The following is a 57,094-nucleotide window of genomic DNA, read 5'->3' on the forward strand; positions in this document are numbered from 1 at the left end:
GACGCCTCACCGAAGACCTCAACCGCGAGTGATCAACGGCTTACCCAACACTTTCTGAGAGCGATCGGCCTCCGACGCGGTCGCGGGCTTCCACGACCAGGACGGACCGTCCCATGCTCACCAGCCGTTCGGCAGCGCTCAGACCGGCGAATCCGGCACCGACGACCACGACGTCGACCGTGGTGTCCCCGGAGTCGGATTTACGAGATCCGGTCATGGTTTCCTCCTTCACACACGCTGTTCGCGTGCTGCGAGATGTGGGTCGTGATGGGGGCGACGAGGCCCTCGGGAATGTGATGGCCCATGCCGGGAATGACCACGTGCTGGGCCGAGCGGATCGCCCGGACGGTCGCGACGCCGCCACTCGGGTCGACCAGCGGGTCCCGGTCACCGTGGATGACCAGCGTCGGGGCTGTGATCCGGCTCAACTCGGCCGTCCGGTCTCCGGAGCGCTGGATCGCCTGGATCTGGCGTGCCGTGCCGGCCGCCGGTTCGCCGGCGCTGCGGTCCCACCCACGAGCCGCGATGGCCGCCTCGGCCGCGTCATCGATGGGATGCTCCGTTCCCGTGACGTGCCGGGTGAGCCGCAGGTGGGCACGGACCGCCGCGGTCCTGTTCCTCGCCGGCGGCGCGGCGAGGAGCCGAATCGTCGACAACGCTGGCTGACCGACCTTGCGCCCCCCTGTGGTGGAGTAGAGGGAGGCCAGCGACAGGACCCGCTCGGGCGCCGTGGCCGCGATCGTCTGCGCGATCATTCCACCCATCGACCGCCCGACCAGGTGTGCCCGCGCGATCCCGAGGTGGTCGAGTACGCCGACGGCGTCCCGGGCCATGTCGGACAGCGCGTACCCGTCGCCGCGCGGACGCCCGGCGATCTGACGCCAGAGCCCGGGAGGGGGAGCGGCGACGAACGTCGACCGGCCGACGTCGCGGTTGTCGATCGGGACGACCCGGAAGCCCCCGGCCACCAGGGAGCCGACGAACGAGTCGGTCCAGAAGGTGAGGTCCTCGCCCAGTCCCGCGATGAGCAGCATCGCGGGATCGGCCTTGTCGCCGTGGTCCCGGAAGCAGATCGTCATCCCGGACGGCAGGGTCGCGTACTGGTCGACGGTCTCGGCGCCGCTGGTCTCAGGCATGGGTGGTCCGCCTCCCACCGGGCAACCGGGCGGCCGCCCGGCGCGCGCCGAACTCGAGGTGCTCGTCGGCCACCGGGCCGCGCAGGGCCCTGGCGTCCTCGGGGTAGGACATCGCCATCCGCCAGGGCTTCTCGGGGCCCTGCTTGGGCATGAACTTCTCGCTGCGCTTGGCGTATCCGGCCTGGATGTCCATGACGGGCCTGCGGTTCGTTCCCGACGGTGCGACCGGAACCACCGTGTCGTATCCGCGGGCGTCCATGTGCCTGACCAGGTCGATGAAGTAGCGGCACATCAGGCTCACCTTGAGCGTCCAGGACGAGGTGGTGTAGCCGATCGCCATCGCCCAGTTCGGGATGCCGCTCAGCAGCATGCCGCGGTAACAGAGCGCGTCCGCGAGGTCGACCTGGCGTCCGTCGACCACGAGGGGCATGCCGCCGAAGAGCTGCAGGTTCAGTCCCGTCGCGGTGACGACGACATCTGCCTCCAGCTCCTCGCCCGACGCCAGGACTAGGCCGCGCTTGCTGAACCGGGCCACGGCGTCGGTGACGACGGAGGCCCTTCCTTCCTTGATCGCGTCGAAGAAGTCCCCGTCCGGTGCCACGCACAACCGCTGGTCCCACGGGTCGTACGGCGGGTTGAAGTGCTTGTCGACATCGAAACCCCTGGGAAGGCGCTTGACGTTCTCACGCCGGATGAAGGCCCGTCCTGCCTTGGGGAACCTCCGCAGCCCCTTCACGACGGCGTGTTCCGTCCAGATGTTCTTGAACCGCGTCACGGCGTATCCGCGCTCTTCCCCGAGCAGCTTCGTGAGCGCCAGGGCGGCCCTGTCGACACGGGGGAGCGCCATGACGTAGGTGGGGGTGCGCTGCAGCATCGTCACGTGCCGGGCGGCACCCGCCCCGGTGGTCATGGCGGGCACCAGCGTGATCGCGGTCGCGCCGCTGCCGATGACGACGACCTTCTTGCCGCTGTAGTCGAGTCCCTCGGGCCAGTGCTGCGGATGGACGATCCGGCCTTCGAACTCGTCCTGCCCCGGGAACTCCGGGGAGAACCCCTCGTCGTACCGGTAGTAGCCGGTGGCGGCGAAGACCCATCCCGCGTGGATCGTCTTGGTCCGGGGCGCTCCCGTGGCGGGGTCCGACGTCTGGACGGTGAGGGTCCACCGTGAGTCCCCCGTGGACCACTCCGAGCGGACGACCCGGTGGCCGAGCCTGAGGACGTTCTCCAGTCCGTTCTCCTCGACGGTCTCGTGGAGGTATCCCTTTATGAGGGGAGCGTCGGCGATCGCGGCTTCGTGGCGCCAGGGCTTGAACGCGTATCCGAACGTGTGGAGGTCGGAGTCCGAGCGGATGCCGGGATAGCGGAACAGGTCCCACGTGCCTCCGATGTCGTCGCGGGCTTCCAGCACGGCGAGCGACTTGTCGGGCAGCTCCCGGCTGACATAGGTGGCCGCGCCGATTCCGGAGATCCCTGCTCCGATGATCACCACGTCGAACTCCTCGACGGCGTCCAACACCTCAGCTGTCATGGCGTTTCCTCGCTGTTCCTGTGGCGGATACCTCACTGTCGCGAGCAGCGACCGCCTGCGAGAACGACAGCGGGCACCTCCTTTGCCAGGGCTCGGTGCACGATGCACAGGCGGACCGGGCCGCTGCGCCCGTACGGTGTCCGATGCTCAAGGCACGGCCCCGGTCGAGCCCGCGGCCAGGCCCTTCCGGGAGCGGGGCGGCCGGAGACCGCTGTCCGGAGACGGCTGTCCGGCGGCCGGCCATGCGACAGTCATTGCGGCAGCGAGACCGGCGTGACAGACGCTCGTTGGGTCATGACGGAGTGAACCGTCGCCATGAACTGTCCGTTGCCGAGCACGAGTTCGTCCGGACGTTGCCTGGCCGGGCCGTTGCGTGGGCGGAAGCGGCTGGACAACCGCAGGGTCCCGAACGGGGGAACACACCACGGGGTGCTTCGGGTCGCCCACGTAGAACCGATGCCACGGGCGACGTCGGTGCAGAGAGGTCGGATCGCCAGCCTTCGGCCGCGAGACCCAACTGCACCGCAACGCCGTGGAACGGTGCTTCAGCCGGTTGAGCAGTGGTGTTAGATCGCCACCCGCCAAGACGGGACCGCCGAGTCCGGCGAAGCTGCCGTAGCCGTCGCATCAGGTCCAGCTGGATCCTCCGCAGCTGCGCGCCTGTGGACGCTTCGAGGGCGGAGGCGGCTTCCCGCTCCGCCTGCTGGCCCATCGTCACCGATGAACGTGGTGTGTTCCCCGACTGCCCCGAGCCGGTGAGGGAGGCCGGCGACCGCTCGCGTTCCTGCTCATGCCGGGCCAGTGGGGCGACGCTCCGCAGCTCCTCCCCGTCTTGGAACGTGTCTGGGTGGCCCGCCAGGAAGGCGGGCGGCCCCGCACCCGGCCCGATCACCTCGGCGGCGATAAGGCTTACTCATCCCGCCGAAATCGCCGCTACCTGCGAAAACGCCAGATCAAGCGCACCATCCCCGAGCCGAAGGACCAGCGGGCAAACCGCAAGCGCCGAGGCAGCCAAGGCGGCAGGCCCACCAGCTTCGACAAGACCATCTACAAACGCCGCAACGAGGTCGAGCGCACGATCAACGCCCTCAAGAACTCCCGGGCCGTCGCCACGAGGTGCGACAAACGGGCCTATATCTTCCACGGCACCGTCACCGTCGCAGCGATCCGACTCTGGCTCCGCCCATGATCCGCCGAGCCGGTCTAGTTATCGAACCAGACCACCAGACGGACGTTCTCGGCCCCGTGTCGCTTGGCAAGCACAGCCATGACCGACCAGACATCACCCCAGTCCTCGTCACGCACGACCTGGCGCCGAGTGAGACGGGGCTCAGCCGCGGACGGCCCCACACTTGATTCCGTGCTGTCCCAGTCAGCCTCTTCCAACTCGGCCCAACTGATCCACGACGGACTGTGCGACTCCTCCCGTTCCCACTCGAAGGCCCGCGTTGCAGCGCGTGAGGCGTCTCGCGGAAAGCCACGCTGCGCTGCAAGCGGTTCGAAGGACCGTCCGCGGACGCCGAAGAGGCAGCCAAAAGCAGCATAGGACCGGCCCTCATAGACATGATCCAGAGCAATCGCCGGGTGCCAGCGGTAGAACAGCTCGTCGTCATCGGGCTCGGAGCTGTCGATGTAGCTGTTCCTGACCTCGATGAATCCATGGATGTCCGTGCCCATGAATCCGATCATGACAGGCGTGCCAGATCGCTGACCAGCAGATATCGCTACTGACGGCACGGCTCACTGGGCCCGCACAGCGAACTCGATCTTTGATCCGCCGGACAGGCCCTAGTCCATGGGTATCAGGGGGAGCCGGTGCGCCCCGGGGGAGGGGGCGACGGCATCGAACCGCTTGTGGTGCCGGTGAGGGCATGGTAGGTCTGCCACCGTTCAATGTGAGTGAACAGTGGCCGAACGGCCCGTGCCTGCGTCATTGTTCAGGCCGTCGACGAGCCCTTCATCTGTCTGTGACGCGGCATGTCGGGAGCCTCGGTTCCCCGAGAGCAGAGGGACACTGAGAATATGGAAGAGCTGTGGCCCCCGCCCTCGCGTGAGGTCGCGGATGCGATCAGGTCACTTTGCCAGCGTCTGCTGACGGAAACGGACGCCCTGGTCGGCGCCTTCGCAAGGCCCTCTCTCGTCGCCCAGAACGACCCCGCCCTCCTCGCGGACGCCTCGCTGGTCGAGGAGGATCGCGCGCTCAACCGCTCTGACCTGGTCCAATGGATGACCGCGAATGTTCAGCAACCGGGACGGCGGGTAGAGCCGTACATCAGCCCCAGGACCACGGCGTACATCAACGATCTCGTCTCCCGGGGCATCGCGCCCGACTTCGCCGGTGCATGGCGCGTGGCCCTGGGGATCGGCTGGCGGCGGTGGCTGGAGGAGTGCGTGGCGGACTGTGCCGACCCCGTCCTTCTCGTGGAAGTCCTGGACGTGACGGCGCAGTCGCTGGTGCAGTACGCCCTCGACTCCGTCGCGGCCCTGCGGCAAGCGGGCCTCGCCGCGGCGATGGGTAACACGGATGCCGAGGGGATCGCGCTGATCCAGCTGATCGCCAGTGGTGCGCCGATGGCGGAGGACCTCGCCGAAGGCCGCCTGCGCTACCGGATGGCGCGGTGGCACGTGGGTCTTGTCCTCTGGGTCGATGACCCCCGGCAGGCCGGTGCCCTGGACGACGAGGTCTCCGCCGTGCGCTCCGCCGCCGGCGGCCGGAGCGCGCTGGTGGCGCGGGCCAGCGCCACGTCGCGGTGGATCTGGCTCTCGGGAGAAGTCGTCCCGGACCTTCACCACGTGGAGAATGACCTCGCGGCGGCCGACGAGGTCCGCGCGGCGGTGGGAAGGCCGGGGCGCGGTCTCGATGGATTCCGCTCCAGCCACCAGGACGCCCTCGCGGCGCAGGCGCTGGTGATCCGGCTGGGGTCCGACCGGCGATTCACCGCCTACGCCGATGTCGAGCTGATCGACGCGCTCACGAAGGATCGTTCCGGCGCACGCAGGTTCGTCCTGAACACCCTCGGGCCGCTGGCCGAAGCCGACCCAGCGCTACGGCAGGCCCTCCTCACCTACGTGCAGTGCGGCTTCAGTACCACCCGGGCGGCCGGCAACCTCTATGCGCACCGCAACACCGTCGAACGGAGGGTCTCCCGCGCCAACGAGCTCTCGGCCGTCAAGGTGGAGGCCAACCCGGCCCATGTGGCGGCGGCGCTCCTGGTACTGGACATCGCGCCCGACATCGTGACGATCGCTCCGAGCTGAGCTCACACCACGGGGTCGCACGGCCACCTCCTGCCGCTCATGCCGGCTTTTGCTGACCTCCGAGACTTGCAAGCCGCTGAACTGCGGTTATGCGCGTTGCACGTGATGTTCTGGAACTTCATCGCCCGAGCCGGTGCGGAGATCGTACTGGCGCGAGAGGAGGGGGAGGAGGGTTCCCGGTTCGCCGAGGTGCTTCTCTCGACCACTCAGCGGTGTCGGCCCAGCCGTTGCGAGGACTCGACGCCCCTGCGGGCGAGGCGGGGGCGGATGCCCCGCCCGGCGGAGCCATCGATGTAGGTGTTCGTAGTCGTAGTCCTTGTCGGCGTGCAGTTTCGCCGGCTGTCGGCGCCGGGACCCGCGGCGGGACCGGATGGGCGGGACGTCGCGTACAAGCGGCTCCAGGCGCTGACTGTCGTGCGTGCCGCACCGCGCCTCGCTGGAACTCGCGCACCCACAACCCGCCTTTCCTGCCCGCCCCGCAGTGACGGAACCGATCTCGGCTACCGGGTGCACGGCGCTTCGGTGCCCCTCTCCCGGACCTGGTCGCGCTCCGCCCGCTTGGTCCGCGCAGGGTGGGTGTCGCAAGTGCGTCTCGTGCAGATGAGATGCTCATGCCTACGATGGGCGGCATGTCGTCCGATGCTTCTGTGTCCTCGGTGTGGCCGGTCCTGCACTATGACGACACGGAGAGGGCGCTGCGTTTTCTGGTTGATGTGCTGGGGTTCGCGCAGGAGGTCGCGGCGCGGGACGAGCACGGCGGTGTGGTCCATGCCGAGCTGCGGTGGCCCGGGGGTGGTGCGCTGGTGTTCGGTTCGACCCGGCATACGGACACGGTGCACGGCGTGATGCGGGCGGGTACCAGCGCGGTCTACGTGGTGAGTGATGACGTGGACTCGGTGTACCGGCGGGTCGTCGCGGCTGGGGGCGAGGTCCTCGAACCGCCGCATGAGACCCGGTTCGGTTCGGGTGCTGCGGCGTTCGTGTGCACGGTGCGTGACCCCGAGGGCAACCTGTGGACCTTCGGTACCTACCGCGGACCTTCGTCGGAGTAGAGCTCCGGGAACGCACAGGGCCCCGGCGCTGGTGCCGGGGCCCTGTGCTGTGAGGTTGGGGTGTGGGGTCAGTGGCTGGTGAGTTCCCCGGTGAGCTTGGAGTGGAGGTCGGCGCTCGGGGCGTTCAGGCCGATGATCTCCACGGCCTTGCCGCGTTGCTTGTACTTGGTCTCAATGGCGTCGAGGGCGGCGACGGAGGAGGCGTCCCAGATGTGGGCGGCGGAGAGGTCGATGATGATCCGGTCGGGGTCGTCGTTGTAGTTGAACTGCCCGATGAGGTCGTTGGAGGAGGCGAAGAACAGCTCGCCGGTCACGGCGTACACGACGCTGCTGCCGTCGGGGTCGGTGACGGCGTGGACGCGGGCGAGGTGGGCGACGCGCTTGGCGAAGATGACCATCGCGGTGACGGAGCCGACGACGACGCCGATGGCGAGGTTGTCGGTGGCCACTACCACGATCACGGTGATGGCCATGACGGCGATCTCGCCGACGGGCATGCGCTTCAGCGTCTTCGGGGCGATGGAGTGCCAGTCGAAGGTCGCGAAGGCCACCATCACCATGACGGCGACGAGGGCGGCCATGGGGATGTCGGAGACGACGGGGCCGAAGACGATGCAGAGCACCATCAGGAACGAGCCCGCCAGGAAGGTGGAGAGGCGGGTGCGGGCGCCGGAGACCTTCACGTTGATCATGGTCTGGCCGATCATGGCGCAGCCGCCCATGCCGCCGAAGAAGCCGGTGACGATGTTGGCGATGCCCTGGCCGATGGACTCGCGTGTCTTGGAGGAGTGGGTGTCGGTGATGTCGTCGACCAATTTCGCGGTCATCAGCGACTCCATCAGCCCCACCAGGGCCATCGCGAACGCGTAGGGCGCGATCGTCGTCAGGGTGTCCATGGTGAAGGGCACGTCCGGCAGGCCCGGAACCGGCAGCGACGAGGGGAGCTCGCCCTTGTCGCCGACGGTCGGAACCGCGATCCCGGCCGCGACGGTGATGACGGTGAGAATGACGATGGACACCAGCGGGGCCGGGATCACCGTGGTGATCCTCGGGAAGAACACCATGAGCGCCAGGCCGCCGATGACCAGCGGGTACACGGCCCACGGGACGTCCCGCATCTCGGGGACCTGGGCCATGAAGATCAGGATGGCGAGGGCGTTGACGAAGCCGACCATCACCGACCGCGGGACGAATCGCATCAGTTTCGCCACGCCGAGGGCCCCGAGGGCGATCTGGATGATTCCGGCGAGGATGACGGCGGCGATCAGGTAGCCCAGGCCGTGTTCGCGGTTCAGGGGGGCGATGACGAGGGCGATGGCGCCCGTGGCAGCGGAGATCATCGCGCGGCGGCCGCCGACGATCGAGATGACCACGGCCATGGTGAACGAGGCGAACAGGCCCACCGCCGGGTCGACGCCGGCGATGATCGAGAAGGAGATCGCCTCGGGAATCAGGGCCAGCGCGACCACCAGGCCGGCCAGGATCTCGGTGCGCCAGACCTTCGGGTTGTTCAGCCAGTCCGGGCGCAGTCCGCGCAGCCGTCCGGCGGGAGTCAGTACGGAAGTGGACAAGGAAGCAGGCACCTGTCGTGCTCGGGCACAGCCCGCGGGCAGGCCGGGACGTGCGGGAAGGACACGCAGGGGCCGGAGCGGAACCCTGCGGAAGGCCCGCGGGACGGGCCGGAAGCCACATGAGGACGGAGCCTGGCGCGGGTGTGCGGCCGATGGCTCACATCGGGGTGCGAAGGGTCACGGCGGGCAGGCGGCGGCGATCGGCGTCATGGGCTCGCGCACGCTCTCTCCTGCAAGAATCGGGAATCTTCACCGGGGGCGTCTTCGGCCCCGCGAACAACAGCAACGGCGCGGATCAGCCGCTTCCGCACCAGCAACTCTACCCTAACGTTAGAGTGGAGATCGGTGGGCCGTACCGATGCTGCCGCCGCGACGAGAAGGGCCAGGGCCACAGGCGTGGACGACGAGCACATGCAGATCGGCGAAGTCGCCGCGCGGACCGAGCTGTCCCTGCGCACCATCCGCCATTACGAGGAAGTCGGCCTCGTGATCCCTTCCGCCCGCTCCCAGGGCGGTTTCCGCCTCTACACCGAGGCCGACGTCGCCCGGCTCATGGTCATCCGCCGGATGAAGCCCCTCGGCTTCACCCTGGACGAGATGCGTGACCTGCTCGACATCACCGACCGCCTCGACGCCGCCCCGTCGGACGGCAGCGTCGAACGCGAAGCGCTCCTGGAGCGCATGCGCGTCTACGAACAGACCGCCGCCCGGAAGATCGAGGACCTGCGCACCCAGCTGACCCGCGCGGAAGACTTCGCCGACACTCTCCGCACGCGCCTCCGCAACGTTCCCGGCGAGGACACCGCTGCCCGCGCTGCGGCAGCCCCTGCGTGACCGGAAGCTTGCGCCCTCAGCACGGGGGCTCCGGGGCCGGGCGCGGCAGGTAGCCGCGGAGGAACGCCCGCACCCCGGCGGTGACCATCGCGGCGCGCGCCGGGGCGGAGAGAGTGGCCGCCCCGTAGTGACTGCGTTCGGCCACTGCTCCGGAGGTCAGCAGCAGATAGTGGTCGGCCGCCAGGGAGGCGTCGGCGACTTCCAGAACGCCGATGCCCGCAAGACGGTGGAACTGGTGGGCGAGGGCACGCTGGGCGCGCTGCGGTCCCGTCCGGTCCCACGCCTGGAGCAGGCCGCGCGGCAGGTGCGCCGCCTCGGCCCGCATCCGCCGCACCACGGCGAAGTGGTCCGCGAACTCGGCCCGTGGTCTGTTCCACGCTGTCGCCAGTGCGAGCAGCGCCCTCTCCACATGGCGGGCATCACTCACCGGCTCCAGGTGCCGCTCGGTGAGGGCGACCAGGACATCGGCCACCCGCGTGGAACTGTCCTGGACGACCGCGGCGAACAGCTCCTCCTTGCCCTCGAAATGGTTGTAGATCGTGCGGGTGGACACCCCCGCCTCGGCGGCGACCGTCTCGATGCCGGCGGAGGCGAACCCTTCGCGGCCGAACACCGCACGGGCCGCGCCGGTGATCGCCTCACGCTTGGCGACGCGACCCCGCGGCGCCCCGGTCTGTGCGGACACAAGAGCCCTCCCTCAATCTGCAATGACCATGTTACTTTTTTGCCATCACCATTGTACTTTCAGGAGATGGTCGACCCCAGAGAACCGGAGAAGGCAGCCGCGGGCACCGGCCCCGCGGACATCGGTCAGGACCTGGTGCGCACGCGCTGGGGGACGGTCGCCGTCTCGGCGGTCGCCACGCTGCTGGTTGCCAGCGAGCTGAGCATGGCTGCCTTCGCGCTGCCGCTCATCACCACCGACCTGCACGTCCCGGGCAGTTCGACCGCCTGGGTGCTGCTGGCCTACCAGTTACCCATGGCCGCCCTGGCGCTGCCCGCAGGCCGCTGGGTCGACCGAAGCGATCCCCGGACCGTCTTCAGCGCGTCGCTGGCCCTGGTCGCCGTGGCCAGCGTGCTGGCCTCCATCGCACCGCAGTTCTGGATCCTCCTGATCGCACGGGGGCTCCAGGGATTCGCCGCAGCCGCCTACCTCGCCGTCTACCTGCCGGTAGTGACCCTGGCGGTGCGGCCGGAACAGCAGGGCCGGGCCATGAGCTACCACGCCACCATCATGATGGTGGGCAGCATCGCTGTCGCCCCGCTCGGAGGCTGGCTGGCCGAGGCCTACGGATGGCGGGCTGTCTTCTGGGCCAAGGCACCCCTGCTCCTGTTCGCAGCCGTCCTCGGCCTGCTCTCCGTCCCTGGCCGTGCCCGGAGCACAGGCGCTGCGGCACGGGCCGGCCTGGCGCTGGCCGCCGATGTCCTGCTGGTCGGCACCGCGGTCACCGTCGCCATGCTGGCGATCGAGCAGGCCGGGCGGCACACCACCTGGGCGGCAGCCCTCGGCATCCTCGCGCTAGCCCTGGGGGGCTGGTGGGCACGTCTGGACACCACCCGCCCGGTCCGTACGCTCCTGCGGAACGGCTCACTGGCCTGGCCCACCCTGGCACTGATGCTCAACGCCTCGGTCATCGGCCTGATCACCTTTCTCCTGCCGTTCTTCATCAGCGACGTCATGCACCGCGGCTCCGGGCTCCTGAGCGCCGCACTGGTCTTCTTCGTCGCCACGGGCGCCCTGATCACTCCGATAGCCGGAATGCTGGCCGACCGCTTCCGCCCGCTGCCCGTCGCGGCCTGGGGCGGAGCACTGACCGCGGCAGCTCTGCTGCCCATGCTCACCCTCACCCCGGACACCGGCCTGGCCGGCCTGGGCTGGCGCATGGCACTGCTCGGTGCCGGAATGGCGCTGTTCAACTCACCCAACATGACCGCAATCCTCCAGGCGACCCCCCCGGAATCACACCGGCACGGTCGGAGGCGTCACCAACCTGGCACGCACTCTGGGAACCACCCTCGGCCCGGCAGTGGCCGCCCTCGGCTGGACCCTGGGCTCCGGCGGCACCAACGGACTCCGCACAGGCGTCGCAGCACTCACCGCACTGACCCTCGCGGCCTTTGCCGCCCTCCTCGCCGACACTCGGCACTGAACACCGTCCCTGCACGGGGGACTTCGAAGACGTATGGCACGGATCGCCGAATGGATGGCGACGACGTCACCGGCGCTCCTGGTGTCCGACTGGCGGCGGGGCTCACGTTCGCCGGCTTCTGCGAGGAGTACGAAGGGCACGGCGGCGAGGACACCGACTACGGGCAGCAGGCTCGCGCGCCCGGCGTCCCGCCCGCCCGGGCCGGCGGCGCTCCGGCCTTCCACCAGCACCACCCGGCCTCCGGTCCGCCTGTCGCGCACGTGCACGACAACCTGCGCAACGCGGAGACGTTTCACCGCCGATGGGGCTGGTGACCGATGGCCGACCGGCTCAGCGCCTTCGCCGACCGCGGCCTGGCCCACCGGGACCCGGCCGCCGGTCGCCGGCACCCCGGCCCGGAGCCCGGACAACCCGGTGAGCACAGCGAGTGACGCCCCATGGGCGGAACAGGCGTCCCGCAAGCTGTGCCTCGCCCGGCCCGGCGACGTGCTGATTTGTCCCCACCCCGTACAGCGAGTCCTCGGCGCTACACCGGGTCCGTCGCGAGCGTTTGCGGAGGGCCGTTGGGTCATGGGCAGATCCGCCGATTCGGATGCGTAGGCCCGAAAGACCCGGTCGGTTCACCATGGGCTGCGGTGGCGCTGCTACTTCTGCGGGTCGTGGCCCCAGTTCATCAGTGAGTATCGCCACGGGGTGTCCTTGATGTCGCCCTCGGGGCGCTGTCCGAGATGTCGGCGCACGTAGCCGGATACTTTTCGCATATGCGCGAGATCGTCTTCGCTGAGATCTTCTTTGCGGGTCCTCAGCAGATGGACAATGCGTCGGCCGGAGGCATGGCCGGTGGACTCCGTGCCGCCGTCCTTCTGGCCCACATCACGTGACTCGTCGGTGCCGAGCCATCTCTCCAGTTCGCCCGGTGTCATATTGACGTCCTCCCCGAACCGGTCGATCGCGTCCTGCCGCTCCTTCTCGTTGCCGCCACTCACGAACTGCCGCGATTCTTCTTGAGTGCCTCCGGGCGGTGTACGGCCTTGTTGCCCGTCTTTCTGCTCTTTACCTCGTACTGCGGATCTTCCTCGGAAGCATCGACGGTCCGGCCGCCTGCGTCGGTCCGGTCCTCGATCTTTCGGGTGACGGAGCCCTGCACGTTCTGTCCATGACTCTTCCAGGTGACGTCGTCGCCTCTGTTCAGCTTCTTCTTGGCCATGAGGCGGTCCCTCTCCAGTATTGGCGCCCAGCTTCGGGCCGCCCAGTGCCTGTCGGTTCTGATCAGCATCGTCCCTGTGATGAGTGATGCGCGCACGCCGGAAAGGAGCCGGACGCTTCGACGGACTGTCGCCGTGGCGCCTATCGCCCGGGAGGGGGGACCCTATCGTCCGAGGGGACAGGACTGGCTGTGGAGGGGCGTGTGGCGGGCCGCGCAGACCCATTCGGTCGTGCCCCGAGTTGCCCGTTTCCTGAACTCCTCGCGCCCTCACCGGCGTCCACCTGGACCGAACGCTGCGTTCTCGGCGGAAATACCCGACAGCACAGCCAACGGGAAAGAAGGCGCTGGAAGACAGCCGGCCGCTCTTCAAGCGCTCGCTCTTCACGCGCCGACATACGGCGGCCCCGCATATGCCGGCCAACGGCGGCCGGGCGCTGAGAACAGCCTTCTCCCTGCGCCCAGCCTTACGGCCGCCCTCATGATCTCTGGACCAGGTCGAGGACGTGCTCGACGCGTAGCAGCCTCCTGCAGGGAGCGTCGCCGGGTGAAGTCGCAGGTCACGGTGCGACGAGAAGGGCCTGTGGGGCGGCTGCTCTCATACGGGTGTTCAGCCACGTCAGCTGTCGTGAGGTATGTGCAGAGGCCTGTTGTGCCAGCTCCAGCAGTTCCCGGTCGCGGGCGCCCTGTGCGGCTTGATCGACCACGGTCCAGGAGGTCTGGACGAGGGTTGCGAGGAGGCAGAGGTCCTGAAGATCGCGCAGGAGGCCGACAGCGCCCTCGCGGACGGTGCCGATGCCGTCCGCGTACAGACGCTCGGGTTCCTCGACGTCCTCGCCGGAGTGCTTCTCGCCGTAGCGATGGGCGATCGGGGTGAGGCTGCGCATGTGGTCATCGCTCAGGCGGGCGAGCGTTTCGCAGACGTGGAAGACGTCGGCCTCCTGAGCGTGCCCCTGCCCGACGGTGCGCAAGGAGTCGGCGAGGGCCTGCTCACTGTGATGGAGAAGGCCCACGTAGGTCGCCAGATGAGTCATCACACGCTCCTCGGCGGGTTGCTGGGACGTTCCGGTGCGTCGGCGTGCTCACGGGAGGGGGTCACGGCGTCGGCGCCGCCTTCGCCCCCCGGTGGGCGGGTGGGCGCGGGTGCGGACGCGGTATGGGCGGGTGCCGGGGCCGGCCTGCCGCTGGCAGCGATTTTGCGTACCCGGCAGGCCGCCGTCTTGAAGTACGGCTGTTTCGACACCGGGTCCCACACCGTCATGGTGAGCTCGTTGGCCTGTCGGGAGGGATGGGCGCGGGCGGGCTCGTCCAGGTCCCAGGTGCCGTAGTGGAAGGGCGCGAAGACCGTTCCCGGCCTGACGTGTCCGATGCGGGCCTGTACCTCGATCGCGCCGCGCGGTGACTCCACCCGCACCAGGTCGCCCTCATCGATGCCCAACTGGGTGGCGTCCGATGGTGAGAGCTCGACCCAGGCATCGGGGGCAGCCCGGTTCAGCTTGGCGGATCTGGCGGTTTTGGTGCGGGTGTGAAAGTGGTAGACGGTACGCCCGGTGGAGTACAGCAGCGGGTAGTCGCTATCGGTGTCCTCATGAGGAGGCTCATAGGCCGCGCCCTTGAGAAGGGCCCGGCCGCCGGGTGCCAGAGCGCGGTACTGCGTGGGGGAGACCGTGCCGCCGGTGAGCAGGTCGTGCCCGTAGGTCTCGCACTGGTCGGGGGCGGTGTTGAAGACCGAATCCGCGTACAGCCGTTCAGTGCCCTCAGGAGAGTCCTCGTTGCACGGCCACGGGATGCCGGACGGACCGCTCAGTTTCTCGTAGGACAGTCCGGTGTAGTCGCAGGGACGGCCCCGGCTGCACTCGCGCCAGGCGTCGAACGCTTCCTGAGGGCTGCGCCACTTCACCAGAGGCGCCCCGTCCTGGTCGGTGAACCCCATGGCGTCGGCGTACATGAGGAAGATGTCGAGGTCGCTTCTGGCGTCGCCGGGCGGTTCGACGGCCTTCCGGGACAGGTGGACGGTGCGGTCGGCGTTGGTGAAGCAACCGGTCTTCTCGCCCCAGCCCGCGGCCGGCAGGACCACGTCGGCGAACTCGGCGGTCTCGGTGAGAAACAGATCCTGGACGATGGTGAAGCACTTCCGGCTCTGCAGGATCTTGCGGATACGAGCGGATTCGGGCATGGAGACGGCGGGGTTGGTCGCCGAGATCCACAACCAGCCGATGGAGCCCTGCTCGGCGTAGCGAAAGATCTGCATGGCGTGGGTGGGCGGCGCCCAGTGCGGAATGGTCAGCTCATCGACGTTCCACAGGGCCGCCAGGTCCCGGACATGGTCGACATTGTCCCAGTTGCGAAAGCCGGGCAGGTCGCCGTCGGCTCCGCATTCGCGGGTGTTCTGGGCGGTGGGCTGCCCGTTCATCTGGAGGACCCCCGCGCCTGGCCTGCCGATCATGGCGCGCAGCAGATGCATGTTGTTCACCGCGACCGACGCGGCCGTGGCCTGGTGGGACTGGTAGAAACCCTGCAAGACGGTCGACAGCACCCGTCGGCTCTCACCAAAGATCCGGGCTGCCCGCCGTACGTCTTCGGCGTCCACCTCACAGACCCTGGCCACCTCCTCCGGTGTGTACGGCTCGACCGTTTCGCGAAGGCTGTCAGCTCCCAGGGTGTGGTGCTCGACCCACTGATCGTCGACCCATCCATGGGCGAAGAGCTCTCGCGTCAGCCCGTTCATCAGAGCCAGGTTCGTGCCGACGCGCGGAGCGAGGTGCACACCGCCGGTGCGTACCGCTTCTTCGGCGACCTTGGTCCGGCGCGGGTCGACGCACACGACCTTGGGCGGGTCCTGGGCCCGGGTACGGTCAAGGATGCGGGCCCAGAGGACTGTCTGCGTCTCCGCCATGTTGTGCCCGAACAGGAAGATCGCATCGCAGTGCTCGATGTCGGAGTAGGTGCCGGGCTGGCCGTCAGTACCGAAGGACTCCTTGAACGCCGCGGCGCTCGTGGCTGTGCACAGCCGGGTGTTCCCGTCCATATGCGGAGTGCCCAGACCGCCCTTGCCGATCACGCCCAGGGTGTAGTACTCCTCCAGGAACAACTGCCCGGAAGTGTAGAAGCCGTGCGACAGCGGGCCCTTCTCCGCCAGGAGCCGTCGGGAGACGTCCACGACGCGTCCCATAGCCGTCTCCCAATCGCTTTCCACCAGCCGCCCGTTCTCGCGCACCAGCGGCCGGGTCAACCGCTCCGGGCTGTTCGCCCACGCCCAGCTCCCGTACAGCCCCTTCGGGCCCAGGCGACCGTGGTTGACGGCATCTGTGGCGCGGCCGCGGACGCCGACCATCACCCCGTTCGTGACCGCGATGTCGCAGCCGCAGCCGTTGCTGCACAGCACACATGCGGAGGGCACCCAACGCTCGACGTCCTCCTCGCGCACCCCTTCCGCCAGATGCTGGTCCACTCTCGTCGGCCACTCCGTGCCCCGCTCGTGCGGCGTCCGAGTGCCCCACACATCAACGATCCTGTCCGCCATCGCGGCCTCGCTCCCAGCTTCGTGCCCGACTCTCTCTTCCGTGCTTCTTGCCCGCCCCTTATGACGCGGCAGCACATGTGCCACCGCCATCACCCGTTTCCTCAAAAGACGAACGTCCCGCCCGCGCACTTGCGGCCTCCTCCGGTTGCGCGACGCGTACCCGGGGAGCGGGACTGCCCGGGCCGGTGGAATGGTCGTCGGGGAACCGCCGGCCGACGAGGTTGAGCACGGTCCGGACAGGCCCGGGGGAGACCCCGTCCGCGCGGATGCCTCGCTGGGCGACGCGGGAGGCGACGGAGGTGGTGAACACCTCCATGGCGGCTGTCGAGGCGGCGGAGTCCATCATCATCTCGCTGCCCTTGAGGGCCTTGGCGGCCCGTGGCCCGTCTCCTCGTTCACGACACCCGCCAGCCCTTCTCCTGTCGACTCTCCTGTCGACCTAGGTCCTGTCGTCACACTGCCGTCTGCCGCGCGGCGTCCGGCACGCACGCTCGCGGCGTTGCCTGAATGCCCTGGTAGCTCCGCTACAAGACCATTCAGGCGCCTTGCGATCGCACGCACCGGACGCCGCGCGGCCGCCCTCCGGGCGACGACGGCAGTTTGACGACAGGACCTAGCGATCTCACCCCACACGAAAGCGGTGGGTATCCCCTGCGCGGCCGGTCAAACAACGAGCACGTCGGCGGTGCGGTGCAGCGCAGAACTTGCATGCCGTACGCCGCGGCTCACTCGCGGGCGTGGGCCGCCTCCGGCCGGCCGGAGGCCCCGCCGAGGGCCCGGCGCAGCACCGCGATCTGTTCGCGGGCCGCCCGGCGCGGCAGCGTGAGGTGGGGGAGCACCCCGTCGAAGCCGTGGAACGCGCCCGGCCACAGATGGAACTCGGTCGACACCCCCGCCTCGATCAGGCGCAGCGCGTACCGCGCGCACTCGTCGCGGAAGACCTCCAGCTCGCCCACGTCGACGTACGCCTCAGGGAGCCCCGACAGATCGGTCGCGCGGGCGGGCGCGGCGTACGGAGGGACTTCGTCGCCGCCCGCGAGCGGACCGAGCAGGGCCGCCCAGCCGTACAGGTTGCTGGCGCGCGGCCAGGTGACGGCCTCGGTGAACTCCCGGCTGGAACGGGTCGTGTTGCGGTCGTCCAGCATCGGGCAGAGCAGGAACTGGAAGACGAGGCCGGGGCCGCCGTTGTCCCGGGCCAGGAGGGCGGTGGCGGCCGCGAGCCCGCCGCCCGCACTGATCCCGCCGATCGCCAGCCGCCCGGGATCGATCCGCAGCTCCTCCGCCCGGTCCGCCGCCCACCGCAGGGCGCGGTGGCAGTCCTCGACGGGCGCGGGATACGGATGCTCGGGCGCCAGCCGGTAGTCCACCGAGACCACGGCGCAGTCGGCCTCCAGGGCGTACGCGGAGACCCGGGCGTCGTCCATCTCGGGGGAGCCCAGCACCATGCCCCCGCCGTGCACCCACACCAGACAGGGCAGCGCGCGGGAGCCCGCCGCCCGCGGCCGGTAGGTCCGGACCCGGAGCGGGGTGGGGCCGGGCAGACGGTGGTCGGTCACCGCGACACCCTCGGCGGGCGGAGCGACGGGCTGTGCGGCGCGCTCGGCCCGCAGCGCGGCCAGTGCCTGGTACGGCAGGCCGTCGAGCACCGTGGGCGGCGGCGGGTCGGCCGCGAGCGCGGCGGCCATCTCGGGGTCCAGGTGGGGGTGGTGGGGCATGGCCGGGGCAGGCCTTCCTCGGTGCGACAGGTTCGGGCCGGGGGTGGGGAGGCCCCGGTGCGACGTGGTTCGGACGGCCGGGACGTGATGTGGCGTACGGCGCGAGGGTGCGCCGGGAAGGACGTCCGGCGCACCCCCGCCCCCCGCGTCAGCCTCGGGCCACGCAGATCGAGCCCTTGAGGCGCTCGCCCGCCTCGTACACCATGTACGGCACACCCCGGTCCGTACCGAAGCTGGGCGCGGCGGCCCGGCCGTTCTCCGGTGCGGCGTTGCTCGAATCGTAGAAGAGGCCGAGGTGGTCCCGGCGGGAGAAGTCGTTGCCGACCTCGGTGATCAGCATGTTCCCGCCGGTGTCCTTGCCGGTGTGGTAGACGACGTACGTGCTGTTGTTACGGGTCAGCAGGTGCGCGCCGCTGATGTTGTTCGCGCCGACGTCCGCATGCCGGATCAACGGCTGCTGCGCGAAGGACCAGGTGCGGCCGTCCTTCGACCAGCCCCAGCCGACGTCACGGCGGTTCGACTGATTGTTGACCATGAACAGCATCACGTACCGGGCGTCGCGTGCGGGCAGGTTGTGCCGGAAGACCCGGGCGTACGACGTCTCGCTGGTGCCGGCCGGAAGCATGTCCTTGGTGAGCACGGTCCTGTCGTACGTGAAGGTGATGCCGTCCTTGGAACGGGCGAGGCGGGTGGTGTGGTTCTCGCCGTGGAAGTACAGCCAGAGCTCCTTGACGTCCGCGTTCCACAGGACGTGCGGCGAGGAGACATGGCTGACCTTGTAGTGCGGCTGCCAGTTGTTGGAGACGATCGGGTTCGCCGGGTACTCCGTGAAGGGGCCCTCCAGGGAGTTCCCGTAGGCCAGGCAGATGCCGCCGGGGGCGTCGTGCGGGGCGTAGTAGAGGTAGTACCGGCCCAGGGGGTTGGCCAGCCGGTCGTAGACGCCCCGGATGCACGGGAAGATGATCTCGCCCGTCGGGTTGTACTTCAGCTGGGAGGGCGTCAGGAGCGGCCTGAGGTGCTTGTAGTCCGGGAAGCCGCCCGGCGCCGCGGCGGCGGGGCCCGCCACCGCCCCGGTGGCGGCCAGCCCGGCGGTCGCCGCGATCCCGGCGACCGTTCCGCGCAGGAAGATCCGGCGGCTCGGCTGCCCCGCGTCGGGCGTGAGGGGTGAGTCCTGGTGCTGTGTCATGTCGTTCTCCGTCCCGGGAAGTGATGGATCACAGATAGGTGGCGGCGGTGACGCAGAAGCCGCCGAGCGCGACGGCCCAGACGTACGGCAGGGTCCGCAGCATCACCTGCTGCGGGGTCACCCCGGCGTACTGCGCGCTCCACACGGTCTGGGTGCTGGTGGGGTCCGACACCCCGAAGACCTGGTTGTACGAGGTGGCGAGCCCCAGCACCGCGACGGCCGGGTAGATGCCCGCCGCGATGAGGACCCCGGCGATCCCCGCGCCGAGACCGAAGACGTTGAGCGGGCCCCGGTACAGGCAGAGCGGTACGAGCAGTGTGAACACCAGCACGAACAGCACGGGGTTCTGCGGGCTGACCGCCTTCACCAGCGGCTCCAACGACTCGACCGCGCCCGGCAGTCTGACCGCGGCGAGCAGGATGCCGATGGCGATGAACAGGACCATCGGTGCCGCCGCGACCTCGAACGCCCCGTACAGGGTGCGCAGCAGCCGCTTGTTCATCTCGCGCGGCCGGGTGGTGGTCAGCAGCGCGTACACCACGCCGGCCAGCATCGACGGCAGGATCGCCACCTCGAAGCCGAGGGCCAGCACCAGCGGCACGACCGGGGTGAGCAGCGCGTACCACGGTGCGTCGCCCAGCTGCTCGCGACGCGAAACGGGTTTCGCCGAAGCAGACTTGAGCGACCAGGCATGCTCCACACCCCGGCGCCGGGTCTCGACGAGGACGAACAGCACGGCGGCGGACAGCGCGAACGGGAACAGCTTCAGCATGAACCCGCGCACCGTCGGGATCGGCAGTTCCAGCGCCGTGGAGAAGAACTGCCAGATCGGCAGCTCGAAGGGCATGCCCGCGGCGATGCCCATGAGGATCGTTCCGGCGGCGGTGACCTTGGGGATGCCCACGGCGATCATGGCGGGGATGCCGATGATCCCGGCGAGCATCGCCGCCGGGGCCGAGCCGGTGACCGTACCGACCAGGGTGGACACCGCGAGGACACCCAGGGCGACCACCACCGGCCGGTCCCCGCCGAACTCGACGATCTTGCGGACCAGCGTCCCCGCGATACCGGTCTCGTCCAGGAGCCTGCCCAGCCAGGAGCCCAGCAGGATGGCGACCATCGTCGCCGCGAGCGCCGGGGCGCCCTCCTGGAGGACCGTGTCCAGGACGCTGTTCTCGCCGGTCAGCGGTGCGCCCGCGACGAAGGCGATGGCGACGGCCAGGAGGACGAGCGCGAAGCCGGTGGGGAGCTTGCGGGTGAGCATCGCGGCGACACCGGCCGCCATGACAAGAAGGATGACGACGCCCATGGCGTTACTTCTCTCTTCCGTGCGGGGGTCCGTGCGAGGACCCGTGCTGTGGCTCGGCCGCCGTGGCCAGGGCCGCCGTCAGCAGGAGGGGGCTGCGGCCGAGGCCGCAGACCGTGCGGGCGTGGGCGTGGGCGGCGATCTCGTCGGCGCCCGCGACATGGCCGTACAGGGTGTGCCGTCCGGCGCGCAGCACGACGTGGCCCAGGGCCCGCTTGAGCTCCTTCTTCCGCGGCCCGTGGTGCAGTTGCCCGTGCACCGCCTCGTGGGCGACGGCCGCGGCCCGTACCGACCCCGCCGGGTACCAGTGCCGCCAGCCGAGCAGGTCGATCAGCGCGTCGGCGAGCGCCAGCGTGTCGGTGAACAGCTCGACGGTCGGGACCGGCCGTGAGGTGTAGCGGGCCAGCAGCCCCTTCGCCAGGCCCCCGTCGCTCTCCACGATCCGGGCGGTCGCCGCGACGGGTGGCAGCCCCGCCCCGAACGCGTCGGCCGTCGCGGCCCAGCGCCGCAGCAGCGCCGGATCGCGCCGCTCGTGCGTGGGTGTGTTCCGCAGCAGCCGTACGCCGAACTCGACGTCGTCCTCGGCCTCCAGCTCCGCGATCGCCGTGCGCGCCGCCCGGTCCAGCAGGGCGGCCGTCACGACCGCACCTCCACCACGGCGACGACCGGCTCGTCGGCGGCCCGCGACCGCAGCTCGCTGCGGGCCAGCGCCAGCAACGGGTCCGGATCGAGGACCCCGGACAGATCGGCGATCCGCGAGCCGAGCAGCAGCCGCAGCGCCGGGGCCCGCACCCCGCCGTCCCCGTACGACGTGGCCTCCTTCACCAGGCCCGCCAGCACCTCCGGGGCCCGGCCCACCGTGGTCGTCTCCACCCGGGCGTCCGGCGCGTGCAGCCGTACGACGCCGTCGGCGTCCACCACCCGCACCGGGTGCCGGTCCGCGCGGAACCGGCGGCGCACCTCGGTGCCGTACACCGTGTGGGCCGGCGTGCCCGCGAGGACCCGCACGGACGCCGGGTCGGTGCGCAGACTCATCGCGGCGGCCCGCAGCCGGTCCGCCTCGTCCGCCCGGTGGGCGCGGTCCTGGGTGCGCAGCTCGGTGGCGCCGGTCGCGACCGCCCGTACGGTGCTGGTCTGCGGGTCGACGGTGACCTCCACCTCCACCCCGTCGGCGGCCGCCCCCTGGGCGACGACGGCGGCCTCGGCCTCCGCCCGTACCGCGAGGATCTGCTCCTGGCCGGCGCCCGGGATGATCCGTTCGACCTGCTCACGGATCAGCGCGAGGGCCACCCCGATGGGGCTGATCACCTCGTTGTGCCGGGCGATCCGCCCCTCCTGGCCGGTGACCGCCGCCAGATGCGGGGTGACGGAGGCGGCCCCTCCGCCGCCCCCGACGAGCACCGCCGTGTCCTTCTCCAGGCGGTAGTCGCGCATCATCGCCTCCACCACCGACTTCACCCGGTCGGTGCCCGCGTCCAGCAGCTTCGTCGCCGCCGAGAAGACATCCGTGCCGAGCGCGGCGGCCAGCGGGGCGAGCGCGGCCCGTGCCACCTCCTGGTCGCAGCGGGCGAAGTCGCCCTCCGGCACCCGCCCGAGCGCGTTCGCCGCACACGTCATGGTGATCGCGAACCGGCCGCCCGCCGCGTCCAGCACCGCGTAGTCCGCCGGGTCGTCGGCCATCGGCCGGACCGTCGTCACCTTCGCGTCCCGCAGGTCCTCCGCGCTCGCGAAACAGGCGTACGGCAGGCCCGCGATGTGCGCGCTGCGCGGCCCCACGCCGACGACCTCGCCGCCGTCGATCCGGACCATCGAGCCGCCGCCGACGCCGACCGTGCGCACGTCGAGCGCCGAGAGGTACGACGTCCGGCCCAGCATCGTCGCGTGCCGTACGGCGAACTTGCCGCGCCGGACCACACTGATGTCCGTGGACGTCCCGCCGGTCTCCAGGAACAGGCCCTCACTGATGCGCTCCTGCATCAGCGCCCCGGCGACGCCCGCCGCCGGACCCGACAAGACCGTCAGCAGCGGTCTGCGCCGCATCTCGTCCAGCGACATCACCCCGCCGTCGCAGCGCATCACCATCAGCGGCGCGCTCACGCCCGCCTTGGTGATCGAGGCGTCGACCAGATCGGCGGTGGCGAGCATCCGCGGCAGGATCGCCGCGTTCACCACGGCCGTCCGGGTCCGCTTGTGGAGCCCGTACAACGAGGTGATGTCGTGGGCGGCCGTCGTCGGCAGCCCACGCTCCCGGGCGGCCGCCGCGACCGCCTCCTCGCCCTCGGGGCGATCGACGCTGAACGGCTGGCTGGCGACGACGACTTCGGCCCCCTCGCGGACGACCTCGTCGAGCGCGGCGCGTACGGCGGGGGCGTCGTCCGGGTCGGCGACATGGGCGTAGGCGAGCGGCAGCCGCTTGCCCGGAGCCAGCTCCAGCTTGCGGAAGGCGGCCAGCCGGCGGGTCAACATGGCACCCGGACCGGTGCCGATGCCGAGCAGCCCGACGGTGGCCACATCGCCCTCCAGCAGGGCGTTGGTAGCCTGGGTGGTCCCGTGGGCGAGGAACGTCACGTCCTCGGGCGTGTGACCGGTCTGCTCCAGCAGCCGGTCGAGGGCTTCGACGATGCCGTGGGCGACACCGTCCTCGTGGTGGTGGCTGGTGGGTACCTTCACCTGCCCCAGCAGTCGCAGGGTCGTGGCGTCTACGGCCACGGCGTCGGTGAAGGTCCCGCCCACGTCGATGCCGACGCGGATGCGGTGGGTGGTCATGGCTGGGCACCTCCTCGTGCGGGTGGGCAGGGCGAGGGCGGCAGGACCGGGCGTCGGCAGACGCCGTGGGTCCTGGGCCGGGCGGGTACAGGTGGAGCTGCGCCCGCCCGGCGCTCCGCGACCGCCCCTGGGAGCCGTGCGGTGAAACAGGTCGTGCGGATGAAGCGGGCCGTGCGGATGAAGCGGGCCGGGGTTCCCCGGTCAGTAGCCGCGTACGTCCGGCCAGTGGCGCTGGACTCCGTCGCGCTCCAGCAGCCGGGCGAACACCTCGAACCGCTTGTCCTCGGCCTGCACCCGGTGCGGCTCGACGTTCTCGGCGACACAGTGGGCGGCCAGGGCGCCGGCGACCTCGCCGATGTTCCACTCCACCGGGTGGAGCCGGTAGCAGCCGTTGGTGATGTGCGTGGTGCCGATGTTCTTGCCCGCGGGCAGCAGATTGCGGACCCGGCGGGGGACGAGCGCGCCGAGCGGGATCTCGAACGGCACCGAGCCGATGTCGATGTAGTTGTCGCCACCGGTCGAGGGGTGCAGATCGATGCGGTAGTTGCCGACGCCGACCGAGTCCCGGTAGCGGGTCCCGCCGTACGGGCCGACGATGTCGATCGACACGTCGTGCTCGGTGACCGTGGTGACGGCCTTGATCCGCCGCGACTCCCGGACGTACGGGGCCTTCGCGAGGCCGTCCGCCGTGCCGGTGACGTCCGGCCGCAGCCGCAGCCCCGGGAAGCCCCGGCCGCCGTCCGCCCGGGGGGCTTCGGTCTGGAGCCAGTACAGGACCGACAGCGACAGCTGGCGTGCCCCGTGCAGCGCGGCGGCCGCCGTCTCCTCGCCGTCTCCGATCAGCGGCTTCAACCAGTAGTCGTTCAAAGGCCAGTTGACCAGCGTGATGTCCGAGTCGAACGCGCCGGGACGGTGCAGCTTGCGGGCCAGGATCCGGCGGAAGCCGAACAGCTCCTTGTCGCCCGCGTCGGCGGACTGGTCGGCGCTGACGTCCAGCGGGTCCAGCTCCGGATTCGGCACGAACGTGCGCGGAACGGCCTCCAGGCTGCGCGGGTCCGGCGCGAGGAAGCCGAGCAGCGGGCCGGGCCAGAACTCCGGCCGGTACGTCCGCCAGAAGTCGTAGTCGGCCGGGCGCTCGATGGTGTGGTCCTCGCCCTCGTGGTGCGAGAGCGCGAAACACACCGTGATGCCCTGCTGGTTGAGAGGCTGCGCCTGCTCGGGGGCGTGCGGTTCGTCGAACTCGCTCCGCGCCTCCGCGCCGATCGCGTGTTCCACCCCGGCGAGTTCGAGCAGTTCGCCGGTCTCGGTGGCGTCGATGACGTAACGGGCGCTGATCGTAAGGCGGTTGCCGCTGCGCGTGTCGCACAGCGTGACCGACCGTACGGTGTCGTCGTCGCCCGCCTCGGCGGCCACCGGGCGGTGTTCGGTGAGCAGTGTGAGCAGCCCGGCGGAGCGGTACGGGGCGATCATCGCCTCCAGGACCGCGAGCGCGACGCGCGGCTCGTGGCACAGCTTGCTGACGCGGCCCGCACCCGGGTTGAGGGTGCGCTGGGCCGACGCCTCGGAACGCAGCGGGTACCACTGGCGGTAGTAGGCGCGGATGGACTCGCGCAGGGTGCGGTACGAGGCGGTGGTGCCGAACTCCTCGACCCACGGGTGCTCGTCCGGCGGGACCGCCTGTGAGGTCAGCTGGCCGCCGATCCAGTCCGTCTCCTCGGTGAGGACGACGGTACGCCCCGCCCGGCAGGCGGCGATGGCGGCGGCGACCCCGCCGAGTCCGCCGCCCACGATGAGGATGTCGGGTTCGGGTATCACGGTTCTCCTTGAAGTGCTGGATGTACGTGGTGCGGTGACGTGCCCTCAACTCCCGAGCTCAGTACCGGGCGGGGGCAGGGCCCGCCGTGGAGCCGGGCCGGAAGGTGCAGGCGACCAGAGGTTCGGCCGCCTCCTCCCCGGAGACGAGGGCGGCGAGCATCCGGACGGCCGCCGCGCCCAACCGGGGCCGGGGGATGTCGAATCCGGTGGGCACGGGCTCCTCGGCCAGGTCCGGCGGCGGGCTGCCGAGCAGCGCCAGCGAGGCGTCGCGGGGGCAGTCGATGCCGACGAAGTGCGCGGCCCCGTGCAGGGCGCGCCAGGCGTCGCCCGTGTCCGTCTCCTCCGCGACGAACGCCGTGACGCCCTCGTCGAGCCAGCCGCGCAGCCGCTCGGCGGTCAGCTCCCGCTCGGGGTCGGCCGAGCGGAAGACGGCGGCGGGGCCGCCGGGCAGCCCCGCCTCCTCCAGGCCCTTGAGGAAGCCGTGTTCACGGTCGGTGGAGGCGGGCGCGTCGTCGTCCTCCCGGACCAGCACGATGCGCCGGTGCCCGAGCGCCGCGAGATGGGCGACGACCTCCTGGCTGGCGCTGATGTAGTCCGCGCCGACCCAGGCGAGCCCCTCCAGCTCGTCCCGGCGGCCCAGGTGGACCACGGGGAACCCGTCGGCGACGAGTCGCCGCAGTTCCTCGGCCGGCGCGTGCCGCCCGAGGAACAGACAGCCGTCGGCGAGCCGGACCCGGGCCAGGGCGTTCGGCCCGGCCGCCCCCGCCCCGCCCGTGCTGGACCCGGTGAAGAGCACCAGGTCGTAGCCGCGGGCCGCGGCCTCCTGCTCGACGCCGACCAGGAACGGGTAGTACGAGTGCTGCACGTCGGTCGGGAACGTGGACGTGAAGCTGAAGACCCCGAGCAGATTGTTCCGCGCGGCGGCCAGCCGGCTGGCCGCCGGATCGGGGACGTAGCCGAGCGCCCGCACCGCGTCGAGCACTTTGCGGCGCGTCTCCTCGGAGATCGTCGCGCCCTGTTTCCGGGCCCCGAGCACCAGCGAGACAGTGGCCTGCGAGACCCCGGCGAGCCGGGCGACCTCGGCCTGCCGCGGCCGGGACGTACGGCCCGCGGGGGCGGGCACGCGGCCCGGTCTGGCCCGCTTCCTGGGTTCTTCCACGGTGTTCCTCCGGATCACTAATGCGTATTACTAATGCGCATTAGTGAGTCACTGTGGACCCTCGTCCCACACCGGTCAAGAGATCGCGCAAGACTTCTTTCGGCCCTTCTGCCGTCAGGGCGCTACGGCACACGATCGGGTGGAACCCGTGTACGCCCATGTGTTTCGCGCGGGCGGGCGCCGTGCCCGACGCGATCATGCGGCGGTGATCTCAACGATTCGGACGGTCTGCCGTCCCCACTCCCTGGTCCCGGCCGGGATCGCCGCACTCGCTTTACTGACGATCCTGCCCGCGCTCCCGGCCACCGCCGCACCGGCTCAGGACCCCGCCGCCCCGGCCGCGTTCCGCGTCACCACCCCGGCCGAGCGCAGGACCGACGCCCGTCTGGACGCGCTGCGCGACGACCCGGCCCGGCTCAAGGCGTTCTTCGCGGCGCTGCCCAAGGGCGGTGACCTCCACAACCACCTCTCGGGCGCCGTCACCACCGAGTACCTGATCCAGCTCGCGGGCGAGCGGGGCCTGTGCATCGACGCCACCGACACCGCCGTGCGCCCGCCCTGCGGACCGGGCACCCGGCCGGCCGCCGACGCCCGCACGGACGCGGAGTTCCGGCAGCGGATCGTCCGCGCCTGGTCCATGCAGGACTTCCCCGCCGGCCAGTCCGGCCACGACCACTTCTTCGACACCTTCGGCAAGTTCGGCGAGGCGACGCGCGACCGCGGCAAGATGCTCGCCAACGTGGCCAACACCGTCGTGGAGCAGAACCAGTTCTATCTGGAGACCCTGGTCACCCCCGCCTCGGACGCCGCGAAGAAGCTCGCCCAATCCGTGGGCTACGACGCCGACCTCGCCGCCTTCCACCGGAAGCTGGTCGCCGGCGGAAAGCTCGACGGGGTCGTCGACGAGGCCGTACGGGAAGCGGATGCCGCCGACGCCCAGTTCCGGAAGACGGCGCACTGCGACACCGGCCGCCCCGACCCCGGCTGCCGTCTGCCCGTCCGGTGGATCTCCCAGGTCTCCCGCGGCAGTTCGAACGAGCGCGTGTTCACGCAGATGGCCGTCGGTATGCGCCTCGCGGAGCGCGACCCGAGGTTCGTCGCCGTCAACCTCGTCCAGCCGGAGGACGGGGAGAGCGCCCTGCGCAACTACCGCCTCCAGATGCGGATGCTCCAGTACCTGCGCACCCAGTACCCGGACGCCCGGCTCACCCTGCACGCCGGTGAGCTGACCCCCGGCCTGGTCAAGCCCGAGGACCTGACCTTCCACATCCGCGAGGCCGTCCAGGTCGCCGGAGCCGAACGCATCGGACACGGCGTCGACCTGGTCCACGAGGACGACTGGCGGCAGCTGGCCCGGACCATGGCCCGGCGCGGTGTCGCCGTCGAGGTGCCGTTCAGCAGCAACAAGCAGATCCTGGGCGTGGCGGGCGACGACCACCCGTTCAACGCCTACCGCCGCTACGGCGTCCCGGTGGTCCTCGCCACCGACGACCCCGGCGTCTCGCGGATCGACATCAGCCACGAGTACCAGTACGCCCGCGCCACCTACGGCCTGAGCTACACCGAGCTGAAGGACCTGGCGCGCGCCTCGCTGGAGCACGCCTTCCTCGACGGCGACAGCCTCTGGGCCGCCGGCTCCGCACGCACCGGCTACCGCCCGGTCCGCGCCTGCGCCGGATCGCAGCCGGGCGTCGCCCCGCCAGCACCGGCCTGTGCCCGTCACCTCGCGGACAACGCGAAGGCGGCCACCGAGTGGCGCCAGGAAGCGGCGTTCGCCGGATTCGAACGCCGCCAGGGCGGGGCGCGCTGACCCCGCCCCACCGCTGACCGGCCGATGACCGGGGGCGGGACCGTACGGTGTCCGTCGGACGGTCCCGCCCCCGCCCCCGGGCCGGGTACGGGCCCCGCTCGCGCCCGCAGGACGCGCGGCCCGCGCAGCCCGCGGTTAGGCTCGCGGAATGGGAGAGAGCGGAGAGTACGAGACCGCCGAGCCGGCCCCGTACCGGGGAACGCCCGGGGCCGATCACGCCCGGCTCACCGCGATCGTCGACGACTGGGCCGCCGCGATCGTCGCGAACGACACCGCACGGATCGCCGGCTTCATGGCCGACGAGTGGGTCATCGTCTCCGAGTCCGGCATCACGGACCGGAAGGCGTTCCTGGCCCTCGTGGCCTCCGGCGACCTGACCCACTCGGCGATGGAGGCCGTCACCCCGCCGAGGGTCCGGGTCCACGGGGACACCGCCCTCCTCACCGCCCGGATCACCAACACCGCCCACTACGGCGGTCAGCGCTTCGACGCCGACGAATGGACCACGGACGTCTTCGTACGGCGCGACGGGCACTGGCGGTGCGTGCTCAGCCACATCACCCCCGCGGCCCCGCCCACCGGTTCATGACCCGTCCGCCACGGAGCAGGAAACGCCTCGGCTACCCGGCTGCCGCGGCCGTCTTCGCCGTCGGCATGGCGGGCACCACGCTGCCCACCCCGCTCTACGGCCTCTACCGGGAACAGCTCGGCTTCTCCGAGCTGATGGTGACCGTCGTCTTCGCCGTCTACGCCCTCGGGGTGATCGCCACTCTGCTGCTCGCCGGGAACGTGTCCGACGAGGCGGGGCGGCGACCGGTCCTCCTGGCCGCCTTGGGCTTCTCGGCGGCCAGCGCGCTCTGCTTCCTCTTCGAGGGCGGGCTCCCCGCCCTGTTCGCCGGCCGGCTCCTCTCCGGGTTCGCCGCCGGACTGCTCAGCGGCGCCGCGACGGTCACGGTGATGGAGCTGGCCCCGCCGGGGCGCGCGGCCCGCGCCGGACTTGCCGCGACCGCCGCGAACATGGGCGGCCTGGGGTGCGGGCCGCTCCTGTCGGGACTGCTCGCCGAGTACGCCCCCTGGCCCCTCCGGCTCCCCTTCATCGCGCACCTGGCCCTGATCGCCGTGGCCGCCGTGCTGACCTGGTTCCTTCCCGAGACGGTCGCCTCCGCCCGGGTGAGGGGGCTGCGGCCGCGGCCGCAGGGTCTGGCCGTGCCGCCCACGATGCGCGGCGTGTTCACCACCTCGGCGGTGGCCGCCTTCGCCGGGTTCTCCCTGCTCGGCCTCTTCACGGCGGTCGCGCCCGCGTTCGTCGCCGAGACGCTCGACGTGCACAACCTGGCCCTGACCGGTCTCGTCGTCTTCTCCGTCTTCCTCGCCTCGACGGCCGGGCAGGCGCTCATGGGGCGGGTCGGGCAGCGCCGGGCCCTGCCGGGCGGCTGCTTCGTCCTCGTGGCGGGGCTCGTCCTGGTCGGCGCCTCGCTGCTGTTCACCTCGCTGCCCCTGCTGGTCGCGGGGGCCCTGTGCGGTGGCCTGGGCCAGGGGCTGGCGTTCCGGGGCGCGGTGGCGGCGATCAGCGCCGCGGCACCGCCCGAGCACCGGGCCGCGACCGTGTCCGCGTTCTTCGTCATCGCCTACCTGGGCATCTCCCTTCCCGTCGTCGGCGTCGGCGCCCTCACCCTCGGCATCGGGCTGAGGAACGCCGGACTGGCCTTCTCCGGCTGTGTGCTCGCCCTCGCCCTGGGCGTCGGCCTCTCCCTGGCCCGCAGGCCTCCCGCGCCCCGGTGACGTAACGCTGCCGGCGTGCCGGGCCTCGTCGACGTACGCGAAATCCCTTGTCGCACCCGCCGATCACGGTGCGAGACTGGCCGGGTGGACACAGCGACACGTTTGAGGCAGACGGTCATCTCCTGGGCCGCCGACGACAGCGACACCCCGGCGCCCGCCGAGGCCGGGGCCGCCCGCGAGCTGGCGGCCGGTCTGGGACTGCGCACGGTGGTGCTCGTCGAGGGCGTCAGCGACCGTGCGGCGGTCGAGGCGCTCGCCGGACGCCAGGGCCGCACCCTCACCGCCGAGGGCGCCGTGGTCGTACCGCTCGGGGGTGCCACCAGCATCACCCGGTTCCTGCGCCTCCTGGGCCCCGACGGACTCGACGTCCGGCCCGCCGGGCTGTGCGACGCGGCGGAGCAGCGCTTCTTCCTCCAGGGCCTGGAGCGCACCGGCTTCGGCACCGGTCTCGCCCCCGACGACCTGGAGACGCTGGGCTTCTTCACCTGCCACGCCGACCTGGAGGACGAGCTGATCCGGGCGCTCGGCACCGACGGCGTCCAGCAGGTCATCGACGACCAGGGCGACCTGCGTACCTTCCGGCTCTTCCAGAAGCAGCCCGCCCAGCGGGAGCGGCCGGTCGAGGCGCAGCTGCGGCGCTTCATGGGCACCATCGGCGGACGCAAGGAGCACTACGCCCGGGCGCTCGCCGAGGCCCTGGACCTCACCCGCCTGCCCCGGCCGCTCGACGGACTCCTCGCCCACCTCTGACCACCGGGCGCCTCCTCGGCTTCACCCGCTCCGGCGCGCGCTGCCGTCGGACAGACGACGGCAGCGCGTCCTTCGCGGTCGGCTCGGGGCGGTACCGCTTCACGGCCCGAGGCGGCCAGGACGGCAGGGACGCCGTACCGGCGGGCTCGGACCCGCCGGTACGGCCCGCCGGCCCGTCACCCCTCGCGCCTCGACCGCCAGAGCAGCCAGATGAAGTACGGGGCGCCGATCACCGCCGTGAGCAGCCCGACGGGGATCTGCGCCGGGGCGATGACCGTCCGGCCGACCGTGTCGGACACGACCACCAGCAGCGCGCCGAGCAGCGCGCTCACCGGAAGGACCCGCGTGTGCCGGCGGCCCACCAGGGCGCGTGCCGCGTGCGGCGCGACGAGGCCCACGAAACCGATCACGCCGACCGCCGCCACCGCCCCCGCCGTCAGGACGACGGCGAGGCTCAGCAGACCCAGCCGGGTGCGGCCGAGCCGCACGCCGAGCAGGGCGGGCGTTTCGTTGTCCAGCCCGATCAGGTCCAGTTCACGGCGCATCACCGCCAGGACGGGCAGCGCGACGACCAGCGCCACCAGCACCGGAATCAGCTCGGGGAACGTCCGCCCGTACGTCGAACCGCCCAGCCAGGCCAGCGCCTTCGTCTCGTTGTACGGGTCGGTGAGCACGATCAGCAGACTCACGAACGCGCCCGCCCCGGCGTGCACACCCATACCGATGAGCACCAGCCGGTTCTGCTCCAGACCACGGCGTGCGGCGAGGCCGAACACCAGCGCCGCGGCCGCCGCCGCACCGGCCAGCGCGGAGCCGCCGATCAGCCAGAAACTCGCCAGCGGTACGACGGTGAGGACGGCGACCGCGCCCACCCCGGCGCCGCTGACGACGCCGAGGACACCCGGCTCCGCGAGCGGGTTGCGCGAGACCGCCTGGACGACGGCTCCCGCGACAGCAAGCGCCGCACCGGCCAGCAGAGCGGCGGCGACCCGGGGGACCCGTGTGTCCAGGACGTAACTGACGAAGTGTCCCGACCGGCCCGCGAGCCAGTTGCCCACATCGCCCAGCAGCAGCGTCGCGTCACCGAAGAGCGTCGCCACCACCACCGCGCCGAGCAGCCCGACCACCGTCGCCACCAGGGTGACGACGAACGCGCGCCGGCTGCGCAGCCGCGCGAACGCCGTCGAACCGCTGTCCGTCCCCATGTCCCGGGACCGGTGGGCCAGGAAGATCAGGACGAGCGCACCGAAACAGGTCGTGACGATGCCGGTCGGCACCTCGGCCCCCGCCTGGGCGCCGAACACCGCGCGCAGCAGCACATCCGCGCCGAGCACGACGAGCACGCCCGCGAGCGCCGACGCGGGGATGAACGCCCGGTGCCGGACGAGGCCCGGGATCCAGGTGCTGAGCAGCCGGACCGCCGCGGGCGCGCACAGGCCGACGAAGCCGACCGGCCCCGCGACCGCCACCGACACCGCCGCCAGCAGCACCGCGAGGATCACGGCGATGGAGCGGGTCAGCCGGGGGTTCACGCCCACCACCGCCGCACCGTCGTCGCCGAGGGCGAGGATGTCGAGCCGTCGGCCCATCAGCATCAGCCCGGCGAACGCCACGAGCGCGAGCGGGGCGAGCCGGTCGATGGACTGCATGCCGATCTGGGCGAGCGAGCCGTTGCCCCAGGCGAACAGACCGGTCGTCTGCTGGGAGCGCAGGAGCAGCAGCATCCCGCTCAGCCCGGACAGCGCGAGGGTGAGCGCGGATCCCGCCAGCACCAGCCGGACGGGCCCGGCCCCGGCCCGGGACAGACCGAGCACGACGGCGGCCGCGATGAGTCCGCCGAGGAACGCCGTGGCCCCGGCCGGCAGTGCGGGCAGCGAGATGCCGAACGCGGCGACGGTGACCACCGCGAGATACGCACCCGCGTTCACGGCGAGCGTGTCGGGGGACGCCAGCATGTTGCGCGACACCGACTGGAGGGCCGCGCCGGCCGCGCCGAGCGCACAGCCGACCAGGAGGCCCGCGGCGAGCCGGGGCAGCCGGGAGTCCAGGACCACGGCGGTCGTCTGTTCGTGCGCGGTCCGGTCGGACGACGAGCCGGTCGCCAGCTCCCAGAGCGTGTGGAGATCGACGGCGGCGGTGCCCTGGCTCACATGCGTGAGGGCGAGGGCGGCCAGCGCGAGGAGCCCCGCGAGCGCGAGGAGGAACATCCGGCCGCGACGGGCCGGTGGGCCGGCCGCCGCGGGGGACGCGTCCCCGGCAGGACCGGCCGCGCCCGCCACCGTCTTCACGGGGGCGGGCGGGGCGGTTGTGGTGCGGGTGCTCATCGTCAGGCGGTCAGCGCGCCGACGAGGGCGTCGATGTACTCGCGCATCGACGCGGTTCCGCCGAACATCCAGATGCCGTCGGGCAGCCGGTGGACCTCGTCGTTCTTCACGAACGGGAGGGACTTCCACACCGCGTTGTCCTTGAGGCCGTCGGCGAACGGGTCGCCGCCGTCGGAGTCGTTGGCGATGTAGGTGAACTGCGCGTCGCCGATCTTCGTGAGGCCCTCGACATCGGTCGCGGCCAGGCCGTAGGCCTTGTCGCCCTTCAGCTTCCACGGGTCGACAAGACCGAGTTCGGTGTTGACGTCGGAGAGCAGCGAGCCCTTGACGTACGGGCGGACCGAGACCTGGTTGCCCTCCTGCCAGCCGTCGGCGAACGCGACCTTCTCGCCGTCGAGTCCGGCGTCCGCGAGCTTCTTCCTGCCGTCCGCGATCGCCTTGCGGAAGGAGTCGATCTCGGACTTGGCCTTGTCCTCGGTGCCGGTGGCCTGGGCGATGAGGTTGACGGTGTCGACCATCTGGTCGATCTGCCGGCTCGCGTCGGCGGAGCGGACCACGGCGACCGGGGCGGCCTTCGACAGCTGCGCGATGGCGGAGTCGGACAGGTCGGTGGTGGCGACGATGAGGTCGGGCTTCAGCCCGGCCACGGTGGCGACGCTGGGCTCGCCCCGGGTGCCTATGTCCTTGACGCCCTTGGTGAGCGGGGCGGCCGTGTCGTAGGCGGTGTAGCCCTTGACGTCGGCGACGCCGACCGGCTGCACGCCGAGGGTCACCAGGGTCTCGACGACGTTCCACTCGGTGCCGACGACCCGCTTGGCAGGCCCGTCGAGCGTGATCTTCTTGCCGCGCGAGTCGGTGACCGTCACGGCCTTGTCCCCGGCGGACTCCTTCTTCGGCGCCTCGGTGGTGCCGCACGCCGTGAGGGCGAGCGCGGCCGCGGCGGCGAGGACGGGCCACGTCAGGTGATGGTTCTTCATGAGGGTGCTCAGGGCCTTTCGGTACGAAGGTGGTGGCGGCCGACCGCGCGGGTGCGCGGGATGCCGGTGGGGGAGTCGAGTTCGACGTCGATGCGGATGCCGTAGGCGTCGGTGAGCCGCTCGGGGGCGTACACCTCGGCGGGCGTGCCCGCGGCGACGATCCGCCCGGACGAGAGAAGGACGACCTGGTCGGCCACGGAGGCGGCCTGGTCCAGATCGTGGAGCACGACCCCGACGGTGACGCCGTGGGTGTCGGCGAGATCGCGGACGAGGTCGAGGATCTCCACCTGGTAGCGCAGGTCCAGATAGGTGGTGGGCTCGTCGAGCAGGAGTACGTCGGTGTCCTGGGCCAGGCAGCAGGCGAACCAGACGCGCTGCAACTGCCCGCCGGAGAGGCTCTCCACCCCGCGGTCGGCGAACTCGGTGAGGTTCGTGACGGTCAGCGCGTGCTCGACCATCCGGGCGCCGTCCGGGTCGGCTCCCCGGATCCGGCCCCGGTAGGGGTGCCGGCCGAATCCGACCACGTCGCGCACGCTGAGCCCGGCCGGGGCGTTGCGGCTCTGGGCGAGCAGGGTGACGCGGCGGGCGAAGTCGGAGCGCGACAGGGCGAGGGCGTCGACGGGCGCGCCGTCCCCGGCCTCGGCCGCCACGGTCACGCTGCCGGTGCGGGCCTTGTGCAGCCGGGCCACGGCCCGCAACAGGGTGGACTTCCCACTGCCGTTCGGCCCGATGAGCGCGGTGACACGGCCGCGCGGCAGCCGGAGGTCGGCGCCGTGCACGACATCGGTGCGGTCGTAGGCGACCGTCATGTCGCGGGCGTCGAGGCCCGCGTCGTCGGCGGGTGGCACGGTGGCACCGGCAGCGGGCGCGGAGGCCCGGTGCGGCGGTGGGTCTTCTCGGTCGAGGGCAGGAGCGATCACGGAAGTGAGGTTAGCCTAACCTGAATTCCCCGGGTCAAGGGGGATTTGGAATCGTGTCCTCCGCGTGACCCCGCACGGCTCGCCGACGGGGTGCACGCAGAGGAGGCCGGGGTGCGCCAGGAGTGTCCGCGACCTCGAACGGCGGTACTTTCCGGCCGAAGCGGAGGATTGGCGCATCGGCGCCTTCTGGAGTCTTCGCAGGTCAGGTGGTCGTTTCGAATTGAACTGCCGGGATCTGTCCATATGCTGGACGAATCGCGCGAGGCCTCTGAGCTGCCCGAATGACCATTCGGTCGGTTCGAACGGATGTCTGCGGCTGGAAGCTGGCCGTCGACGTGCGCCTACTTTCCGCATGCGTAAGACTCCTGACCGCAATCAGGCACCCGAGCAAGGAGATTTCACCAATGCGACGCAACCCTCACGCCATCTTCGCAACCATCACCGCAGGCACCCTTCTGCTCGGTGGTTTCGCGACCGCCACCGCGCAGGCCGCACCGGCGAAGGCGGAGAGTCTCTACGCACCCTCGGCGCTCGTCCTCACCGTCGCCCGCGGCGAGGACCCGATGACCGCCACCGTCGAGCGGGCCGTGACGCTCGCCTGCGCCCCCACCGCCGAGGGGACCCACCCCGACCCGGCCGCGGCCTGCAAGGAACTGGCCGCGGTACAGGGCAAGTTCGCCGCACTCACGGACGGCCCGTCGAACCGGACCTGTACCCGCCAGTGGGACCCGGTCGTGGTCACCGCCCACGGCGTCTGGCAGGGCAAGCCGGTCCAGTTCAGCACCACGTACGGCAACGCCTGCGAAATGGCGGGCAGCATGAACGACAACGCCGTCTTCGCCTTCTGACCCACCGGGGCGAGCCGACGCCGGGCTGACGGAGCACCTCACCGCCCCGCCCACGGCGTCCGGCCTTCCGCCCCCGCCCGGCGTGCCCCGCACACGCCCCCGTCCACGACGACCGGGAGCCTGCGGTCGCCCCAGCCGTTTCCGCCGCGGCAGGCAGCGACGCGCCCCGGTCGGTTGGCACTGCGGCCGGTTGGCACTGCGGACGTTGGCGCTGCGGTCGGTTGGCCGCGAACCCCTCGGTCCGCTCACTGTCCGGAGGGCTCCTCCTTCGTCACCCGGGTCCCGGGATGGCGCAGCGAGACCAGGAAGGCGATCCCGAGGGCGATGGCCATCCCGTAGAACACCCATTGGTTCGCCTCGGCGAAGTCCATCCGGATCGCCGCCATCGAGTCCCGTACCGTCTCCGCCACCGGTCCCGAACCGGACGGCCCCCGGGAGTCCGCGTGTCCGGTCACCGACTGCGCGACGGACTCGGCGATCTCGTGCGACTCACCGCTCGGCACGCCCTTGTCCCGCAGGGTCTCCTCCACCCGGGTCACCGTCGTACGGGTCAACAGGGTTCCGTAGACGGCCAGTCCGATGCTGGCCGCGAAGTTCCGCACGGTCTGGGTGATGCCGGTGACCTCGCCGTAACTGGCGTCGATGGCCCGGTTCACTGCGTCCGTCGAGGCCGGTGCCAGCAGCAGACCGATACCGGCGCCCGCCATGGCCGCGTACAGCCACTGGTCGTGCATCGAGAGCGTCGTCAGCTTCCCCGCCCACAGGGCGAACCCGACCGCGCCGAGCGCCGTGCCGAGCTTCATCGCGGGGCGGGCGCCGCGCTTGTCGAGAATCCGGCCGCCCCACTGGGACGCCAGCCCGAAACCGATGAAGAAGTACAGCAGATACAGCGCGGCCTGGTTCGGCGACGCGCTCAGTGAGACCTGCGCGTACACGGAGGCGAAGAAGAACACCGGGACGAACGCCATCATGGCGAAGAACAGCACCGCGTTGTCGACGCTGAACGCCAGATCGCGAAAGACCCGCAGCTTGATCAGCGGGAAGCGGGTGCGCAGCTCGAACCGGCAGAAGACCGCCAGCACCACCAGACCGCCCGCGATACAGGCCCAGGTGGCGACGGAGTCCCAGCCCCAGGCGGACGACTGCTGCACCCCCAGCACGGTCAGCCCCATGCCGGCGGCGACCAGCGCCGCTCCGGGCAGGTCCAGCGGCTCGCGGCGGGCCCGGTCCGGGACGCGGGCCAGCAGCGCCAAGGCGATCGCGATGACGGCGACGGGGACGTTGACCCAGAAGATCGCCCGCCAGGTCCACGCGGTGAGCCAGCCGCCGAGCAGCGGCCCGACCGCGGTGAGCGCCCCGGAGACGCCGAAGAAGAGCGCCAGCGCCCGCCCGCGCCGCTCCACCGGGAACACGGCGATGACGACGGCGAGCGCGGCGGGGAACATCAGGGCCGCGCCGATGCCCTGGACGGCCCGGAACCCGATCAGCCAGGCCTGCGCGACGTCCCCGGAGGGCACCGCGCCGCACAGCGCGGAGGCGGTGACGAACACGAGTGTGCCGATGAGCATCACGCGGCGATGCCCGAAGATGTCGGACAACCGCCCGCCCAGCGCGAAGAAGGCGGCGAGCGTGAGCAGATAGGCGTTGACGACCCACTGCATCTGCGAGGAGGTGAGCCCGAGTTCGTCGATGATGTCCGGTGCGGCGATCGCGACGATCGTCTGGTCGATGAACGTCATCGACACCGCGAACAGCATGGCGGCAAGAGCGAGGCCCTGCTTCGGCGGGCCGCCCCGTCGGCCCGCTGTTCCCTGATCCGAAGACCTCGGACCGGGGGCGCCCTTCTCCGGGATGTCTCTGCCCATGCGTCCATGGTGCTCGGACTGCTGTGGTGCTGCATCCCGAGGCGTGGACGCGGCCCCGTCCCAGGTCGGGGGCTTCGCGCGCTACTTGCCGGTCGAAGCTCCGGAGTACGGCAGCAGGGCCATCTCGCGGGCGTTCTTGATGGCCGCGGCCATCTGGCGCTGCTGCTGGGCGCTGATCCGGGTGACGCGGCGACTGCGGATCTTGCCGCGGTCGGAGATGAACCGCCGCAGCAGATCGGTGTCCTTGTAGTCGATGTACGTGATCCCGGCGGCGTCCAGGGGGTTCGGCCGGCTCTTGAGCGGTTTGCGGGGGTCGTGCTGACGTGCCATGAGGCTTCCTCGTCTTCGGTGGTGGGGTGTGCGTCCGGTGGTTACGGACTGGGGAGTTCAGGAGGGATACGGGAACGGGCCCGGCGGTCTCAGTGCACCGGGTCGAGGAGCGCGTCGAACGCGGCGGGCAGGCTCTTCCACGCCTCCCGGCCCGACCCGTACTCCTCGTCCGTGAGGAGGCAGGAGTCCAGCAGCCCGGTCAGCCCCTCGCGGTCGAGGCCGGGGGAGACGAAGACCAGGTGCTGGCAGCAGTCGCCGTGCTCGGGGTGCCAGTCCAGCGCGGCGGCCGCCTGCCGGTAGGGCGGCACCATGGACCAGGCCGCGTCCGGGAGCGAGGCGAGCCAGGGGCCGGTGTTCTCCACACAGAGCGCGCCGCCGGCCGCGTCCCAGGACAGCAGGGTGTCGGGCCGGTCCGCGAGCCAGAACCGGCCCCGGCTGCGGGCCGCGGCACAGCTGAGGTCCTCCAGCGCGTCGAGGAGGCGCTCGGGGTGGAAGGGACGGTACCGCCGCCAGACGAGCGTGCCCACCCCGGCCTCCTCCGCCTCCTGCGGCAGCAGCGCGCAGGCCGGGTGCTGGCCCGCTGCCGCCGCCTCCACGTCGAACCCGGCGAACGCCATCCGGGTCAACTCCTGCGAGCCCGCCGCTGCCTGACGGGCAGTCGGGTTCAACTGCCGGATCAGGGCGCGGTCCTCGTCGTCGGCCGCCGGGTTCGGTGCCACCGCCAGGACGGGGGCGTACTCCACCTGCCGGGCCCAGGTGTCGCCGATGGTCCGCCGGTCGCCCGGTGCCGCCGCGAGCCCGGCCTCGGCCAGGTCGTCGCCGTTGGAGAGGCAGGGCAGGACGAGTGTGGGGTCGATGGCCGTGAACACATTGGTGACCTCGGCGGCGCCGGTGTGCTCGGCGATCACCTCGGCCATCGACTTCGGCTCGACGGAGTCCCAGAGCTCCAGGACGGCGAGCCGGGTCACCCCGTCGCCCGCGAGCCGTTCGAGTTCCGGGACGAGGTCCTCGCGCAGGGCGCAGCAGGCGCACTCGTTCACCAGCGGCGCCTCGCCGGCGGCCAGTTCCCCGCCGGCGTCCCGCAGGGAGCGCCGGACCGTTCCGCCGGTGGCCGTCGACAGGTCGTGGTGCAGCGCGACGCTGTGCGGTACGTCCCGCAGCAGCCCTTCCACGACCTCCCGGCGCGCCTCGGAGTGCAGGCCGCAGACGATGACGACCGGCAGTTTCGTGCGGCGCCCGCTCACCGGGCCTCACCGCGTCCGTAGCGGCGTTCGAAGCGCTCGACGCGTCCGGCGGTGTCCATGACGCGGGCGGTGCCGGTGTAGAAGGGGTGGCTCGCGGAGGAGATCTCCACGTCGACCACCGGGTAGGTGTTGCCGTCCTCCCAGGTGACCGTGCGATCGCTGGTCATGGTCGAGCGGGTCAGGAACGCGAAGTCGGCGGCCTTGTCGCGGAAGACGACGGGGCCGTAGGAGGGGTGGATTCCGGGCTTCATGACGGTGTCCTCGGGTGGGGCTTCAGGGGTGTGCGGAGAGGGCGGGGCGCCGCGCGGCGCCTCAGCGGTCCTCGCGGAAGTCGACATGGCGGCGGGCCACCGGGTCGTACTTGCGCAGCACCATCCGGTCGGGGTCGTTCCGCCGGTTCTTACGGGTGACGTAGGTGTAGCCGGTCCCCGCGGTGGAGCGGAGCTTGATGACCGGGCGTACTTCGTTGCGAGCCATGGGCGCTACTATATGGCAATGGTTTCCATTTTCAATAATGGATGCACCGAAGGAGAGGTAGGTAACTTTCATGTCCGCCCACTGCCAACTGACCGGCTCGAAGCCGGGATTCGGCAACAAGATCTCCCACTCCCACCACCGGACGTCCCGCCGGTTCGACCCGAATGTGCAGCGCAAGCGGTACTGGCTGCCCGGTGAGGGGCGCTATGTGCGCCTCACGCTGAGCGCCCGGGCGATCAGGACCGTGGACAGCATCGGCATCGAAGCCGCGGTCGCGCGCATCCGCGCGCGGGGGGAGAAGGTCTGATGGCGAAGAAGAGCAAGATCGCGCGGAACGACAGCCGCCGGGCGACCGTCGAGCGTTACGCGGCCCGCAGGGCCGAGCTGAAGGAGATCATCCGCCGGCCGGGCACCCCGGAGCGCGAGCGTCTCGCCGCCGTGGAGGAGCTGCGCCGCCAGCCGCGCGACGCCAGCGCCACCCGGGTCCGCAACCGGGACAGTGTCGACGGCAGGCCGAGGGGGTACGTGCGCAAGTTCGGCCTCTCCCGGGTCCGGATGCGGGAGCAGGCCCACGCGGGCTTCCTGCCCGGAGTGACCAAGTCCTCCTGGTGACACGGGGCTGAGCCGGAAGAGGGTGGCGGGCGGTGGCACGGCGAGGTCCGCAGGCCGCCGCCGCCCGCCACGCCGGTCTCAGCGGCCGACCGGGTCGGCGTGCGCTCCGTCCCCCGGCGCCACGAGGGCGAGGTGGCCCCCGTCGTCCAGGGGTGTCGGAACGGTCAGGGTCGAGATGAGCGCCGCCTTGTCCGCGTCGAAGACGTGGACCTCGCCGTGGCCGCCCCGGCTGACCGCGACCAGGCCCCCGCCGGGGGAGGCCGCGACCGCGCGCCGCTGCACGCCGTCCCAGGGGGTCCCGCCGCGCCGGGGCGCGCCGGACATGGCGGGCAGGGGCAGCCGGGCCTCGACCTCCGGGCGGGACCCGGCGGCCGGGGGAGCGGTGAGCAGGATCAGCTCGTCGCCGTCCGGGTGGACGCGGGTGAACGCGATGTGGCGGGCGGTCACCGCGAGCCGGAAGACCAGTCCGGGCCCCAGGCCGAGCCGCCCCGTCTCGCCGGTGTCCAGGTGGTGCCACCAGGCGTCGTTGGACCAGTCCGGCCACTGCCCCGGGTCGCCGGGCCCGCCGCGCACGCACGACCAGAGCATCCGCCGTACGGGATCGAGTCGCAGGTAGTAGCCGCGCCCGCCGGAGCGCCCGTCGGCGGACCAGGGCAGAGGGGCCTCGGGGGTCAGCTCGTCCCCCTCCTGTCGTACGCGATGCACCCCCGAGCCCGCCGCGGCGAACAGCCGTCCGGTGAGCGGGTCGTGGGCGTCGCCGTGTCCGTCGTCGTCCGGCAGGGCGATCCGCCGCACCGGGGCCGCCGGCGGGCAGGAGGGGGCCGACCGCATCAGTCGGCGGTGCCGGTGGACCAGCAGTTCGCCCGGCTCCCGGTGGCGCACCACCACGAGCGGGGAGGCCCCGCCGAGGACAGTGACCCCCGGTTCGCCGGTCCGTCCTCGTACGCGTACGGCGACGGCGCCGTCCGGGGCGTCGAGGTCGACGGCCGTCATCAGTCCGGTCCAGGCCTCCTCGTTGCGGCCGAGGCCGGTGGTCACCGCGAGGCGCCGCCCGTCCGGGTCCGCCGCCAGATGTTCGGCGGGGACCGCGACCGGTATCCGCCGCCGGACCAGGGGCCGCCCGGCGCCCGGTCCGTACGGATCGAGCACCAGCAACTCGCCCGCCCGCTCGTCGACACAGGCGACGAGCCCGTCGGGCAGCGCGAGGAATCCCGCGTGCTCGGAGAGGTGCCGGTGGTCCAACTCCGCCCGCTCCGTGCCGTCCGGGAGGTCGAGGAGGCTGACTCGCCCCGCGACGTGGTCGGAGACCAGGAGGCGCGGCGGCGTGCGGGGACCGGGGGGTGAGGTGTGCGACATGGCGAACTCCTGGGGCAGGCGGGGCTGGTGAGGGCGGCGGGGGCGGCCGGACGTTCCGGAGGCCGGTGGATTCCGGCGGAAACCCCGCTCACTTTATTGGAAATGATAATCATGTGTAAGGTTTCGGTTGGCGGCGGGGATCGCTCCCGGGGCCCCGCCACCAGCTCTGCCGCATCCCCGGGACCGCACAGGAACGTTGAGGGACCCGCCGATGCCACGAACCGCGCTGAGAGTCCGCCGCTGGGCCGCGATCGCCGTACTGGGAGGCCTGCTGGCCGGCTGCGGCACCGAGAACGCCGACCCCGGCCCCGGGGAACCGGCCGGGGCGGCCGGTGCCGGAGCCCGTACGACTACGCAGGTGCGGCCCATCGAGGCCGCCACCCGGATCGCCGATGCCAAGGGCGTCACGGTCGCCCTGCCGAAGCCGCCGGAGAAGATCGTCTGCCTGGTCGCCCTCTGCGACGACATCCTCGTCGAACTGGGCATGACCCCCACCGCCACCAACTCCCAGGTGCTGGCGCACGCGGAGTTCCTGGGCAAGGAGAAGGCGGCGAAGGTGCCGGTCGTGCCCGGCGGCTTCCTCAGCCCCGAGGTCGAGGCGATCCTCGCCCACAAGCCCGACCTGGTCATCGGCCTGGAGGACACGCACGGCAAGCTGGCCCCCGCGCTGAAGGGCGCCACGACGTTCTGGCCGGTCCAGCCCGGGTCCTGGCAGGACAGCGTGAGCTATCTGCGCGACCTCGCCGCGCTCACCGGCCGCACCGCGCAGGGCGAGAAGGCGGAGAAGACCTTCCGCACCCGCCTGGCGGAGGCGGAGAAGCGGAAGAGCGACAGGACCGCGCTGATCATCTTCGGCAGCGACGAGAACTTCGGAGTGGCCACCCCGGAGACCGACGTGGCGGCCGGACTGTTCCCGAAGATCTCCCACTACCCCTGGAAGAGCCGGGGCGTGGACGGCAGTTACAGCCTGGAGGAGATCCTCGCCCGGGACGTCGACGTCCTGTTCGTGGAGACCCTGTCCTTCGGTGCGCCCGACGGGAAGCTCTCCGAGAAGCTGGCGAAGAACCCGCTCTGGTCCCGTATCCCGGCAGTGAAGAACGGCAAGGTCTTCGAGGTCGACTCCGAGGTGTGGGCCAAGGGGCGCGGCACCCGGTCCCTGGGCGTCGTCCTCGACGAGGCGACGGCCGCACTGCGGTGAGGCGTCCGCCCGTGGCGCTGCTCTGCCTGGGCGCGGCGGCCCTGGCGAGCGCGGTCTGCGCGCTCAGCCTCGGCACGCCGTACGTCCCGCCCGCCCGGCTCCCGGCCACGCTGGGGTCCGACGGGCTCGCGGGGCTCGTCGTCACCGAACTGCGGCTGCCCCGCATGGTGCTGGCCCTGATCGCGGGGGCCTGCCTGGGCGCCGCGGGCCTCGTCCTCCAGGAGGCCCTGCGCAACCCGCTGGCCGTGCCCGAGATGCTGGGGGTCTCCTCCGGGGCGGCCCTGGGCGTCGCCGCACCGCTGGTCCTGGCCCTGGCCGTGCCCCTCGGGCTCCAGCCGTTCCTGGCCCTGGGCGGGGCGGCCCTCGGTGGTCTGCTCACCCTGGTCGCCGCCGGGTTCGGGCGGAGCCCCTCGGCGGTCCTGCTGACCGGGGCCGCCGTCGCCGCCGCGCTCCAGGCCGCCCTGCTGGTGCTCATGGTCATGGCCGATCAGCTCGACCTCCAGCTCATCTACCGCTATCTGCTGGGCAGTCTGTCCGCCCGCACCTGGGACGACGTCACCGGTCTGCTGCCCTGGCTCGCCGTGGCCGTACCGGCCCTGGTGCTGTGCGTTCCGGTGCTCGGGGTGCTGCGGCTCGGCGACGACGACGCCCGCGCGCTGGGCGTACGGGTCGAGCGGGCGCGGGTGGCCGCGCTGGGCATCGCCGTCGTCCTCATCGCCCCCGTCGTCGCGGTGTGCGGGCCGGTCGCCTGGGTCGGCTTCCTCGCCCCGCACCTCGCCCGCCGCCTCCACCCGGACGGCGGCGCGGCCGGGTGGCTCGTCCGGTCCGCCGTGTGCGGCGCGATCGTCGTGCTCTGCGCCGACCAGCCGGCCCGGCTCGCGCTCGCCCCGGTCGAGACGCCCGTCGGCGCCTGGACCGCGCTCGTCGGCGTGCCGGTCGGGGTCGTGCTGCTGAAACGGGGGCGGCGGCCCGCCCGGGACCGGGGACCCGTGTCCCTGCCGGCACCGGTGACTCCGCCGGACGCTCCCGCTCCCGTACTGCGGAAGGCGGAACGATGACCTTCGTCGACACCGCGCCCGGCCCGGCCCGCCGGGCCCTGCGTGCGCCGGGCGTCCGGATGGGCGGTCTGATGCTGCTCGTCACCGTCGTCGCCTGCGCCGGGCTCTTCGCCGGCCGGGGCGTCACCCCCGAAGGCGTGTGGGCCGTGCTGCTCGGGGCCGGCGACGACCCCACCGCCGAGCACATCGTGCTCCGGCTCCGCTTGCCCCGCGTACTGGTGGCCCTGGTCGCCGGGGCCAGCCTCGGGGTGGCCGGGCTCGTGCTCCAGTCGGCCCTGCGCAACCCGCTGGCCGGACCCGAGGTCACCGGCGTCACACCCGGCGCGGTGCTCGGCGCGGTGACCGCGACCGGCCTCGGCCTCGCGGGCTGGGAGTCCCCCACGGCCGTGGTCGTGGCGGCCTGCGTCGGCGGCTTCGCCGGGGCGGGACTGCTGTGGCTGCTCGCCGGGCGGGAGAGGGGCGACCCGGAGCAGACCGCCGTCTACGGGGTCCTCGTGTCGGCGGTGCTCGCCGGACTCACCGCGGTCGTCCTCCTGGTGGCGCCCGGCGAACTCGGCAGCGTCGTCCAGTGGTTGATCGGCTCCATTGAGGGCCGGGTCTGGCAGCACTGGAATCTGCTCTGGCCGTGGGCCGCCTTCTGGGGCGCGGGGGCCTGGCTGCTCGCCGGGCCGCTGACGCTGCTGCGCTGCGGTGACGAGCAGGCCGCCGCCGCGGGCCTGTCCACCGGCCGGGGCAGGGGAGTGGCGCTCGCGTGCGCGGTGGCACTGACGGCCGGCGCCGTGTCGGCCGTGGGTGCCCTCGGATTCGTCGGACTGCTGGTGCCCCATCTCGCGCTTGCCGTCTTCGGCGCCGATCTGCGCGTCACGCTTCCGGGCGCCGCACTGCTCGGAGCGGCGGTGGTGTGCGGGGCGGACGCCGCGGCCCAACTGCTGTCCCGGCTGCTGGCCACCGTGCTCGACGCCGACCGGCTGACCCTCCCGGTCGGCGCCCTGACCACCTGTGTGGGGGCGGGGCTGCTGCTGGTCGTGGCACGGCGACGGGCGGATGAGAGATGAGGGAGAGAACCGTGGACACGAGCGCGACGGAGAGCGCGATGAACAGTGGGGTACCGAAAGCCCCGGACGCCGTCCGGGCGGAGGGGCTGGCCTTCGGCTACCCCGGACGCCCGGTGCTGCGCGGGGTGGACCTGAGCATCCGGGCCGGTGAACTGGTCGCCCTGATCGGGCTGAACGGCTGCGGCAAGAGCACCTTCCTCAAGCTCGCCGCCGGACTGCTCGCCCCGAGCGGAGGGCGTGTGCTGCTCGGCGGCGGCGACGTGGCTCGGCTGCCCCGCCGCACCGCCGCCCGGCGTGTGGCGCTGCTGCACCAATCGGCGCCGTCCGTACCGGGGCTGACCGTGCGTCAACTCGTCCGCCAGGGGCGCTATGCCGCACGGGGGCCGCTCGGGATGCTGCGGGAGGGCGATGACGAGGTGACGTCCCGGGCGCTCGCGGACGTCGGTGTCACGGCCTGGGCCGACCGGCCCGTGGACGCGCTGTCCGGAGGTGAACGCCAGCGTGTCCGGCTGGCCATGGCGCTGGCTCAGGACGCCCCCGTGCTGTTCCTCGACGAGCCGACCACCTATCTGGATCTACGGCACCAGCTGGAGGTGCTCCAGACGGTCGTACGGCTGCGGAGGGAGCGCCGGCTGACGGTGGTGATGGTGCTGCACGACCTCAACCACGCCGCCCGGTTCGCCGATCGGATCGTCGCGCTCCGGGACGGCCGCATCGCCGCCGACGGGCCCCCGGCCGAGGTCGTCACCCGGCGTCTGCTGGCCGAAGTCCTCGGCGTGGAAGGCCGGGTGGGCATCGACGACGAGGGCGGCTGGCCCGTCTGTTACCCAGATCACCCTCTCGAACCGCTCCAGCTATTGCGGAATGAAAATCATATTCATTAATGTCTGTGCTGCGGCTCGCACCAACGCCGCGAACCACACCCATCCGATGTGAATGGAGGCTTCAACTCATGGAGCAGAACAAGGTGTTCAGCCCGATCGCCGACCAGGGCCAGCTCGCCCACCTCTCCGCCACGCACTCGAACGCCCTCGTCGAGAACCCCTTCGACGACGCCGTCGAGGCCGACACCGCGGCCGAGAAGTAAGCGACTCCTGCCGCTGAAGGCAGGTCTCCCCGCGTCGCGCGGGGGCGGGCCCGCCCGGTGACAACCCGGGCGGGCCCGCCCCGTTCGGCCCGACCACCACCCCGTCCCCGCCTTCCCTCTCTCCGACCCGGAGGATTCCGTGACCCGCAGTCGACTCGCTCCCGGTGCCGGGATCGTCACCGTTCCCGGCGCCGCCCCCGTGCTCCGGACCTCCGGAGGGGAGTTCCTGCGCATCGACACCGGAGACGTCACCGGGGAAGCCCTGGTGCGCCGCCTGGTGGGCGAGGAGGCGCCGGACAGCGGGACGCCGGGCGGGCGGACGCCGGGCGAAGAGTCGCAGACCGCCGAACTCGCCCGGCTCGTCGAGGCGTTCGAGGCCGAGGGGCACGCCGTGTCCGCCCCGCCCCGGCCTCCGCTCGCCGGACGCACCGTCCACGTTCTCGGCGACCCCGTGCTCACCGGGCCCATGGCGCGCTGCGCCGGGGCGGAAGGGGCCGAGGTCGCGCCGATCACCCCGGACGAGGTGGCGGAGCTCGCCCGGGCCGTCCCGGACCGCCGCGGTCGCGTCGCCGTGGTGTGGTGTCTGGACTCGCCCGTGCCCGAAGGGCTCTGGGACGCGGCGGACCGGCTGCCGGACCGACGGATCGCCTGGCTGCGCTGCCACCGAGAGGGCTCCCACAGCTGGACCGAGCCCCTTGCCGCGGCCCCGGGAGACGTCACCTCCCGGCATGTCCGCCTCCGCAGACTCGCGGCCACCCCCGCCCATCGCGAACTCGCCGCGTACTGGGCCGGGCACCGCACCCCCGACACCGGACCGCACCCCACCGAGGCATCCGCTGCCCTGATCGCCGCGCTGCTCACCGCCGATCTGATCGCCTGGGCCGAAGCCGAAGCCGAAGCCGAAGCCGAAGCCGAAGCCCAAGCGGTCGGCGTGGATACGGGCGGTACGGGTTGGCAGCCGGCCAGTCTCCCGGCCCGGCGCCGGCTGCGGCGGATCGATCTGCGCGATCTCACCTTCACGGAGCACCCCGTGCTTCCCGTGCCGGACGTCGCGCCGCTGCCCGCGCCGGCACCGGCGGGGACGCGCGCACGGTCCGGAGCCGCCGAGGCCCGCCCGTGAACAGCCTCACCGTGTCCGTCCTGGCGCCGGACGGCACACCGCTCGCCACCGACGTATGCCTCCCGGACGGGGACCGCCCCCGTCCCGCCGTCCTCATCCGCACCCCGTACGGGCGTGATGCCCATCGTGCCGAGCTGCGCGGCTGGGCGGCACACGGATTCGCCGCCCTCGCCCAGGACGTACGCGGCCGCCACGGCTCACCCGGGGAGTGGCACCCGTACCGCGACCACGAGAAGGCGGACGGCGCGGCCACGGTCGCCTGGGTGCGCGCGCAGACGTGGAGCAGCGGAGAGGTCGTCGCCGTCGGTGCCTCCTACGCCGCGTACTGCGCCCTCGTCACCGCACTCGACGACCCCGACGCGGCACCCGGTGCGGTGCACCGCGACGGAGCCCCCGACGCCGTCATCGCCGCCGTTCCCGCGCTCGGGCTCACCGAGACCGCGCGCGAGCCCGGCGGACCGGAGCGGCTGCGGGCCCGGGCCGGCTGGTGGGCGGCCCACGGTGACCGGCGCGACTCCGACCCGGACGCGCTGGAGCGCGCGCTGGCCGACGACCCCCGGCTGCTCGAACACCTCCCGGTCGCCCGCCTGGCGGAGCGGCTGGCCCCGGGCCTCGGGCGTGAACTGCCCTCCTGGCCCCGGCTCTGGGCCGACCGGGAACGCGGCCGCCTCGTGGCGCTCGGCTCCGCGGCCCGCCTTCCGCTGCTCGCCGTCGGCGGCACCCGCGACCCCTTCGCCGAGGACACCGTGGCGCTCTGGCGCGGCTGGGGCGGACCGGCGCGTCTGCTGCTCGGCCCCTGGGGGCACCGCCTCACCGCCGACCGGTCAGCGCCCGCCCGCGCGCGTGTCAACCTCGGTGCCCTGTACGTGCGGTGGGCCCGCGCCGCGCTCGCCGGGCGTCTCGATCCGACCCGGCGCGGCGCCATCGCCCTCGGCGACAGCGGCCGTTGGCACAGCACCCTCCGGACGGCGTCCCCCTCCGAGGCCGAGTGCCGCTGGCCCTTCGCTTCGGCCACCGGACTACGGCTGCTCCACGGAGCCGTGTTCAGCGCCGACCCGGAGCACCCCGTGCGCTCCGACGACCTCGCCGTCCCGGTCGACGGCGACGACGCCGACCGCTGTCTGCTGCTCTCGCCGCCGCTGCCCCGCCCCCTCGACCTGGCAGGGGCCGCCGTCGCCCGGATCAACGCCACCGCCGACACCCCCTCGGCCGACTGGGCCGTACGCCTGACCGCGCTCGACCCGTCCGGCCGGGCCGATCCGCTCGCCTTCGGCATCGTCCGGCGCACCGGCCCGCCCGGCGAAGCCGCGGACATCACCGTGCCGCTCGGCACGCTGGGCAGCAGGCTGCCCGCCGGTACCCGGCTGCGGGCCGAGATCGCCGGACACCACTTCCCCGCCCACGCGCGCAACCCGCACACCGGCGACGACCCGGTCACGGCCACCCGGCTCGCCCCGTCCCGCCGCACCGTGAACCCCCGGGGCAGCGCCCTCCACCTGCCCGTCGTCGCCCGGCGCCACTACGTCGAGCCCGTACCGGAGATATGCCGTTGACCAGCGCCCTGCCCCTCGAAGCCCTCGTCGACCCCGTCAGCGGGATCGTCCGTGCCGTCGCGCCCGTCGAACATCCCGCCGGTGCGCCACCCCGCTACACCGCGATGACCGCCGACGTCGCCGACGCCCGTCGCCTCGGTGCCTGGCCCGCCGACCGGGTCTCGCTCGGCACCACGTTCGGCGACCCCCGGGGTGCCTGGATCGCCGCGGTGGCCGAGGCCGTGGAGCGCTACTGCGGCAACCGCCTCCCGCCGCCCGGCCACCCCCAGGAGCCCCGCCGGGCGACCCCGGCCGAGCTGACCGCCGAGGGCGCCCGCCTCTACGGACCCGGCGCGCTGCCGGCGTACGCACCGTGGCAGTACGGCCGCCCTCGCTTCCCGTACGGCGAACTCACCCCCGACACACCGGCCTTGTGGACCCGGGCCGTCGAGAACGGGGAACCCTGCTGGGCCCCCGTCGCGCTCACCCACCTCAACTGGCGTCAGGGGGAGCTGCGTTCACTGCCCCGCACCCACCACCTCAACTACGCCGGCATCGCCACCGGGCAGGGCCTCGACGACGCCGTGGAGCGCGGGCTCCTCGAAGTCGTCGAGCGCGACGCGCTGGAGCTGTGGTGGCACCTGGACGGCCCCACCCGCGGCATCGACCCGGCGAGCGTTCCCGGACTCACCGAGGACCTGGCCGGCTGCGGGCTGGACGTGCACATCGTGGAGATGCCCTCCGAGTTCGCCCCCTGCGTCGCGGCCCTCGTGCACGACCCCGGGCGCGGCGTGTACGCGGCCGGGTTCGCCTGCCGGTACGACCCGGCGGAGGCCGCCCGCAAGGCCGTCCTGGAGGCCGTGCACACCTGGGTGTTCACCCAGGGCACGGTGGACGCGGACGGGTGGGTGTACCGGGCGATCGAGGCCGGGATGCTCGCCCGGGGCCTCTACCTCGACCACCGGGCCGACCGGCGCTATCTCGACGACTGCGGACCCGGGTTCGCCGCCGTCCGCGACCTCGGCGCCCATGTCCAGGTCTGGCTGGACGACCGGATGGCCCCGCTCGCCCGCCGCTTCACCGCACCCGCCCTGGGCGTCGTCCCGGTCACCGCGATCGCACCCGGCAGCCGCACCGCGCTCGACGCGGCGCTCGCCGCCGGGGGCCACCGGGTCATCACCGCGGACCTCACGACGGAGGACGTGGCCGAGACCCCCCTGCGCGTCGCCCGGGTCCTGGTCTCCGGGCTTGTCCCCAACGCCCCGGCGGCCTTCGGCTACTTCGGCTGCCCGCGCTTCGCCGAAGCGGCGCTCGCCCGGGGCTGGCGCGTCCAACCGCCCGCCGGACCGGAGGACTTCACTCTCGCCCCGCCCCCGCACATGTGATGGAGCGCGCCAGCATGCCCGACACGCGGGACCGTACCGCCACGCCCGTCCGCGCGGCGGGCGCCGCCCTGCCCGCCGCACCGGACCTCCTGCGCACGGCACTCGCGGACGCCCGCTCGCCGCGTGTCCCGGAGCTCTCCCCGTACGCTCCGGAGCGCCCGTTCCCGTGGAACGCCCCCGTGGCCGCGAACGTCGGCGAGCCCGGGGCCGCGATCGACCTGGACCGTGTGCTGCGGCTCTCCCTGGCCGCGCCCGCCGGCGCACCGGGCCGGCTGCGCCCCGTTCCCTCGGCGGGCGCCCTGCACCCGGTGCGCGCCCACCTCCTGCTCGGGCCGAAGTGTTCGCTGCCGCCCGGGCGCTACGCATACGACCCGCGCACCCACCGCGCCCACCTGCGCGGCCCGGCCCCCGACGGCGTACCCCCGGGCGCCCTCGTCGTCCTCGCCGTGGCCGCGTCCCGTACCGTCGCCCACTACGGCCACCGGGCCTGGCCGCTGCTGCTCCTCGACACGGGCCATGCCGCCGCCGCCCTCGCACTGGCCGGAGCCGCGACCGCCGGTGTGCTGGTCTCCCTCGACGCGGACGGCTCTCTCCTGTCCGCCGCCGCCGGACTGCCCGACGCCCCGGACTGGCTCAGCACCTGGCCCGGCACCGAGCCGGAACTACCGCTCGCGGCCGTACGGTTGACGCCCCCGGGCGGCTCCTCCGGCACCGAGCCGCCGCTGAACGCCTGGGCCGCGCTGCCCCGCGCCTCGGCCCCGACGCCGCAACCCGGAGCCGACACCACGCCACCCCCTGAACTCGCCGCCGCACGGCACCTGTTGCACCGCATCGCCCAAGCGCCCGGGCGGCCCGGCGGCACCTGGCACCCGGCATCGCGCCCCGGAGAGGTGACCGACGAAGCTCTGGAGGCGCGGCGGAGCGCCCCGCCCGGGGAGCTGAACCGCCCACCCGGCAACGAGCTGCTCGCCCGGATCCTCGCCACGGCCCGGAGCGTGCGGCCGGACGGGCCCTCCTGGACCGTGGCCGCGGGCGGTGCCGCACCGGCCCTGTACGCAGCGGCCCCCGGCGAGCCGGGCCTCGACGTCCGCGCCACGGGCGACGCGCGTCCCACACTCGCCCACTGGGCCGCGGGCCAGCGGTGGCTCGCGACCTCGGGCGCGGTGCTGCTGGCCCACGGCTGCCCCGAGGACGCCTCGCGCGCCACCGTCCGCGGCAGCCACCTCGTCGCCGGATACGCGGCCGGCACGTCCCAGGCGCACGCCACCGCCCTGGGCCTGCGCTCACGCCCCATCGGTTCCTGGCAACAGGCCGACCTGGGTGCCGCCCTCGGCGACACTCCGGGACGCGACTGGATCGTGCACGGCCTCGCGCTCGGCGCACCCGCGACGACACCGGGCATCCCCGCCACGCCTCCAGCCACGTCAGCCCCCACGCCCGCCACCCCACCCACGGCATCCGCCGCCCCGGCGGCCCCGTCCGGCGAGGAAGAACGCCCATGATGCTCCACCCCGAACTCCTGCGCGCCGCGCGCACCGCACGTCGCCCGCTCGGCCTCGCCACCGCACTCCTCGCGGCGGTCACCGCCACCCACCTCGCCCAGGCCGTCCTCCTCGCCCTCGTGCTCTCCCGGATCGCCCGGGGGGAGACGGGCGCCCTCGCCCCGCTGCTCGCGGCCGTGATCGCCGTCGTTCTGGTCCGCGCCGCCCTCGGCCGCGCCCAGCGCCTGACCGCCGTCACCGCCGGTGCCACCGTACGGGTGAGGCTGCGCGACACCCTGCTGGAGCGGCTCGGCGCGCTCGGCCCCACCGCGATCACCGGTGCGCGGGCCGGAGCCGTACGGGCCACGCTGGTGGACGGGGTCGAGGGAGTCGACGCGTACCTCTCGCGCTATCTGCCCCAGCTCCTCATCACCGCCGCCGTACCGCCGCTGCTGCTCGTCGCCGTCGCTCTCGTCGAGCCGTACGCGGCGCTCGCCCTCGGGCCGGCCCTGCTGCTCGCCCTCTTCGGGCCGCGTGCGTGGGACCGATTGCTCGCGCGGCGCGGCAAGGAGCACTGGGACACCTACGAAGCCCTCGCCGCCGACTACCTGGAGGCCCTCCAGGGGATGCCGACGCTGCGCAACGCCGGTGCCGTGGGCCGCGTACGGGAACGGCTGGAGCGCCGGTCGGCCGCCCTGCACCGCAGCACCGTCGCCAAACTGCGGGTCTCGCTCGTCGACACCGGCCTCACCGACCTGGCCGTCCAGGGCGGCACCGTCGCCGCCGTTCTCGTGGCGTGCTCCTCGGCCGCCACCGGCCGCACCGCCGCCACCGGCACCTACCTCCTGCTGCTGCTCGCCTCCGAATGCTACCGCCCCGTCCGCGACCTCTCCCGCGAGTGGCACGCCGGCTACCTCGGGGTGTCGGCGGCCGACGGAATCGCGGCCCTGCGGACCGCCGAGGCCGCCGTCCCGGACCGGGGCACCGTGACCGCCGCCTGGGAGAGCGCGCCCGAAATCCGTTTGCAGAACGTGCACTTCACCCACCCGGGCGGTGCCCGGCCAGCCCTCGACGGCGTGTCCTTCACCGCCCCGGCCGGGCGCACCACCGCCGTCGTCGGCCCGTCCGGAGCGGGCAAGTCGACCGTGCTGAGCCTCCTGCTGCGGCAACGGGACCCGGACGGCGGGCGCGTCACCGTGGCCGGGACGGACACCGCCGCGTACACCCTCGCCTCGCTCCGGCGGGGCATCGCCGTGGTGTCGCAGGAGACCTACCTCTTCCACGCCACGATCGCGGAGAACCTCCGTATCGCCCGCCCCGCCGCCACGGACGAACAACTGCGCGCCGCCGCCCGTACCGCCGGGATCGACGAGGAGATCGCCCGGCTCCCGGACGGATACGCCACCCTCGTCGGCGAACGCGGCGCCACGCTCTCCGGCGGACAGCGCCAACGGCTCGCCCTGGCACGGGCGTTGCTCGCCGACGCCCCGGTCCTGGTCCTGGACGAGGCCACCAGTGCCGTCGACGAACGCGGCCAGGCCCGGATCGTCCGGGCGCTGGCGTCGGCCGGCCGCGGCCGCACCTGCGTCGTCGTCGCCCACCGGCTCGACGCCGTCCGCCACGCCGACCACATCGTCGTTCTGGACGCGGGCCGAGTGGCCGCGGCGGGCGACCACACCACCCTGCTCGCGGGCGGCGGCGTCTACGCCTCGCTCGTCGCGGCCGGACACACCGCACAGGAAGAACGCGCCGCATGACCCCGACCCCGCGCACGACCCAGGACCCTGCCCAGACCCCGGACCCGGACCCGGACCCGGACCGGGCTCAGTCCCCTGCGCCGCCCACGACTGCCCCGCCCACGGCCCAGGACCCGGACTCGGCCCCGACCGGTGCCCTGCGCTCTCTCCTCCCGGTCCTCGGCGCGCACCGCGCCACCGTGCTCCGCACCTGCCTGGCCGCCCTCGTCGACCAGGCCGCCCTGGTGGCCCTGATCACCCTCGCCGCGTACACGGTGGGCACCGCTGTCATCGAGCACCGCCCGCCCGCCCCCGGGACCGTCGCCGTCCTGACCGGGCTCGTCCTCCTCCGGGCGCTGGCCACCTGGCGCGAGATGGACCTCTCGCACGACCTCGCCTACCGGGTCCTGGCCGAGTTGCGCGTCCGGGTCTTCGACGGACTGGCCCGCAGCGCCCCCGCCCGGATCGCGGGCCGGCGCAGCGGCGACCTCGCGGCCACCGCGCTCGGGGACGTCGAGGCGCTGGAATTCTTCTACGCCCACGCCATCGCCCAACTCCTCGCCTCCGGTGTGGTCTTCGCGGTGTCGGCGGCCGTGCTGGCGACCCTCGGTCCCTGGCTGCTGCTCGCCGTCGTACCCGCCGCGCTGCTCCTGATCTGGTCCCCGCTGATCGAGGCGCGCGGTCGGGCCGAACGCGGACATCGCACCCGGAGCGCGCTCGCCGAACTGTCGTCGGAGACCGTGGAGAGCGTCGACGGACTCCGCGAGCTCCTGATGACGGGGTCGCTCAACCGCAGGCGGGCGCGGCTCCGGGCCGCCGGGCGGCGGCTCGCCCGCGCCCAGCGTGCCGAACAGTCGTGGGAGACCGGTGCGGGCGCGGCCCGCGACCTGCTGGTCGTCGCCGCCGTCATCGGGGTCGTGGCGGCCGCCGCCGACGCCGCGTCCGCCGGACGGCTCGACGGGGCGTGGGCCCCGGCCGCCATGGCGCTCGCCCTGGGTGCACTGGCCCCGGTCGCCGAATCGGCGGCCGCGCTCGGCCGGGCGGGTGGCCTGCGCGCCGCCGCGGCCCGGGTCCGGGCCGCCGTGCACGCCCCGGCCGGGGCCCCTGCCGCCACCGCGCCCCGCCCCGTCCCGCCGGGCCCGCTCGGCCTGCGGCTGCGCGGCGTACGGTTCGGCTACGGGGGAGAGGCCGTGCTGGACGGCGTCGACCTCACCGTCCGGCCGGGGGAGACCGTGGCGCTCGTCGGAGCGTCCGGGGCCGGCAAGTCGACCTGCGCCCACCTCCTGGCCCGCTACTGGGACCCCGCCGAGGGCGTCGTGGAGCTCGTGCCCCTCGCCCCCGCCCACCCCGTCGACCTGCGGGACCTCGCCGAGGACGACCTGCGCGCCGCCATGTCCGTGGTGGGGCAGGAGGCCCCGCTCTTCCACGGCACGCTCGCCGAGAACCTCCGCCTGGGCGCGCCCGACGCGACGGCGGACGAGCTGGACGCGGTGGCCCGGATCTGCGGCGTCGACACCGTCGCCGCCACGTTGCCCGACGGACTGGACACCGCGGTCGGCGAGCGCGGCGCGACGCTCTCCGGCGGCCAGCGCGCCCGGGTGGCCCTGGCCCGGGGGCTGCTGAGCGGCCCGCGCGTCCTCGTCCTGGACGAGACGACCGCCCACCTGGACCACCGTGGTGACGCGGAACTGGCCCGGGCGCTCGCGGCCGACTCCGCCACCCGGGCGACCCTGGTGATCGCCCATCGCCCGGCCACCGTGCGCAGGGCCGACCGGATCGCGGTTCTGGACGGCGGGCGCATCGTCGAAGAGGGCACCTGGGACGAGCTGATCCGGGCCGACGGCCCCCTCACCCGCCTCTTCGCCCGCGAACAGCCGGCCGTCGGCAAGGAGACGGCAGCCCACGAGCAGACGATCGCCGACAAGGAGACGGCAGCCCGCGGGGGGACGACCGCCGGCAAGGAGACATCGGCCCCCCACTCGACGGCGCCCCGCCCGGAAACCGAGCCCGCCCCCTGAGCAGGGCCGCGCACGGAGCCCGCCCCCTCGGCGGCGCCGCGCACGGCCCTCAGGGAATCGGCTGTTCCGCCCAGATGATCTTCCCACGCGGCGTGTAGCGCGTGCCCCACCGATGGGCGAGCTGCGCGACGAGGAACAGCCCGCGCCCTCCCTCGTCCGTCGTCCTGGCGTGCCGCAGCCGCGGCGAGGTGTTGCTGGCGTCGGACACCTCGCAGGTCAGTGCGGCCTGGAACAGAAGCCGCAGCCGCACCGGCCCGGAGGCGTACCGGATCGCGTTGGTCACCAGCTCGCTGACGATCAGCTCCGTCGTCATCGACAGCTCCTCCAGCCCCCACGCCTCCAGCTGGCGCGAGACCTTGGCCCGGGCCTCCCCGACCGCCGCGGGGTCCACGGGGACCTCCCACGAGACCAGGTGCTCCGGACTCAGGACGTGCGTCCGGGCGAGGAGCAGCGCGATGTCGTCCGGCTGGGGGACGGGCAGCAGTTCCTTGACCACCGCCGGGCACAGGTCCTCCAGCGGCAGTCCGCCCCGGGACACCTCCCGGCCCAGCCGCTCCATGCCGCTCTCGACGTCCTTGTCGGTCCCCTCGATGAGCCCGTCGGTGTAGAGACCGAGGAGGCTCCCTTCGGGCAGGACCATCTCCAGCGACTCGAAGGGCAGCCCGCCGAGCCCGAGCGGCGGCCCGGAGGGAAGGTCCGGGAAGGTGACCGCCCCGTCCGGCGTGACGACCACCGGCGGGGGGTGGCCCGCCCGCGCCATGGTGCAGCAACCGCTCGTCGGATCGTAGACGGCGTACAGACAGGTCGCCCCCACCACCGTCGAGCCACCCCGCTCCGACGGGCCCCCCGTGCGCTCCTCCTCGCTCAGCCGCAGTACGAGGTCGTCCAGACGGGCCAGCAACTCGTCCGGCGGCAGATCCATGTCGGCCAGTGTCTGTACGGCGGTACGCAGCCGGCCCATGGTCGCGGCGGCCCCGATGCCGTGCCCGACGACATCGCCGATGACCAGGCCGACCCGGGCACCGGACAGCGGGATCACGTCGAACCAGTCCCCGCCGACCCCGTCCTTCGCGTCCGCCGGGAGGTACGACCACGCCACGTCCAGCGCCGTCCCGCCGCGCAGTGTCTGCGGCAGCAGGCTCCGCTGGAGCACCAGCGCCGCGGTGTGCTCCCGGGTGTAGCGGCGGGCGTTGTCCACGCACACGGCGGCCCGTGCCACGAGCTCCCGGGCGGGCGCCACGTCGTCCTCGTCGAACGGCACCGGATTCTGGGACCGCATGAAGGTGGTCAGGCCCAGCACGGTGTCGCGGGCCCGCATCGGTACGGAGATCAACGAGTGCAGCCCGAACTCCCGGATCCGGGCGGCCCGCTCCGGCTGCTCCACCGTCCATCCGTGGCTGCCCGGGTCGAGCACCGGCAGCAGAACGGGGGCGCCCGAGAGCAGGAAATCCGCGTCGTGCGGCGGCGGCACGAAGTCCACCGCCTCACCGACCCGGACGACCGCCTCCGGGCAGCCCTCCCGCACCGAGCTCATGCCCGCCCGGCGCATGGCCGGCCGCTCGCCCTCGGCCGGTGTGGCCGACCCGGGCCGGTCACCGCCGAACGGGGTCTCCAGCAGGTCGACGAAGACGAAGTCCGCGAACCGGGGTACCGCGAAGTCGGCGAGTTCCTGCGCCGTGCGCTGTACGTCCAGGGTGGAGCCGATGCTCGCCCCGGCCTCGTTGACCAGCGCGAGCAGCCGACGCGCGTTCCACCGGTCGGTGACGTCGCGGACCAGGTAGCCGATGCCGATCCGCCGGTCCTGGGCGTCCGCCAGCGGGAAGAACGAGCTGGCGTACGCCCGTCGGCGGTGCGGATCGGCCCAGCTCCAGCCCAGGTACTCGTAATCCGTGACCGCCTCGCCCGTCGACAGGACCTGCCGCATCA

General features: G+C 72.6%; 50 protein-coding genes and 2 pseudogenes (1 of these 52 cut by a window edge). 23 read left to right on the top strand and 29 right to left on the bottom strand.

Features of this window, described 5'->3' with window-relative positions; all coding sequences use genetic code 11:
- Window positions 1-40 precede the first annotated feature (40 nt).
- Genes IE145_RS17765 through IE145_RS17775 form a run of 3 tightly spaced genes read right to left on the bottom strand, consistent with a single transcriptional unit; the run spans window position 41 to window position 2,664 of the window.
- Window positions 41-217, bottom strand: a complete 177-nt coding sequence (locus IE145_RS17765) for an FAD-dependent oxidoreductase (protein ID WP_373296600.1) — start codon at window positions 215-217, stop codon at window positions 41-43.
- Entirely contained in the window at window positions 201-1,136 is a 936-nt protein-coding gene (locus IE145_RS17770; RefSeq protein WP_189526059.1) for an alpha/beta fold hydrolase, read from the bottom strand. The genes IE145_RS17765 and IE145_RS17770 overlap by 17 nt, the downstream gene beginning before the upstream one ends.
- Window positions 1,129-2,664 (bottom strand): flavin-containing monooxygenase, encoded by a 1,536-nt coding sequence (locus IE145_RS17775; protein ID WP_189526060.1) that lies wholly within the window; start codon window positions 2,662-2,664, stop codon window positions 1,129-1,131. The genes IE145_RS17770 and IE145_RS17775 overlap by 8 nt, the downstream gene beginning before the upstream one ends.
- Before the next feature lie 751 nt (window positions 2,665-3,415).
- Between IE145_RS17775 and IE145_RS17780 the strand changes: the two are divergent.
- Window positions 3,416-3,853, top strand: a pseudogene (locus tag IE145_RS17780) (transposase); the annotation flags it as partial.
- A gap of 14 nt (window positions 3,854-3,867) precedes the next feature.
- Here IE145_RS17780 and IE145_RS17785 read toward each other — a convergent pair.
- Window positions 3,868-4,341 (bottom strand): hypothetical protein, encoded by a 474-nt coding sequence (locus IE145_RS17785; RefSeq protein WP_189526061.1) that lies wholly within the window; start codon window positions 4,339-4,341, stop codon window positions 3,868-3,870.
- A 345-nt stretch (window positions 4,342-4,686) separates the two neighbouring features.
- Between IE145_RS17785 and IE145_RS17790 the strand changes: the two genes are divergently transcribed.
- Window positions 4,687-5,922, top strand: a complete 1,236-nt coding sequence (locus tag IE145_RS17790; RefSeq protein WP_189526062.1) for a PucR family transcriptional regulator — start codon at window positions 4,687-4,689, stop codon at window positions 5,920-5,922.
- A 209-nt stretch (window positions 5,923-6,131) separates the two neighbouring features.
- Here the strand turns inward: IE145_RS17790 and IE145_RS17795 are convergent.
- A pseudogene (locus IE145_RS17795) lies at window positions 6,132-6,339 on the bottom strand (IS5/IS1182 family transposase); the annotation flags it as partial.
- A 212-nt stretch (window positions 6,340-6,551) separates the two neighbouring features.
- Here IE145_RS17795 and IE145_RS17800 point away from each other — a divergent pair.
- Window positions 6,552-6,974: a VOC family protein gene (locus tag IE145_RS17800; protein WP_189526064.1), complete on the top strand. Its 423-nt coding sequence runs from the start codon at window positions 6,552-6,554 to the stop codon at window positions 6,972-6,974.
- 68 nt (window positions 6,975-7,042) lie between these two features.
- Here IE145_RS17800 and IE145_RS17805 read toward each other — a convergent pair whose 3' ends face one another.
- A complete protein-coding gene (locus IE145_RS17805) occupies window positions 7,043-8,545 on the bottom strand; it encodes a SulP family inorganic anion transporter (RefSeq protein WP_189526066.1) in 1,503 nt (500 codons plus the stop codon).
- Window positions 8,546-8,941: 396 nt separating this feature from the next.
- Between IE145_RS17805 and IE145_RS17810 the strand changes: the two genes are divergently transcribed.
- Complete coding sequence (locus IE145_RS17810; protein WP_189526068.1) at window positions 8,942-9,379, top strand: MerR family transcriptional regulator; 438 nt, start codon at window positions 8,942-8,944, stop codon at window positions 9,377-9,379.
- Between the two features lie 16 nt (window positions 9,380-9,395).
- Here the strand turns inward: IE145_RS17810 and IE145_RS17815 are convergent, their stop codons facing one another.
- Window positions 9,396-10,064, bottom strand: coding sequence for a TetR/AcrR family transcriptional regulator (locus IE145_RS17815; RefSeq protein WP_189526069.1), 669 nt, complete (start codon window positions 10,062-10,064; stop codon window positions 9,396-9,398).
- Between the two features lie 66 nt (window positions 10,065-10,130).
- On the opposite strand from IE145_RS17815, the gene IE145_RS17820 reads away from it, so the two are divergent.
- Window positions 10,131-11,843 carry an MFS transporter gene (locus IE145_RS17820; protein ID WP_189526071.1) on the top strand — a complete coding sequence of 571 codons (1,713 nt, stop codon included), beginning with the start codon at window positions 10,131-10,133 and terminating at the stop codon, window positions 11,841-11,843.
- A 330-nt stretch (window positions 11,844-12,173) separates the two neighbouring features.
- Here IE145_RS17820 and IE145_RS17825 read toward each other — a convergent pair whose 3' ends face one another.
- The 12 genes from IE145_RS17825 to IE145_RS17880 all read right to left on the bottom strand — a co-directional run bounded on the left by IE145_RS17825 (window position 12,174) and on the right by IE145_RS17880 (window position 26,203).
- Entirely contained in the window at window positions 12,174-12,515 is a 342-nt protein-coding gene (locus IE145_RS17825) for a DUF3140 domain-containing protein (protein ID WP_189526073.1), read from the bottom strand.
- Window positions 12,512-12,736, bottom strand: coding sequence for a hypervirulence associated TUDOR domain-containing protein (locus IE145_RS17830; protein WP_189526075.1), 225 nt, complete (start codon window positions 12,734-12,736; stop codon window positions 12,512-12,514). Before IE145_RS17830 ends, IE145_RS17825 begins: the two co-directional genes overlap by 4 nt.
- A 557-nt stretch (window positions 12,737-13,293) precedes the next feature.
- The gene (locus IE145_RS17835; protein ID WP_189526077.1) at window positions 13,294-13,767 is read right to left on the bottom strand and encodes a hypothetical protein; all 474 of its coding nucleotides are present in this window, start codon (window positions 13,765-13,767) and stop codon (window positions 13,294-13,296) included.
- Window positions 13,767-16,256, bottom strand: a complete 2,490-nt coding sequence (locus tag IE145_RS17840) for a molybdopterin oxidoreductase family protein (RefSeq protein ID WP_189526291.1) — start codon at window positions 16,254-16,256, stop codon at window positions 13,767-13,769. The genes IE145_RS17835 and IE145_RS17840 overlap by 1 nt, the downstream gene beginning before the upstream one ends.
- Window positions 16,257-16,314: 58 nt before the next feature.
- Entirely contained in the window at window positions 16,315-16,605 is a 291-nt protein-coding gene (locus IE145_RS17845; RefSeq protein ID WP_189526078.1) for an SDR family oxidoreductase, read from the bottom strand.
- Between the two features lie 376 nt (window positions 16,606-16,981).
- Window positions 16,982-17,971: an alpha/beta hydrolase gene (locus IE145_RS17850; protein ID WP_189526080.1), complete on the bottom strand. Its 990-nt coding sequence runs from the start codon at window positions 17,969-17,971 to the stop codon at window positions 16,982-16,984.
- 148 nt (window positions 17,972-18,119) lie between these two features.
- Window positions 18,120-19,157, bottom strand: coding sequence for a glycoside hydrolase family protein (locus tag IE145_RS17855; protein ID WP_189526082.1), 1,038 nt, complete (start codon window positions 19,155-19,157; stop codon window positions 18,120-18,122).
- 28 nt (window positions 19,158-19,185) lie between these two features.
- Complete coding sequence (locus IE145_RS17860; protein ID WP_189526084.1) at window positions 19,186-20,466, bottom strand: TRAP transporter large permease; 1,281 nt, start codon at window positions 20,464-20,466, stop codon at window positions 19,186-19,188.
- Between the two features lie 4 nt (window positions 20,467-20,470).
- Window positions 20,471-21,103, bottom strand: coding sequence for a hypothetical protein (locus IE145_RS17865; protein WP_189526086.1), 633 nt, complete (start codon window positions 21,101-21,103; stop codon window positions 20,471-20,473).
- Window positions 21,100-23,229 carry a hydantoinase/oxoprolinase family protein gene (locus tag IE145_RS17870; protein ID WP_189526088.1) on the bottom strand — a complete coding sequence of 710 codons (2,130 nt, stop codon included), beginning with the start codon at window positions 23,227-23,229 and terminating at the stop codon, window positions 21,100-21,102. The genes IE145_RS17865 and IE145_RS17870 overlap by 4 nt, the downstream gene beginning before the upstream one ends.
- Window positions 23,230-23,430: 201 nt before the next feature.
- The gene (locus IE145_RS17875; protein ID WP_189526090.1) at window positions 23,431-25,044 is read right to left on the bottom strand and encodes an FAD-dependent oxidoreductase; all 1,614 of its coding nucleotides are present in this window, start codon (window positions 25,042-25,044) and stop codon (window positions 23,431-23,433) included.
- 58 nt (window positions 25,045-25,102) lie between these two features.
- Window positions 25,103-26,203 carry a LacI family DNA-binding transcriptional regulator gene (locus IE145_RS17880; protein WP_189526091.1) on the bottom strand — a complete coding sequence of 367 codons (1,101 nt, stop codon included), beginning with the start codon at window positions 26,201-26,203 and terminating at the stop codon, window positions 25,103-25,105.
- A 205-nt stretch (window positions 26,204-26,408) separates the two neighbouring features.
- Between IE145_RS17880 and IE145_RS17885 the strand changes: the two genes are divergently transcribed.
- The 4 genes from IE145_RS17885 (at window position 26,409) to IE145_RS17900 (ending at window position 30,545) form a co-directional block, all read left to right on the top strand.
- On the top strand, window positions 26,409-28,013 hold the full coding sequence (locus tag IE145_RS17885; RefSeq protein ID WP_189526093.1) for an adenosine deaminase family protein: 1,605 nt from the start codon (window positions 26,409-26,411) through the stop codon (window positions 28,011-28,013).
- A gap of 148 nt (window positions 28,014-28,161) precedes the next feature.
- Window positions 28,162-28,602 (top strand): nuclear transport factor 2 family protein, encoded by a 441-nt coding sequence (locus tag IE145_RS17890; protein WP_189526095.1) that lies wholly within the window; start codon window positions 28,162-28,164, stop codon window positions 28,600-28,602.
- Window positions 28,599-29,795 (top strand): MFS transporter, encoded by a 1,197-nt coding sequence (locus IE145_RS17895; protein WP_189526097.1) that lies wholly within the window; start codon window positions 28,599-28,601, stop codon window positions 29,793-29,795. The genes IE145_RS17890 and IE145_RS17895 overlap by 4 nt, the downstream gene beginning before the upstream one ends.
- Window positions 29,796-29,879: 84 nt before the next feature.
- Window positions 29,880-30,545 carry a TOPRIM nucleotidyl transferase/hydrolase domain-containing protein gene (locus IE145_RS17900; RefSeq protein ID WP_189526098.1) on the top strand — a complete coding sequence of 222 codons (666 nt, stop codon included), beginning with the start codon at window positions 29,880-29,882 and terminating at the stop codon, window positions 30,543-30,545.
- A gap of 176 nt (window positions 30,546-30,721) precedes the next feature.
- Here the strand turns inward: IE145_RS17900 and IE145_RS17905 are convergent, their stop codons facing one another.
- From IE145_RS17905 to IE145_RS17915, 3 genes are read right to left on the bottom strand one after another with little or no spacing between them, the layout of a single operon-like run.
- On the bottom strand, window positions 30,722-32,869 hold the full coding sequence (locus IE145_RS17905) for an iron ABC transporter permease (RefSeq protein ID WP_189526100.1): 2,148 nt from the start codon (window positions 32,867-32,869) through the stop codon (window positions 30,722-30,724).
- A gap of 2 nt (window positions 32,870-32,871) precedes the next feature.
- Window positions 32,872-33,846 (bottom strand): ABC transporter substrate-binding protein, encoded by a 975-nt coding sequence (locus tag IE145_RS17910; RefSeq protein ID WP_189526102.1) that lies wholly within the window; start codon window positions 33,844-33,846, stop codon window positions 32,872-32,874.
- 8 nt (window positions 33,847-33,854) lie between these two features.
- A complete protein-coding gene (locus tag IE145_RS17915) occupies window positions 33,855-34,766 on the bottom strand; it encodes an ABC transporter ATP-binding protein (RefSeq protein WP_189526104.1) in 912 nt (303 codons plus the stop codon).
- Between the two features lie 404 nt (window positions 34,767-35,170).
- Between IE145_RS17915 and IE145_RS17920 the strand changes: the two genes are divergently transcribed.
- Window positions 35,171-35,614 carry a subtilase-type protease inhibitor gene (locus tag IE145_RS17920; RefSeq protein WP_189526106.1) on the top strand — a complete coding sequence of 148 codons (444 nt, stop codon included), beginning with the start codon at window positions 35,171-35,173 and terminating at the stop codon, window positions 35,612-35,614.
- A 245-nt stretch (window positions 35,615-35,859) separates the two neighbouring features.
- Here IE145_RS17920 and IE145_RS17925 read toward each other — a convergent pair whose 3' ends face one another.
- From IE145_RS17925 to rpmG, 5 genes are all read right to left on the bottom strand, one after another.
- A complete protein-coding gene (locus tag IE145_RS17925) occupies window positions 35,860-37,479 on the bottom strand; it encodes an MFS transporter (RefSeq protein ID WP_189526108.1) in 1,620 nt (539 codons plus the stop codon).
- 81 nt (window positions 37,480-37,560) lie between these two features.
- Window positions 37,561-37,809, bottom strand: coding sequence for a 30S ribosomal protein S18 (gene rpsR / locus IE145_RS17930; RefSeq protein ID WP_189526110.1), 249 nt, complete (start codon window positions 37,807-37,809; stop codon window positions 37,561-37,563).
- Between the two features lie 89 nt (window positions 37,810-37,898).
- Complete coding sequence (locus IE145_RS17935) at window positions 37,899-39,053, bottom strand: CobW family GTP-binding protein (protein WP_189526112.1); 1,155 nt, start codon at window positions 39,051-39,053, stop codon at window positions 37,899-37,901.
- Window positions 39,050-39,304, bottom strand: coding sequence for a type B 50S ribosomal protein L31 (locus IE145_RS17940; RefSeq protein WP_189526114.1), 255 nt, complete (start codon window positions 39,302-39,304; stop codon window positions 39,050-39,052). The genes IE145_RS17935 and IE145_RS17940 overlap by 4 nt, the downstream gene beginning before the upstream one ends.
- Window positions 39,305-39,365: 61 nt before the next feature.
- Window positions 39,366-39,530: a 50S ribosomal protein L33 gene (gene rpmG / locus IE145_RS17945; protein WP_006129270.1), complete on the bottom strand. Its 165-nt coding sequence runs from the start codon at window positions 39,528-39,530 to the stop codon at window positions 39,366-39,368.
- Between the two features lie 70 nt (window positions 39,531-39,600).
- Between rpmG and rpmB the strand changes: the two genes are divergently transcribed.
- Both rpmB and rpsN read left to right on the top strand, forming a co-directional pair.
- Window positions 39,601-39,837 carry a 50S ribosomal protein L28 gene (gene rpmB / locus IE145_RS17950; protein ID WP_032765457.1) on the top strand — a complete coding sequence of 79 codons (237 nt, stop codon included), beginning with the start codon at window positions 39,601-39,603 and terminating at the stop codon, window positions 39,835-39,837.
- A complete protein-coding gene (rpsN, locus tag IE145_RS17955) occupies window positions 39,837-40,142 on the top strand; it encodes a 30S ribosomal protein S14 (RefSeq protein ID WP_010059064.1) in 306 nt (101 codons plus the stop codon). The genes rpmB and rpsN overlap by 1 nt, the downstream gene beginning before the upstream one ends.
- Before the next feature lie 78 nt (window positions 40,143-40,220).
- Here the strand turns inward: rpsN and IE145_RS17960 are convergent, their stop codons facing one another.
- Window positions 40,221-41,498, bottom strand: a complete 1,278-nt coding sequence (locus tag IE145_RS17960; RefSeq protein WP_189526115.1) for a hypothetical protein — start codon at window positions 41,496-41,498, stop codon at window positions 40,221-40,223.
- Window positions 41,499-41,709: 211 nt separating this feature from the next.
- On the opposite strand from IE145_RS17960, the gene IE145_RS17965 reads away from it, so the two are divergent.
- From IE145_RS17965 to IE145_RS18010, 11 genes are all read left to right on the top strand, one after another.
- A complete protein-coding gene (locus IE145_RS17965; protein ID WP_189526117.1) occupies window positions 41,710-42,696 on the top strand; it encodes an ABC transporter substrate-binding protein in 987 nt (328 codons plus the stop codon).
- Window positions 42,693-43,754 carry a FecCD family ABC transporter permease gene (locus tag IE145_RS17970; RefSeq protein WP_189526119.1) on the top strand — a complete coding sequence of 354 codons (1,062 nt, stop codon included), beginning with the start codon at window positions 42,693-42,695 and terminating at the stop codon, window positions 43,752-43,754. Before IE145_RS17965 ends, IE145_RS17970 begins: the two co-directional genes overlap by 4 nt.
- A complete protein-coding gene (locus IE145_RS17975; protein WP_189526121.1) occupies window positions 43,751-44,809 on the top strand; it encodes a FecCD family ABC transporter permease in 1,059 nt (352 codons plus the stop codon). The genes IE145_RS17970 and IE145_RS17975 overlap by 4 nt, the downstream gene beginning before the upstream one ends.
- A 38-nt stretch (window positions 44,810-44,847) precedes the next feature.
- Entirely contained in the window at window positions 44,848-45,693 is an 846-nt protein-coding gene (locus IE145_RS17980; RefSeq protein WP_189526122.1) for an ABC transporter ATP-binding protein, read from the top strand.
- Between the two features lie 68 nt (window positions 45,694-45,761).
- On the top strand, window positions 45,762-45,896 hold the full coding sequence (gene amiA, locus IE145_RS33755) for a streptamidine family RiPP (RefSeq protein WP_006129278.1): 135 nt from the start codon (window positions 45,762-45,764) through the stop codon (window positions 45,894-45,896).
- A gap of 139 nt (window positions 45,897-46,035) precedes the next feature.
- Window positions 46,036-47,016: a hypothetical protein gene (locus IE145_RS17985; RefSeq protein WP_189526124.1), complete on the top strand. Its 981-nt coding sequence runs from the start codon at window positions 46,036-46,038 to the stop codon at window positions 47,014-47,016.
- Complete coding sequence (locus IE145_RS17990) at window positions 47,013-48,569, top strand: CocE/NonD family hydrolase (RefSeq protein ID WP_189526126.1); 1,557 nt, start codon at window positions 47,013-47,015, stop codon at window positions 48,567-48,569. Before IE145_RS17985 ends, IE145_RS17990 begins: the two co-directional genes overlap by 4 nt.
- Window positions 48,566-49,933, top strand: coding sequence for a YcaO-like family protein (locus IE145_RS17995; protein ID WP_189526293.1), 1,368 nt, complete (start codon window positions 48,566-48,568; stop codon window positions 49,931-49,933). The genes IE145_RS17990 and IE145_RS17995 overlap by 4 nt, the downstream gene beginning before the upstream one ends.
- A gap of 14 nt (window positions 49,934-49,947) precedes the next feature.
- Window positions 49,948-51,435, top strand: a complete 1,488-nt coding sequence (locus IE145_RS18000) for a nitroreductase family protein (protein ID WP_229825626.1) — start codon at window positions 49,948-49,950, stop codon at window positions 51,433-51,435.
- Window positions 51,432-53,171, top strand: coding sequence for an ABC transporter ATP-binding protein/permease (locus tag IE145_RS18005; RefSeq protein WP_189526129.1), 1,740 nt, complete (start codon window positions 51,432-51,434; stop codon window positions 53,169-53,171). The genes IE145_RS18000 and IE145_RS18005 overlap by 4 nt, the downstream gene beginning before the upstream one ends.
- Complete coding sequence (locus IE145_RS18010) at window positions 53,168-55,168, top strand: ABC transporter ATP-binding protein (RefSeq protein WP_229825627.1); 2,001 nt, start codon at window positions 53,168-53,170, stop codon at window positions 55,166-55,168. The genes IE145_RS18005 and IE145_RS18010 overlap by 4 nt, the downstream gene beginning before the upstream one ends.
- Window positions 55,169-55,217: 49 nt before the next feature.
- On the opposite strand, the gene IE145_RS18015 is transcribed toward IE145_RS18010, so the two are convergent.
- Window positions 55,218-57,094 carry the 3' portion of a SpoIIE family protein phosphatase gene (locus IE145_RS18015; RefSeq protein WP_189526131.1) on the bottom strand. It continues 589 nt past the right edge of the window, so the window shows 1,877 of its 2,466 coding nt (coding positions 590-2,466); the start codon falls outside the window, past its right edge; its stop codon occupies window positions 55,218-55,220.

This window comes from Streptomyces sindenensis, from assembly GCF_014649035.1.
GTDB lineage: Bacteria > Actinomycetota > Actinomycetes > Streptomycetales > Streptomycetaceae > Streptomyces > Streptomyces sindenensis.

Coding starts and splice junctions, on each gene's coding strand:
- IE145_RS17905 (WP_189526100.1), bottom strand. CDS start 32,869: ATGAGCACCCGCACCACAACCGCCCCGCCCGCCCCCGTGAAGACGGTG.
- rpsR (WP_189526110.1), bottom strand. CDS start 37,809: ATGGCACGTCAGCACGACCCCCGCAAACCGCTCAAGAGCCGGCCGAAC.
- IE145_RS17960 (WP_189526115.1), bottom strand. CDS start 41,498: ATGTCGCACACCTCACCCCCCGGTCCCCGCACGCCGCCGCGCCTCCTG.
- IE145_RS17860 (WP_189526084.1), bottom strand. CDS start 20,466: ATGGGCGTCGTCATCCTTCTTGTCATGGCGGCCGGTGTCGCCGCGATG.
- IE145_RS17845 (WP_189526078.1), bottom strand. CDS start 16,605: ATGATGATGGACTCCGCCGCCTCGACAGCCGCCATGGAGGTGTTCACC.
- IE145_RS17830 (WP_189526075.1), bottom strand. CDS start 12,736: ATGGCCAAGAAGAAGCTGAACAGAGGCGACGACGTCACCTGGAAGAGT.
- IE145_RS17820 (WP_189526071.1), top strand. CDS start 10,131: ATGGTCGACCCCAGAGAACCGGAGAAGGCAGCCGCGGGCACCGGCCCC.
- rpmB (WP_032765457.1), top strand. CDS start 39,601: ATGTCCGCCCACTGCCAACTGACCGGCTCGAAGCCGGGATTCGGCAAC.
- IE145_RS17940 (WP_189526114.1), bottom strand. CDS start 39,304: ATGAAGCCCGGAATCCACCCCTCCTACGGCCCCGTCGTCTTCCGCGAC.
- IE145_RS17835 (WP_189526077.1), bottom strand. CDS start 13,767: ATGACTCATCTGGCGACCTACGTGGGCCTTCTCCATCACAGTGAGCAG.
- IE145_RS17975 (WP_189526121.1), top strand. CDS start 43,751: ATGACCTTCGTCGACACCGCGCCCGGCCCGGCCCGCCGGGCCCTGCGT.
- rpsN (WP_010059064.1), top strand. CDS start 39,837: ATGGCGAAGAAGAGCAAGATCGCGCGGAACGACAGCCGCCGGGCGACC.
- IE145_RS18005 (WP_189526129.1), top strand. CDS start 51,432: ATGATGCTCCACCCCGAACTCCTGCGCGCCGCGCGCACCGCACGTCGC.
- IE145_RS17910 (WP_189526102.1), bottom strand. CDS start 33,846: ATGAAGAACCATCACCTGACGTGGCCCGTCCTCGCCGCCGCGGCCGCG.
- IE145_RS17925 (WP_189526108.1), bottom strand. CDS start 37,479: ATGGGCAGAGACATCCCGGAGAAGGGCGCCCCCGGTCCGAGGTCTTCG.
- IE145_RS17840 (WP_189526291.1), bottom strand. CDS start 16,256: ATGGCGGACAGGATCGTTGATGTGTGGGGCACTCGGACGCCGCACGAG.
- IE145_RS18000 (WP_229825626.1), top strand. CDS start 49,948: ATGCCCGACACGCGGGACCGTACCGCCACGCCCGTCCGCGCGGCGGGC.
- IE145_RS17765 (WP_373296600.1), bottom strand. CDS start 217: ATGACCGGATCTCGTAAATCCGACTCCGGGGACACCACGGTCGACGTC.
- amiA (WP_006129278.1), top strand. CDS start 45,762: ATGGAGCAGAACAAGGTGTTCAGCCCGATCGCCGACCAGGGCCAGCTC.
- IE145_RS17890 (WP_189526095.1), top strand. CDS start 28,162: ATGGGAGAGAGCGGAGAGTACGAGACCGCCGAGCCGGCCCCGTACCGG.
- IE145_RS17800 (WP_189526064.1), top strand. CDS start 6,552: ATGTCGTCCGATGCTTCTGTGTCCTCGGTGTGGCCGGTCCTGCACTAT.
- rpmG (WP_006129270.1), bottom strand. CDS start 39,530: ATGGCTCGCAACGAAGTACGCCCGGTCATCAAGCTCCGCTCCACCGCG.
- IE145_RS17770 (WP_189526059.1), bottom strand. CDS start 1,136: ATGCCTGAGACCAGCGGCGCCGAGACCGTCGACCAGTACGCGACCCTG.
- IE145_RS17855 (WP_189526082.1), bottom strand. CDS start 19,157: ATGACACAGCACCAGGACTCACCCCTCACGCCCGACGCGGGGCAGCCG.
- IE145_RS18010 (WP_229825627.1), top strand. CDS start 53,168: ATGACCCCGACCCCGCGCACGACCCAGGACCCTGCCCAGACCCCGGAC.
- IE145_RS17965 (WP_189526117.1), top strand. CDS start 41,710: ATGCCACGAACCGCGCTGAGAGTCCGCCGCTGGGCCGCGATCGCCGTA.
- IE145_RS17870 (WP_189526088.1), bottom strand. CDS start 23,229: ATGACCACCCACCGCATCCGCGTCGGCATCGACGTGGGCGGGACCTTC.
- IE145_RS17850 (WP_189526080.1), bottom strand. CDS start 17,971: ATGCCCCACCACCCCCACCTGGACCCCGAGATGGCCGCCGCGCTCGCG.
- IE145_RS17920 (WP_189526106.1), top strand. CDS start 35,171: ATGCGACGCAACCCTCACGCCATCTTCGCAACCATCACCGCAGGCACC.
- IE145_RS17980 (WP_189526122.1), top strand. CDS start 44,848: ATGAACAGTGGGGTACCGAAAGCCCCGGACGCCGTCCGGGCGGAGGGG.
- IE145_RS17790 (WP_189526062.1), top strand. CDS start 4,687: ATGGAAGAGCTGTGGCCCCCGCCCTCGCGTGAGGTCGCGGATGCGATC.
- IE145_RS17895 (WP_189526097.1), top strand. CDS start 28,599: ATGACCCGTCCGCCACGGAGCAGGAAACGCCTCGGCTACCCGGCTGCC.
- IE145_RS17775 (WP_189526060.1), bottom strand. CDS start 2,664: ATGACAGCTGAGGTGTTGGACGCCGTCGAGGAGTTCGACGTGGTGATC.
- IE145_RS17785 (WP_189526061.1), bottom strand. CDS start 4,341: ATGGGCACGGACATCCATGGATTCATCGAGGTCAGGAACAGCTACATC.